Origin of the sequence: Wenjunlia tyrosinilytica, from assembly GCF_014646055.1 — a bacterium.
GTDB classification, from domain to species: domain Bacteria; phylum Actinomycetota; class Actinomycetes; order Streptomycetales; family Streptomycetaceae; genus Wenjunlia; species Wenjunlia tyrosinilytica.
In genome coordinates, this window is sequence record NZ_BMMS01000020.1 from 57,672 (window position 1) to 115,342 (window position 57,671).

Sequence of the window (57,671 nt, forward strand, 5' to 3'; positions counted from 1 at the left end):
CCACCAGCCGGTTGCCCTTGAAGATACGGACGTCGTTGCCGACGGTGTGCACGGCGTCGAAGCCACCGGAGAAGTCTTCGGGCAGGTGCGAGAAGGTGCCGTGCCCGGTGATGGGGCCGTCGTAGGTGATGGCGTTGTCGTCGCGGACGTTGATCACGACGAGACGGTCGCCCTTGAAGATGCGTGTGTCGGGGCCGATCTGGATGACATCGTCGATGTCGTGGGCGACCTCGTCGGGCAGGCGGTTGTAGGTGCCGTGGTCCTTGATGTGGCCGTCGTAGGTGATCCGGTTGCTGTCCTCGACGTCGACCACGATCAGTCGGTTGTCGCGGAAGAGCCGCACGTCGGGGCCGATCTTGTAGGCCCCGTCGATCCGGTCGGCGAAGTCCCTCGGAAGGTTGGCGAAGGTTCCGTGCCCGATCGTGGAGCCGTTGTAGGTGATCTTGTTGCCGTCTGCGGTGTAGATGACAAGCAGTTGGTCCCGCCGGAACATCCGGACGTCGTCACCGATGTGCAATGCGGCGTCTAGCACTTCAGGTCCCCCTCTTCCTGCTGGGCTGAATGTCCTCACCGACCTGTCCGTCCGGTACGGCGGTTAACCCCTGGTTTCGGCCTGTTTTGCGAGACTTCCGGCCTTGATGGGCAATGATCAAGGTTCGCTGTTACAGGGCACTTGTCCTGTGACAACTGGGGCCAGGAGCGTGTGCTCCGGGCGGTTGCTTGTGAGGTGTGCCGAGCGACGACGCCATCTCGAGGCCTGGGCGTGGCCGTACGAGAGGGCAGGAACGGGCTGCCGACGCGCGACCATGAGGCCGGTCAAGCACGGCTTGTCACCTCGATGATCAGGGGGAGCCAAGCCATTGTCCTCACGGGTGTCACACCGCGCATCGCCCGCGACAACGTCCGTGCCCATATCCCCGACGCCGTCGCGCTCGCCCGCTCCGGAAAGGTCGCCCCAGGACGCGTTGTCTCCCGCGTCCTCGACTGGGAGCAACTGCCAGACGCGCCAGCCCAGAAGCGCCTCAAACCCGTCTTCGTGCGCGACATCGCTTCTCCCCCGACGACACCTGGGACGAGGCCACCACGAGTGTGCTGTCAGAAGGCACTGAGCACCGGCACATTCCAGCCGCGCAGGGCCGGTCCCGGCCCGGTGGCCGAAGAACACCACACCAGGCCGGGACCGGCCACAGCAAGCACAACCGCAGGCTTGCGGGGCGCGACGACCGGGCCCGCCCCGCTGCACTGGCTGAGTTCGCCCGGTCAGCGGGGTGACAGCCCGATGTTCGCTGCGGTGCTGGACGGCTTACGCATCCGGCGCGCCGCAGCGCGGGCCGTCCGCGCAGCCGGCCGGACCGGGTGCGCGGCGGCAAGGCGTACTCCAGCCGCCGCAACCGCGCCCACCTGCGACGGCGCGGCATCAAAGCCACCATCGCGCAGCCCGATGACCTGCGGGCCCACCGTATGCGCCGCGGACGCTGCGGCGGGCGGCCCCGGCCTTCGACAAGGCCCAGTACCGTCCCCGCAGCGCGGTCGAGCGATGCGTGAACAAGCCGAAGCAGTTCCGCGCGGTGGCCACCCGGTAAGTCAAGCGCGACTACACCTTCAACGGCACCCTGACCGCCACCGCGATCGTCTGGCTCCTTGACACCGTCCAAGAGCAACCAGGAACGACCTAGTGCCGCCTCGTAATACCCTTTCCGTCAAAGTAGTACTGTCCGGAGCGCCTGATGTAGCCCTTGCTGTCGTAGAACTCGTCTCCAGGCTTCCTGAGTGTGCCCTGGTAGTCGTAGAAGTTTTCGCCAGGCTGTCTGAGGATTCCTTTGCCGTCGTAGAACTCCTGGTCGGGAAGCCGTAAGCAGCCCTTGCTGTCGAAATACCTTTCGAACCGTGAGTACATGTCGGTGGTTCTCTCCCCCCGAGGCGGTGTCTGGCGTGGGGCGGTTGCTGGGCGGTGGAGCCTTGCGGTGCCTGTGGTCCTGCGAGGGCGAGTGGCCCTGCTCCTGGTGCCCAGCGCTTCTGCCCATCCCCATCCTCCCGCCGGCGGCGCTGTATGACAGCCCAACAGCCAATCCACCCGCTCCAGAGATGGACTGCGCCCTCCGGGGAACCCACGCACGGCGCACACACAGGCGAGCGCGGCCCGGCACGCCCGTCCAGGACCGGGGCCCGCACTCCTCCCCCAGCCACCTCGACGATCCGCCCAGCGGGACTCGAGGGGTGCCAGTGCTTCTACTGCGTCCGCACCTCCAGTTCACGCAGTTCGGCAGTGGCCTCCGCCTGCCGAGGGCTGTTCAGTTCGCGGAGTGCGTCGTGGGCGGCGAGCAGGGTCTGACGGGCCTCGTCGTAGCGGGCCAGTCGGCGGAGGACGATGCCGAGCTCAAGGCGGACGGCTTCGGCCCAGGCGGCAGTGTTCGCGGCCTCGAAGATCGCCAGTGCCTGCTGGAGCGGTAGTTCGGCCTCCCGCCAGCGTCCCAGTGCCGCGAGGTCGTTGCCGATATGCTGCCGGGCCACCGCGAGGTACAGGGTGATCAGCTCGGCAGGCACTCCGGCCATGTCCGCAAGGCTGATCGCCTCGCTGCGCTGGTGGATGGTCAGGGCTTCCTGGGCGTTGCCTGTCAGGCGCAGGTGATTGCCCAGGGTGTTCAGGGCCGAGAGTTCGGCGAGGCGGCCCTGCTGGGAGTTCTCGTCGGCGAGGGAGGCGGCGGACTCACGCAGCCGGGTTATGGATTCCTCGGTTCGGCCGACTCGATGCATCGCCGATGCCCCGTAGCCGAGCGCCCAGCCCGTTTGGAGCCGGTCTCCGATCTCACGGGCCACCGTCAAGGCGGCGTCGGCGGTGGCGATCGCGGCATGGGGGTCGTGGACGCAGTTGTTGTAGGACCAGGCCAGGAAGTTGAGCTGAACGGCCTCGTCCTGACGGCTGCCCAGAGCGCGGGCCGCGTCGACTCCGGACTGGAACACCTCTACCCACAGTTCCCAGTGCTGGTTGAGGTCGGAGAACCAGTGCATCGCCTTGGCGGCGTCGATCACCTGCTGGTGGCGTCCCGTGGCCCGCGCTCGGTGCAAGGCTGCGAGCCACTGGGCCCGCTCGGACTCCAGCCACGCGCGGGCCTGGTCACGGGTGGCGGGGGCGCCGGTGGGATCGGGATCGTCGTGCGGCGTGTCCTGGTGGCGGTCGGCATCGAAGCGCAGCGCGGCGGCGGTGGCCCGGCGCAGCATCCACCGCGCCGTCCGGTCCACAGCGGCTTGGGACACCGCGGGGCCGTCCTCAGTGGTCACCTGTTCGGTGGCGAAGAGCTTGAGGAGGTCGTGGAAGCGGTAGCGCTCGGCTGCGCCGTCGGGCTGCAGCAGGCCGGCATCCGTGAGTTCCTCGGCGCACCGGGCCACCTGGTCGAGCGGCAGGTCGGCCAGGAGGGCGGCGCTCTCGGGGCTGAAGTCGCTTCCGGCAGCCAGGGAGGCCCGGCGCAGTACGGTCCTGGCGGCCGGGGCCAGCTGCCGGTAGGACAGGGCGAACGCCGCCCGCACCTGAAGGTCGCCGACCTGGAGTGTGTCGAGGCGACGCCCTTCCTGGGCCAGTTGGGCGGCCAGCTTGCTGATGCGCTCGTGGGGCCTGCCGGCGAGGCGCTGTCCGGCGATCCGTACGGCCAAGGGCAGGTATCCGCACAGTTCCACGAGATTGTGGGCGGCCTTGGCCTCCTGCTGTACGCGCTGGGGGCCGATGATGTGGCTCAGCAGCTTGATTGCCTCTTCCCGTCGAAGCAGCGCGAGGGCGGTCCGGTGTACCGATTCGAGACCGGCCAGGGTGTGCCGGCTGGTGACGATCGTCAGGCAGTGCCCGGCGCCGGGAAGCAGGGGGCGGACCTGGTCCTCGCCCGCCGCGTTGTCCAGTACGAGCAACAGCCGCCGGTCGCGGACCACGGACCGCAGCAGACCCGACCGGTCGTCGGTCGAGGCCGGGATCGCGCGTTCGGCCACGCCCACCGCACGCAGCAAGGATCCGAGAGCGTCGCGCGGGGTGATCGGCTCCGGGTCCATACCGTGCAGGTTGAGGGCTAACTGCCCGTCCGGGAAGTGCGGCGAGAGGCGGTACGCGGCGTGCACGGCGAAGGCGGTCTTGCCCAGGCCCGGCTGTCCCGACACCACGCTGACCGCTGAGCGGGCGGGGTCGGCGCCCTCTGCCAGGGCGAGCAATCCGGCCAGGGCCGGACCGCGAGCGACGAAGTCGCTGATGTCACGCGGCAAAGCCAGAGGGCTGTGGGCCTGCGGCCCGGTACACGCCCGCGGGCGGGGCCGTCCGAGGCAGGCGGCCCGCTCCAACTCGGCGGCGGTGTCGTCATCGAGGCCCAGCCCGGCTGCCAGGGCCTGCACGGTCCGTCGCTGCGGTCCACGGGCGCGACCGCGTTCCAGATCGGCCAGTGCGCGCACGCTCACCCCCGCGGCGTGGGACAGCCGCTCCTGGCTCAGCCCGGCGCGCTTGCGCAGGGCCAGTAACAGCCGCCCGAACTCCTCCGTGACCGGTGCGGCAGGGTCCATGTCGCATTCCTTCTGTTCAGCGTGGTCCGGCCTCAGAGATCTTCCCGGCAGAAGTATGCCAGGCCGTTATTCCGCCGGGAGAACTGCCTGGTGCCTCGTGGGGCCGGACTGGTCGACTTGATCTACCCGCACAAAAAGCCGGATCGCAAGAATTTACGGCATCGTTCGGGAGCGGGGCCCTGCACCCGGAGGGTTGGCCATCCCGGCGAGGCGATTGAGACCACATCGTCCGCGCGCCCTTGCAGGAGAGGAAATCATGGACAGAGCCAACCATCTCGCCTACTGCCGAGCGGGCGTGCAGTTCTACGACCACCCCGGCCGTTCCCGGGCCGGCACGCCGTTCCCCGCGACCGGGCGCCCGGCGCCGCCCGGCTGGCGCCGCATCGAGACCAGCACCTGGGTGTATCTGAGCCCCGAGAACGCCCAACTTCCCGATCAGGGCTGGAAGATTCACGTGTCGGCCAAGGCCGATGACGCGGCCGAGGTCATCGACACGGTGTGGGAGTACTGTCTGTCCCGTTCGCTGACCTTCAAGTTCCTGCCGGATACGCGGGCTCACCAGTCCACGAACAGCAAGTACGCGCCCCGCGGCAGCAGCGGCAAGCTCATGACGCTCTATCCGGTCGACGACGCCGGTCTCAAGGGCGCCCTCGACGAACTGGGGCCCGTCCTCAGCGGCTACCAGGGGCCGTACATCCTCAGCGATCTGAGGTGGCGGCAAGGGCCCCTCTACCTGCGCTACGGAGGCTTCGCCCGCCGTGAATGCCTGTCCGGGAACGGTGACCGGACACCGGCCGTCGCCCGCCCTGACGGGGTTCTCGTCCCCGACGAGCGCACCCCTGTCTTCCGGGTCCCCGACTGGGCGCCGGTACCCGGCTTCGTCGCCGAGCAGATCGCCGCCGGCCGAGTGGCCCAGGACGGCCCGGCCTTTCCGTACACCGTGGAGAAGGCCCTGCACTACTCGAACGGGGGCGGCATCTACCTCGCCACCGAGAACGGCACCGGGCGGCGGGTGGTACTGCGGGAGGCCCGCCCACTGGCCGGCCTGGACGGCGCGGGCGACGACGCGGTGACCCGGCTGCACCGGGAAGCCGCGACGCTGCGCCGGCTCGCTCACCTGGACGGTGTTCCCGCGCTGCTGGGCACGTTCACCGCCTGGGAGCACCACTTCCTGGTCCAGGAGTACATCGAGGGCCAGACGCTCCAGCAGTTCACGGCGACCACCAACCCACTGACCATGCCAGGCCGGGATGCACGGCAGCGCCAGGAGTACGTGGACACGGTCCTGGACATCCTCGACCAGCTCGAACGAATCCTGGAGTCCGTCCACGCCACCGGAACCGTCTTCGGCGACCTGAGCCCCAGCAACGTGATGATCCGCCCCGACGGCCGCATCGCGCTCATCGACTTCGAGATCGCCTTCCGGCCCGGCACCGAGGACCCGGACCCCAGTATCGCCACTCCCGGCTTCGTCGCTGCGCACGCCACCGGCTTCGACCGCGACCGCTACGCACTGGACTGCCTGCGCCTGGCGCTGTTCTTGCCGCTGACCACGATGCTGGACCTCGATCCCGCCCGGGCCGGCCAACTCGTCGACAGGGCAGCCGAACTCTTCCCCCTACCCGCCGGGTTCACCGACCGCGTACGCCGCACACTGACCCCTCCCGGCACCACGCCCCGCACCGACCGGGCAACAGCGGACCTGTTCGCCGCCACCGCGAACGACTCCCGTTCGCCGTCGGCCCGCAAGCTGGAGCAGGCCCTGGTCACCGCGATCCGGGCCAGCGCCACCCCCGAGCGCACCGACCGGCTCTTCCCCGGCGAGCCCACCGCCCTGCACGACGGCGGCTACACCCTCGCCCACGGAGCCGCGGGCGTCCTGTACGCCCTCACCGCCACCGGACACGAGACCGACCCCGAACACCACGAGTGGTTGTGGCAGGCCACCCTGCGTGCCGAACAACCTCGTCCAGGCCTGTACGACGGCCTGAACGGAGCCGCCCACACCCTGCGCCTGCTCGGTCGCGCCGATCAGGCTCTCGACGTCCTGAACCGAGCCATCGACCTCACCACCGACGCGACTCCCTCCGGCATGCACGAGGGTCTGGCCGGCATCGGACTCAACCTGCGGCATCTCGCACAGGCCCTGGACATGCCCGCCTTGCACACGCAGGCCCTGCAGACCGGCGAACGCCTCGCCGCACGGCTGACCGGCGTCACGCGGGCCCCCGCGGGCCGGGCCGGACTCATGCGCGGTTGGAGCGGACCGGCCCTGTTCTTCCTCGGCCTGTACGAGGACACCGGCGAGAGCCGCTACCTGGACCTCGCCCGCCGCGCCGTCCACCTCGATCTGGACCACTGCCGCCGCACGGGCACGACGCTCACCCTGAGTGACGGATCTCGGGCCCTGCCGACCCTCGGAGCCGGCAGCGCGGGCATCGCAGTAGTCCTGGCCACCTACCTGAGGCACCGTCCCGAGGAAGAACTCGCCGACGCCCTGAACGCTCTGCACACCACCCTCGACCTGGACTTCACCGTCCACAGTGGGCTTCTCGCCGGCCGGGCCGGACTCGCCGCCGCCCTCGCCCACAACCACGCCGTCGACCACAACACGAGTCTGTCCGCCGCGCTCACCCGCCACATCAGGGACCTCGCCTGGCACGCGCTGCCCTACGAAGACGGCATCGCCACCATCGGCGCCCAGAACATGCGCCTGTCCATGGACCTGGCCACCGGTACGGCGGGCGTCCTGCACGCCCTGCGCACCGTCGCCGGCGACCTGCCCGTCCTGCCCCTGCTCCCCCGCCCCTTCCGGAACGAACGAGAGGACCGATCGTGAACCCGACTCCGGCACCGCGGACCGTCGACGAGGCGAACCGGCGAAAACCATCCACACCGGCCCGGGGCAAGTGGCCTTGAGCCCTCCGGCGCCGAGCCGTCCCAGACGGCTGCAGATCCCTGTTGGTACAGCAAGCAAAAAGGAGAACCGACCAATGAACGCGATCCTCGACCTCCAGATTCTGACCCCCCAGCCCGACTCGGAGGAGCTCGACGGCGCCATCGGTCAGAGCAGCACCATCTGGTACTGCCACACTGGCGTCAAGTAAGCGCAAGTTCCGGTAACCCGGGAAACGACCTGACCGGCTGACATGCCGCAGGACAGGTGGGGGCGGGCGTTTGCCCGCCCCCACCCGCGTGTGTCGTCCACTTGACCACCGCCGAAGGGTTGACCGCCGCCGAAGGTGAAAGGCAGTCAGCACGTGTCGGGGTCGGTTGGGCGGTGAGCCGCGACGCGGCAATGCCTCCTCCAGCACCCCTGAGGGCTCCGGCAGGCTGGAAGCAGGTGATCTCGTTGGTCTTCTCGCCCACGTCGAGTTGGGCCAGGACCGGGCCGCAGAGGTGGCCGCCGGCGGCGAGCAGATGAATCTTGCGGTCCGTGGCGGGCACCGCTTCGGGGACAGCGGATCGGGCCGTACGCCGAGGTGCTCCAGGACGGACGGCCGGGCGTCGGTGATCCACTCGCCCACCGCCGGCAGGCAGGGCGCTCCGGCCGGAACCGCGTACGCACGGGGGTTTGCGGTGGGGAGGTCACGTTCGCAGGTCGCGATCGTCGACCAGGGCGGTGGGGTGCAGGTCAACCGGAATCCACCAACGGGGTCGGGGCGGCGCTGCGGGTGATCGGCGGTCACGTCCATGCGGTCCACGTGCCGCGTCACGGGCCGGTGGTGCCAGGCGTTTTCGTGCCCGCCCCGTGGCACGTCATCCGCCCGCGGCGTCCTCGGCCTCCCAGCGCAGCAGGTCGCCCGGCTGGCACTTGAGCACCTCGCAGAGCGCGGCGAGCGTCGCGAAGCGCACCGCCTTGGCGCGGCCGTTCTTGAGTACCGCCAGGTTGGCGGGCGTGATCCCTACGCGGTCCGCGAGCTCGCCCACGGACATCTTCCGCCGGGCCAGCATCACGTCGATGTCGACGGCGATCGGCATCAGATCACCTCGTCCAACTCGGCCTGCATCTGCGCCGCTTCGACGTCGCGCGCGACGGCCTGGGCGAGCAGCATCCGCAGCACGAGCACGATGAGCGCGACCCCCAGGATGGCCACGCCGACCCCGCCCATGATGAGGGTGACGCCCGGGTCGGCCCGCTGGCCCGGCGCATTGAGGGCCGTGACCGCGAACCACATGAGGGCAGCCGCCACGATCGCGCCGATCACGACGTCCACGTACCGGAAGGCGGCGTGGGAGAACACGGTTCCGCGTCGCACCATCGTCACCAGCCGCCATACGCAGACCAGGGCGGCCTGGACCGACACCATGCCCAGGATCGTGATCACGCGCAGCGGGGTCAGTGGGAGCGACCCGTCCTCCGGGTCGGTGGCCAACGCCCACACCATCAATGCCTGTACGAACACGGTGCCGGCGAGCACCACCACGAGCACGGCGCGCAGCGCACGCACTGTCAGCTTTCCCATGACCCGTCCTTACATCGAGTTGCGATGGGAATCTATCGACTTTCGATAGAATGAGCAAGAGTTGAGGCGGAGGGTGGGCGGCGGTTATCGCACCGTGGCGGGACGCCGCCGCCTCTCATGGCATGGCGGTTGCACGAACCGTCTTGATCTTGTCGAAGTCGGCCTCGCTTGAGCACAAATCGGACACCACCCGAGTACGCCGAAGCCCTGCACGGCCAGCCGATCGGTCACGGTCTCGCCGGACGCCGACCCGAGCGCGGCCGGGCCCCGGCCCAGCCAGCGCCCGGGCGGCACACCCGCCTCCTCCTGCGCGCCGCGCAGCGGCTTGTCCGCCGGACGGTGACCGTCGCCGCGCGGAAGCAGTAGCGCCACCCCGCACCCGCAGCCACCTTCGCAATAGACGCCTCGCCCCTGCCTCACCGCGGAGGGCCCACGTGCCGGATCCGAGCCAGATCGAGCGGACAACCACGGACAGCCGGAACGGAGCGGTTCCTCGCAGGCCGTCCCACCGGGGCCACTGGCACGCCGAGCACGCACCGCTTCCTGGCACTCCCGTCACGGGCCGTTCGGTGCTCCATCGGTCGGTCTTCACATCACCCCGAGTCCTTCGACCAGCCAGCAGTGGGTGGCCCCCAGGTTGGGTCTGCGGTCAGCAGTGACGGTGGCGACGTGCTGCCAGTAGCGGCGGAAGAGGGGGACTGTGCCGCGGAACTCCGCGCCCATGAAGGCGCGGAAGGTCGGGCTGTCCTGCTCTTCGCGGGCGCGTGCGCAGGCCTGGGCGAAGTGGTCCAGCGCGTTGCCCTGCCGGGGCGGCAGGCCGTCGGCGACAGCGTCGGCGGCGAGTTCTGAGGCATCGAGCAGTTCGGAGTACAGCGAAGCCTTGTCGCGTACGTGCGGAGCAACCCAGTAAGCGAGGAAGTCCGGGTGCGCGGTGAGGGAGTGGAGTTCGGCATAGGCCAGAACCTCCTGTGGCGACGGATCCCGTGGTGGTTCCGGAACAGCCTGCGCGGCGATGGCATCGGTCAGGCGCGCCGGTACCGACGCCGGGATTATCCGCTCCCAGGCCCGGGAGAGGTCCTTATGGGCTTCGGGCAGCCGCTGCACCCGGGACAGCACCTCCAGACGGCGCAGCTGCTCCGGCCGTGAGCAGTTGTCCAGGGCCTGCAAGGTGGCCTGGCGCCAGCGCAGTTCGGCCAACCGGCTCTGCACCAGGTCGAGCTCGCCGACCAGGAGGTCACTGAGCGTGCGCTCGCCGGTGGCCAGTTGGGTGATGGTGGCGATCGGGGTGTCCAGCGCGCGCAGCCGCTGCACCAGGCGGAGCCGTTCCAGGGCCTGCGGCGCGTACCGACGGTGGCCGCCGACGCTGCGCTCGGCCATGGGCAGCAGTCCGATGTCGGAGTAGTACCGGATCGTCTTCACCGGCAGTCCGGTGCGAGCCGCCAAGTCCCCAATGGTCCACGTGATCTGACTCACAACCGCTTGAACCTCCAGCGCGCGGGAGCTCTTAGCGTACGAAGCACCGGCCGAACAGGCCAGGCGGGGACCGGATACCTCGTGCTCCGGCAGCCCGCAGCGCCAGGGGTCTGTCCAGCCACGTAACCGATGGAAGGGCGCCGACGGCGCCCCTGACCTCACTCCTGGAGTCTTCCTGATCAAGATGGCAGACATCTCGAACGCCGGGAACCCACTCAAACTGATGTTCCTCACCTATCCGTTCGCATCCCCTGCGACAAGGAGAACCAGCATGCAGACCGTGCTCCGCAGCGCCACCCTGGCCACCGCAATGGCCGCCCTCGCTCTCACCGGCATTGCCATGGCCCCCTCAGCGAACGCAACAACCGTGCCCTGCTCCGCCGACCCGACGGGCAACTACTGGGGCCTGTGCGACCGCTACACCGACGACGGTGACTCCGGCGGCGTCAGCGGCAGCGTGGAATTGGGCGAGAGCGGGGACTACGACACCAACATCAGCAACTACTTCGATGCCAAGGGCGAACACGTCTACCTCTTCAACGAGGGCATGAATCGCACCCTGCACTTCCGCGTGTACTGGAAGGACTCCGCCGGCAGGATCCATACCGCGGTCGACACGTCCATTGCCCCCAACGGTCCCTCCAAGGACTACGACCTGTCGCTCGCCGAAGGCGTCCAGGTCGGCATCGACATACGCAGCAACGCCACTGGCCGCGTCGCCCTCAACAGCCTGCGCGCGTAAAGCCTCCCAGCCGCACGAAGGCGCCCGCACCCAGCCAAAGGATGCGGCCGCCTTCGTGTTGCCCGGAAGGCAGTGCCGCTCTCCGCTTCCGTCGCCTCTCCCGCTGGTCGATGTCACTTGCGGCACTGCCCGACCGCACCCGCGGCCTGGTCCGCATCGCCACCGCGGAGCACGCACTGATCACCTTGCGGTGCTCTGCCCTGTCGGATGGGCCCTGAACCTCTCTCAGGGTCGACTACAGGGATAGCTGGGCTGTGCGTGCGTCAGCCGGTTTGATGCCGACTCACCCTCGGCTGCCTGCCGCTCCGAATGAGCAATGGCGAACAGTATATGGCCTGGTGTGTGAGCACTTGCCTGCCTCAGTGTGACCACATCGCCGACCGTGAGCGTGACCAGCAAGGAGCCGGGGCGCAGTGGTCGGCTTCATTCATCCCCCATAGTCGGGCGAGTCAAATATTTCACGCTCCGCCCAGCACACACCAGTGAGGTCGACTTGTTCGATTCGAGGATTCGAGGCGGTAAAGCTCGCGGCAACCGGAAGTCGTTCCGGATTGCAATGGCGGCGCTGGCCGTGGTTGTTTCCGGGGTGCTTGCCGCTCCGGCGCATGCCACGGAATCGGGGGGCTCGGTGGCCTCCTCGACCAGAAGCTTCAACTTCAACACCTGCGATCTGCGCACTCTGGCGGTAGAGGTTCAGAAGACCTATGGACATCGGGGCAACATCATGGTGTGGAAGGGAGGTTCCCGGTCCGGTTCCCAGTTCAACGGGGTCGTGGACAGTGGTAAGGAAATTTCGCCGTCGCAGTGTGGTACGGATCCACACAGCGACTACTATTGGGCGGTATTCAAGGACGGCTGGTTCGAACGGCAGGGTGACGGCGGCTACAACAAGTGGGCATGGATCGCCAATGTCACTCGTTCGCATGACTGGCGCCTCGACTTCCACGGATGGTGAGTCCCACAGGCAGTGAAGGTCGGCGTCGGCGGTCTGCTTCTCGGCCAACGTGGCGGGTATGAGGACCCGGCGCCAGAGCAAAGGGACTGTCAGGGTACGAAGCGCCCGCTTCCAGCAGTGTGGCTGCCGGAAGCGGGCGCTGTCCGTATCGGGGCGGACAGGGCCGGGCAAGGCCACCCCTCACTACTTCCTCAGCCCGGTCACCGCGATCCTCGTGCGGTACGGGTCCCACGCGGCTGTTGAGCCGCTTGCCTGACAGGAAAACTTACTGATCAATCCTGTCCCCGATGGAAAAGCGCTCTCCCCCGGAGGTCCCATGGAACCCCTGCGCCATCAGACATCGCGTCGCACCCTGCTCACCCTGATCGGAGCCACCGTCGTGGCCGGTCCGCTCCTCGCGACGCAATCCGCCACCGCGGCCACCACCCGGGCGAGTGGGATCGGGCTCGACGACCCGGTCAAGAAGGAGATCGCCATGCAGCTCGTCTCCAGCGCGGAGAACGCCTCGCTGGACTGGCGGGCCCAGTACCGCTACATCGAGGACATCGGCGACGGCCGCGGCTACACGGCCGGGATCATCGGCTTCTGCTCGGGCACCGGCGACATGCTCGACCTCGTCGAGCTCTACACCCGACGCGAGCCCGGCAACGTACTCGCCCCGTACCTGGACGCCCTGCGCGCGGTCGACAACACCGACTCGCACGAGGGCCTGGACCCGGGCTTCCCCGAGGACTGGCAGACGGCGGCCGACGATTCCGGGTTCGAGCGGGCCCAGGACGACGAGCGCGACCGCGTATATTTCGATCCGGCGGTCGCACAGGGCAAGGCGGACGGCATCGGAGTGCTGGGCCAGTTCTGCTACTACGACGCCCTCGTGATGCACGGCAACGGCAGCGACCCAATAAGCTTCGGCGGCATCCGCAGGCGCGCCCTCTCCGTTGCCGCGCCTCCGGCCCAGGGCGGCGACGAAGTGACGTACCTCAACGCCTTCCTCGACGCGCGGGTCTGGGCGATGAAACAGGAGGAGGAACACTGGGACACCAGCCGCGTCGACACCGCCCAACGGGTGTTCCTGCAGAACGGCAACCTCGATCTGGACACGCCGCTGGACTGGCATGTGTACGGGGACCCCTACCACATCGGCTGACAGCGCCGAGCAGCGACCAAGCAGCAGTCTCGGCCGGGAGGACGAAACCGGCCGAGGCCTGATCGACCTGGCCCCTGTAGCGATGGGAAGCCACTGATCGCAGCAGTGCGCAGAGAGGTCCGGGGCATCCGCCGATCCATGGACGACGGATGCCCCCTCTTTGCGCCCAGGAGATCCACTCGAACCCGACGCCGACCGACGACGTCAGGAGGAGGTGAGCGGTGAGTCCCATTCCATGCCGGTTGTGTAGTCGTAGAGCTTGACCCAACACTCCCCTTGTTGCCCGACCTTGAAGACATACGTGCGGATTTGGGGATAGCGGACGGGGAAGGTCCCGTCATCGCCGAACCAACGGCCGTTTGAGCAGTTCAGGTTGAAGTCCACTGTGTGCCCATTCAGATCCGAGCCCACGACCACCGAGGCGTTGTAGCCGTCTGGAACGGTTTGGACGCACACCTTCGAAGCCCCTCTGGGACCCGCGTGGTCGTTGCAGTGCCAGGCGAAGTCGGCATGGGCGGAGGATGCGAAAGTCAACGAAGCAGCGGCGGTGCCGAGGCCGGCGGTCAGGGCGGCGAACGTCCGCCTCTTGAGGGTTGCCATGGAGTCTCCTGTCTTCCTGAGTCATCGAAGGAGGGGTGACGGGGACGAAGTTATGCGGCATGGCTGCTCAGTCGCCAGGCATGATCCATGGTCTGAACTACTCACTTCCGGGCACCGGGCTCACGCCCTCGGGGAGCCTCCCGTCGCGCAACCTCCCTGGACCGAGCAGCCACGTTGCGACGCGTGGCCGGTCAAAGGCAAGTGGACCGCCCTGCCCGCGAGATCCATTGCGGGCAGGGCGGTCCGGCTGAGCGGCGGCGTCAGCGCTCGATGTTTGGTGTGTACCACTTCTTTCCGGCAGTCCGGTCCGAGAGTAGGACGTGGCAGAGGCCTTGAGGGGGAATCCGGAAGTTATAGGTGTACGTCTTGCGTTGTCCGGCGTGGAAGGCGCCGTCATCGCCGTGGGGAGGGCCCTTTTCGCAGAAGAGGTAGAAGCGTAGCTCGTGTCCGTCGAAATCATCGCCATGAGACAACAGCAAAGCGGCCGTGGTGGAGCACCTGAAAGGTTGCCCTTCGTCCAACACAGCGCTGTCCGCCCGTTCGTCGACCAAGTCGCCGTGCCCTTCGGTCAGCAGGCGGATGGGTTGGAGCCCGCTCGAAGGGACGGCCTGATCTGCCAGGGACAGACAGGCCATCCCCCGAACCGTGTGCCCGACCGGTGTAGCGCGGGGGTGGGAATCAGCGGGAGATACTCGGCGTGTCCCACTGCTCGCCCGTACTCCTGTTGAGGAGGCGGACGAAGCAGCTGCCCTGGCGACCGACCTTGAAGATGTAGCTCTTCTCCTTGCCGAATTCGGCCACGAAGGAACCTTCGTCGCCGTACCAGGTGCCGTTCGCGCACCAGAGGTTGAAGTCCAGCGTGTCATTGGCCAGGTCGTACCACGGAGTGACAGACGCCCGGTATCCGTCGGGATCGTCATTGATGCATACCGTCGAGATCCCGGCGGCGCTGCACTTCACCGGCCCAGCCGCATTGGCGGGAGGAGCCGCCAGCAGCGATGCAGCCGCCACAACCAGAGCTCCCGCAGCAGTTGTCATCGTCCTCATGTGCTTGTTCATCTTCATCCTTCGATGTGTTGCTCTACGGGGTTCGGCAAGAAACCGGGCCGTTTTGATCCGGCGCGCTGGTGGCGGACCCCTCCGTGGCTGCCGCGCCCTGACCCGAATCAAGTGCGTTGCCCAAGGGTGCCAACAGCCGACTTCTCACCATCGACGACTCCGCCCACACATATGCGCCGGGGTCGTGACACGGATGAAGCTATGGGGAACGGTTACTCAGCCAACAGGCACGTTTCATGCCTGAAGCTGCTCACGCGGGGAGGGATGTGCGAGTCCACATCTGCTTGGTCGGAAGGCGCCGCTGAGCAGCCACCCCCGATGGCCCGAACGAGGCTGCCGGCAACCGTTGCCGCGTGCGGCCCGACGTGCCCACGAAGGATCGCTGCCAGGCACCTCCCGGGCACCGTGTCGGCGCCGGCGCGGGCCGATGTGAGGGATCCTCCGCCGACGAGGGGCGCCGGCGTCGAGGTTCTGGGTCATTCGGTTGTGAAGGAGGCGAGCATGTCGACGAGAGGCTGTGGGGCACGGTCGTTGAAGATGGTCTCCAGGCCCTTCGCCGACTGCCGGGCGGTCTTCTCACTGCGCGGGAAGAGGATGCCCTCGTACACCGTCAGCGCTGTCTCGGTGTCCCCGGGATGTGAGGCCAGTGCCCGGCCGAGATCGGCGCCGTCGATCATGGCGAGGTTGGCGCCTTCTCCTGCGAAGGGGGACATCAGGTGCGCCGCGTCACCGAGCAAGGTGACACCGGGGGTGCGCTTCCACAGGTGGCCGACGGGCAGCGCCTGGATCAGGCGAGGGACCACCGGGCCGTCAGCATCGGCGACCAACTTGCGCAAACTGGGCGCCCAGTCCGCAAAGTGCTCCAGCAGCGCGGCTTTGGCAGAGTGGGGATCGGTGAAATCGAGGGTGGACAGCCAGCTTTCCGCAGCGCGCAGCGCGGTGTAGATGTGCAGGCTGCCGTCGCTCTCGCGGTGAGCGAGAAAGCCCTTGTTGTCGCCGAGTGCGAAGAGCATTCCTCCGCCGATCAGCTTGGCGCACTCCGGGTGACGGGCGTCGGCGTCGAGGAGGTCCAGTTCGACGAAGGAGATGCCGGTGTAGACGGGCTTGGCGGCGGAGAGCAGCGGGCGGATGCGGGACCAGGCGCCGTCCGCGCCGATGAGCAGGTCGGTGGTGAGGGCGGTCCCATCGGCGAGAGTGACCTCGTGCCGCCCGGAGTCGAGCGGTCGCGCGCCGGCGACCTTGCTGTTCCAGCGGACGGTGCCCTCGGGCAGCGAGTGGAGCAGGATTGCGCGCAGGTCGCCGCGGTCGATTTCCGGGCGGCCGCGCCCGCCGTGGTCTGCTTCTTCCATCAGGACGTGCGCGTGCCTGTCCAGGACCCGCAGGGCCTCGCCACCGGGGTGTACCTTGGCGCGGAACTCCTCATGCAGTCCGGCGGCGCGCAGGGCTGCCTGACCGGTCTCCTCGTGGATGTCGAGCATGCCGCCCTGGGTCCGAGCGTGCGCACCGGGCTCCAGGTCGAGGACCACGGTCTGGATGCCGTTCACATGCAGGACGCGTGCCAGCGTCAGTCCGCCGAGGCCGGCGCCGACGACGATGATGGGGTGGTGGGTAGCGCTCATGGTCATGCCTGCTTTCCCTTCGGGTTGGTGCTGGGGCCGCGCCCCCTTTGGCGTGGACCGGGCTGGGGCAAGGGCGCCCAGGAGGTTCTCGAGCATCGCCGCGTGCGGCTCGGCCGTGTTGGTCACATGCACAAGCAGTGGCTCGGGTCCGGTATCGAGCCACCGCACCAGGGCACCTCATCGTGACGGACTGCGGCCCTTCGCACTTCAGGCGCAATCGCGGTAGCGACGATGGCCTCATACGTAAGGGACTTGGCGGACCGCTCACGACGACCGCACGATGCGGCAGTTCTCGGAGTCACCAGTACACCGTAGCGAACATGTTCGCTACGAACAAGTTCGCCAGAGTGTGCGCAGGCCGCCACGCGGGAGCGACATTCGCCCCCAACGTCGTACGACGATGAGTTGGTGGTCGTTCGGACCCGTGCTTCCCGCGGAGCGGGCTCCGGCTGCGTGGTCCTGGCTGCTGGACGGCAGGTCCGGCGGTTCCGGTGCCGTGAGCGCGCTCTGCCCTGCGGGCTGACGTTCGTCGGCAGGCCGAGGGGTTGCCTGCCTGCACGGACGGCGAAGCGCCGGTCACTCCGGACGGTACTGGAGCGTCGTGCGACGAAGCCATCCGGCCAGGCCGGTGCCCGCCTGGCGCACGGCCCTCACCGTCCGGGCAAGCCGGCCGACGCTCCTGCGGTTGATACGGCGTCCGCCGGAGCGCCAGGTACACGTTTCACGGAAGAGCTCGTGCTTCGCGCGGCCGAACGTCTGCCGCTTCAGCTACTCGATCCGGCTGACGTGCCCTTCGACGGCGCCGCAGTCCCAGTGCTCGGTCACCACCGGCGCCCCCGCGCGATGCCGGAGACGCCGTCCGGCGTGGTCTTCACGGCCAGCACCTGGTTGACGCCCATCGCATTGTGTTCGAACCCGAGCGCCGACGCGGCCATGTACAGCCGCCACACCCGAGCCCTGCCGGGGCTCGTGAGGCGGACCGCCTCGTGCCAGTTGGCCTCCAGGTTGGCCACCCAGGCACGCAGCGTCAGGGCGTAGTGCTCCCTCAGCACCTCGACGTCTCGCACCTCGAACCCGGCCTCCTCCAGCAGGGACACGGTCGAACCGACCGGTGCGAGTTCGCCGTCGGGGAAGACGTAGCGGTCGATGAACCCGTTCATGCGGTACGACTGCTCGCTCCGCAGTGGGCGGCGCGCTATCTGGTGGTTGAGCAGGCGCCCCTCCGGCCGCAGCAGCCGGTACAACTGCCGGGCATAGGCAAGGTAGCCCTGGGCCCCGACGTGCTCGGCCATGCCGATCGAGGAGATGGCGTCGTACGGACCGTCCGCCACCTCTCGGTAATCCTGCACACGTATCTCGATCCGGTCGGACAGACCCATGTCGGCGACACGGTCGCGCGCCAGTGCGGCCTGCTCCTCGGAGAGGGTGACGCCCACGACGTGCACCTCGTGCTCCAAGGCGGCGTGCACAGCCATCGAACCCCATCCGCAGCCGACGTCGAGCAACCGCTGCCCCGGTCGAAGGGCGAGCTTGCGGCAGACCAGGTTGAGCTTGTCGTACTGCGCTTTCTCCAGCGTCGCCCCAAAAGACGGTGGGGCAGACTCCCAGTAGCCGCACGAATAGACCAGGGAGGGGCCCAGCACGAGGGCGTAGAAGTCGTTGCCCACGTCATAGTGGTGACTGATCGCGGCGCGATCACGGCCCAGGGTGTGCGCCCTGCCCCGACGGTGCGGGACCTCCTCGGCGGGCGGACGCGGAGGCATCGGATGGCGGACGAGGGCCAGCAACTCCCGCACGTCGCGAACGGTTCCGGGGGCGCGCAGGGCTTCGACAACCCGGGCCGCCGCGAAGGACCGTCCCGCGTCCCCGTCCCGCTCCCACAGCAGCCCTGCGAGCCTGTCCAGCGCCTCGTACAGGTCGCCGCCTATCGCGAGGTCCCCGGCGACCCACCCGCGGGCGAGCCCGAGTTCGCCAGGTTGCCACAGCAGGCGGCGTACCGCCCGCCGGTTGCGCACGACGAGTTCGGGCCCTTCCACCGGGCCGGACACGCTGCCGTCCCAGGCGCGGATCCGCAGGGGCAGCGGTGCGCCCAGCACGTGCTGAGCGCACCGGGCCAGAACAGCGGCTGCCTCGACCATCGGACTTTCTCCTTGCTGCCAACCCGGGCGGCGCGGCCGATCGGCGATCCAACGGGATGAACAAGATGTGAGCTGATCGGCATTAGGGGGCCCTCCTGGCCCGCCCGGAGCACGCAGGCGTGAGCGGGCCGCGGCCGACTCGGCCCCCACCCGCCCGAGGGAGCTCGGGCGACGAGTGGCCGCGCCTTGCTCCCCACGGACCGCGAAGTCTTGGAATCCGGGCCCCGGCGCGGGGGAGGGGGCGCCAGGGCCCGGAAGCGGAGTGCCCAGCCGTGATTCGGCTCTCCGGCGCGCTTGCCTGCTACGTACGTGCGCCCCGTGCGGTCCACCCGGCACCGACACGCCGGGGCAGCCGCGGGGCCGGATCACTCGCGGGATGTTGCGCCCCTGTCGTCCGCGGCGTCCGAGACCGGCACAAGGGCCGAGTCCGGCGCGAGGCAGGGCACGAGTGCCGCTCGCCGCTGCCGGAGGCCATCACGGGGTCCGGCCCTGATGGTGGCCTCGTCCGCTGCACCTGTTCACCACCCTCTTGCGCTGTCTCTGCCGTAGCGCGGGTGTGAGCCGAGAAGCTGCCGGCCAGCCCCAACAGGTGCGGCAGCTCCAGGCACGTATCACCATGCCTCACACCTCACACCTCCTCACGCGACGCTCAATGCAAGCAACGCACAACATGCGCCGCGCCCTGCGGCGCGACAACAAGGAGCACACTCCCAATCCTTCTTGGCCAAACTTGCCAACGTCTTGTCAGCCGACACAAGTCATCGGGCGCTGCTGAGCTCCAGCGAGCGCGGGGAGGGCCATGTACCCCTTGAGGTTCTCAAGCCCCATCCCCGAGTGCGGCTTCCGAGCACCGCACCGCGCGATTTTCCTCCTCCAAGCCCCCGTTGCTCGCATGGGCAGACGGTGACAGGGCGCGGGAAGGAGCTGAAATGGCCCCCTCCGCCTGACTGTCGGCGCTGTCGTGCTGTGCCCGGACAAGCCGTCGACAAGGTCCGGGCAAGCCACCTCCACGATTGTCGGGCCGTCTCCCGCGCATTGCGCCGGGGGTGATCAGACCACGCACTTCGACAAGAACTCAGAGAAGGCCCATGATGCATTCGAGAAGCAGGTTGCCCCGCGGGCGGTTCGCGGCCGTCGGAGCCGCTGTCGCCTCGGCGACCGCCCTGTCCCTGGGCGCAGCAGTCGCGGTGGCACAGAACGCGACAGCCAGCTCCGCCGACGGACCCAACTACGTCGCGATGGGCGACTCCTACGCCTCGGGTGCCGGACTGGCCGGAGTCCTTGACAAGGAGTGCGACCGCACCACCGGCAGCTACCCCACTCTCGTCTCCAAGACCGCCGCGGGGAAGAACCGCACGTTCAAGGATGTCACGTGCAGCGGGGCCACGACCGCGAACATAGCGAACCCCCAGGGTTCGAAGCCTCCGCAGGCCAGTGCCCTCACCCCCAACACCAAGCTGGTCACACTGACCCTGGGCGGCAACGATGTCGGCTTCACCTCCGTGCTCACCACCTGCGTCCTGGTCGCCTCCTCCGATCCCAACGGCAGCCCCTGCAAGAAGCACTTCACATCAGGTGGCAAGGACGTGCTGGGAGAGCGCATCAACACCGTGGAAGGCCGCATCCGCGAGATCCTGACCGACATCAGGCGGCGCAGCCCCGACGCCAAGGTGATCGTGGTCGGATATCCCGCTCTCTTCCCCGACAGCGGAGTCGGATGCAAGGAAGTTCCCTTTGCCAAGGGCGACTTCGCCTTCCTTCGGGACACGACCAAGAAGCTCAACCGGGCGCTGGCACGCCGCGCCGCGGCCGGCGGCGTCGGCGTGTCCTTCGCGGACACCTACACGCCCACTGCCGGTCACGACATGTGCCAGCCCCGTGAGCGCCGATGGATCGAATCTCTGACGCCCGCCCCCAACACCACAGCGGCCCACCCCAACGCCACCGGCCAACTCGTCATGGCCTGGGCCACCACCGCGCAGATCACCAAGCCGTAAGACCCCGTCGGCCCGCCGACGCAGCAGCGTCGGCGGGCCGGTTCGTCCAGGGCTCCGCTGGCGGGGCACCAAGGGAAAGCCGAGGGCGACCGCCCCTCGTCAAACGCAATGGTGGTGCCCGGCCCCTGGACCCGAAGAAGTGCGACGGCGGCGCCGCCACAGGACGGCAGCGCGTGGGTTCAGCCGTGTCCCGACCGGGCTCGCCGCGATGGGCGCCCTGGCCGTGACAGTGCCCACGGCCCACGCCGCCGACTGGCTCCCCGAGCCCCGAGCCCCATGGCGGACGGCTTGGTCAGCTGCGGTCAGTCACCGCCGCTGGTGCGGTCGCAGCCGGAGTGGTCGGGGTACCCGGCGAAGCCGTCCGCCTGGGTAGAGGCGCGGTTTGTGCCGATTCGTCACCGAGCAGGGCACCGACCCGCGGAGCGTTCTCGACGCCGCAATCGATTCCGCTGCCGGGCGCGGCGACGATCGGCTGGTCGAGCAGGTCCGCGACGCTCACCTCCCGGCGTGAGGCGAGCGGGTGGAGGTCGGCCACGCAGGCCACCCTGGGTTCGCTGCGCAGTACGCGCAGTTCGGATCCGTTCGGAAGGTCGACCGGCGGCCGCACGATCGCCACGTCGGTCGCATCTGTGTCCGGGCCCGCCTCGGGGAAGCGGAAGTCGAACTCCTCGACCTCCAGCGAGACCTCCGGGTACGCTCGCCGAAGGCGCGCAGGATGGCGGGCATGTGGTCGAGGGCGGAGCCGATGAGGTAGCCCAGCCTCAGCCGCCCCACCAGACCGGACGCGGCACGCTCGGCATCGCGGCGTCGAAGCGTTCCAGGACGGCACGTGCCTCCCCGAGGAACATCCGCCCGTTCGGCGTCAGCCTCACCGAGCGGGTCGTGCGCGTCAGCAGGGCGATACCGAACGCGTCCTCGAGCCGGCGCACGATCTGGCTCAAGGTGGGCTGGGACATGTGAAGCATGGCCGCGGCCCGAGACCGCGCAAGACGGTCGCCATCGCCGTCGCCCTGGGCTTCCTCTGGTGGCTGTTCAACCTGCGTCGGCGCATCGACACCGGCCGGCAGGCCCGCCGGACCGAGCGATGTCCACCCCTCCCCCGCGGCAACGCCCCCGATCGGGCCTCTGAACAACCCTCCGAGCACTCTTCGAGTGAAGACGGCGCATCGCCGACCCGATCGCACCTCCTCGCCTCGACACGGACACAACCATCACGACCGACCGGCGCGTCTGCCTTCTGGCAGACGCGCCGACGTCCTCGCCCCCGACAGCCTGCTGCGCCGTGCGCCGGGTGATACCGGGGCCGAGGGCAGGCAGTGGGCTCCGTCCTGTCGCACCCTTCCGGGCAGGACGGAGTCCGCACAGAACGATCGAGAAGCGCCCGATCACCCAACGGGCGGAGTCTCCATGCGCTGACCTGTGTCCACATTGATCAATACGCCCCAGCATCTTCCCTGGACACCGACGGCGAATGTGTAGCTCCGCCACTTCATGCTCCACATGGTGAACGCGCCTTCGTCACCGAACCAGCGCCCGTTCGCGCAGTCGAGGTTGAAGTCAAGCCTGTCCACCTGATGGCCCGGGTTCCATGCCTTGTAGTACGAGATGTCGTAACCCCGGGGATCCTGCTTGAGGCACAGCTCGCCCCAGCCGCTCTTGGAGACGCAGAGGCCTCTGTCATCCGGCGGTGCGGCCGCCGCGGGATACGCGGTCGGTGCTGCTATCAGCAGCGCCCCTCCCAAGGCGACCCCGATTCGTGAGAATGCCCTCATACTCGACCACTCCTCAAAGTGCGACGCCGACCGAGTGGTTTCTACTCTCGGCCGAGCCGAGTGTGACCGGCTCCGTTGCTCAGTCGACAGCATGGGCGAGCACTCACAACTGCCCACTTGGCAAGGAAGGCTCCCCTGCGTCACGGCCGACTGACGGCCACCCTTCCTTGGACAGGCCCTCGACAAGGCGGCGCCAAGACAACTCGGCAAATGTGGTGCCCCTCTCGCGCGCGGTGCGGGGCAACTCTGCACAGTTCTTCGACCGATGAGGGCTCCGGCCAGGAGGCGGACCTTGAACGCAGCCCACACGACCGCCTCCGTCCCTACGGCCGACGGGCGGGACACACCCGAGCCCTTGGGCACCAACTGCTCGGCGTTCTTTGTGGATGTGTACGAGCAGCACGGAACTCCCTTGCTGCGATACGCCTCCCGCATGCTCGGAGGTGACTGGTACCGCGCCGAAGACATCCTTCAGGAGACCGCGGCTCGCGCCTGGCACCACCGCGAGCACCTGGCAACGGTGCAGGACCCCCGGCCTTGGCTGTTCACGGTGGCGCGCCGTCTTGTGATCGACCACCGCCGTGCCCTGCGGGTCCGCCCGGCAGAAGTGCCGGCCGCCGACCAGCCCGAACTGCCAATGACGGACGACATCGACCGCACGCTTACGTCCCAGGTCGTGCTGGAGGCGCTGCGGGACCTCAGCGATCAGCACCGGGAGGTGATCCAGCTCGTCCACTACTTCGGCTACAGCGTGGCCCAGGCCTCCGACCACTTGGGTATACCGCCGGGAACAGTCAAGTCGCGCTCCTACTACGCGCTCAGGGCGCTGAAGGAGGCGCTGATCAGCCGGGGCACGGACGGCCTCGAAGGGCTCCGTCCGGGCAGTGCCGGGCCCTCGGGCAGTCACGCGTCGCGCCGGGGATGATCGGACCCGGTGGGGGCTGCCGGCGCCACGGCGCAGTACCCGACTCACATGAATGGACGCAACGTATGACTTACCGGGTGTCTTCGGGAAAGAGCGAGGGTCGGCCGACTCGGGCAAGCCTTTGCGGACGAGGCCGCAGGAGCCACATGCTCTTGTACAGCGTGCTCGTGACGCTCGTCGCGGGCGCGGTGATCTCGATTCCCCGGGCACCAACCGACACAGAGGAGGACGACCGTGTCAGAAGGGGTCGGATCTGCCTGTCCGCGCTCGCGCCCGGTCCGGAGCTCACCTGCGGTGACCACGGCTTCGGGGACCTGCGCTACCTCTGCCGGACCCGCGCCGATGGCGGCCAGTGCTCACGGACGAAGGCGGTGACCGTACGCAACCGCGGACAGTCCGTCGTGCATGTGCGCGCCATCAGCGGGCCACGGCAGGGCGTGCGTGAGCAGGGCGACGACCGTGCGATCATTCCTGGCCATGCGGTCACGCTTCGTCGCAGCGGCCCGGGTTACCTGTTCGACATCACCTTGCGCAACGCGGGACCTGCCCCGGCCGTACTCGAAGTGGTCCACGTGGAATAGACCGCCGTAGTGTCCACGTGGGGGCGCGGGCGGAACAGGCCACCGGAACGGCCGTCAGGCTCGCCGTACCGGCAGCCGGATCACGTTGTTCCCCGCGGTCGCGCTGTTCCCCCCACTGTCCGCTCCGGCGGGCTCCTGCGGGGCGGCACCGGTCCGCGACAGCGCCGCTTCCAAGGCTGCCCTCAGCCGTTGCGAACCCGCATGGCCGGCGAGTGCACGGGCCATCCATTCACCGGCCCTGTCCACCTGGCATCTGTCCAGGCACGTGTACCCGGCCTGCAGGGCGGCGGAGGACAGTTCACGGTCGCCGACGAGCGGCCCCGCGGCGACGGCATGCTCGGCGACGGCTTCGGCATCGCTGTCCGGGCGGCCGGACAGCACCCGGTACAGCACCGCGTGCACCTCACGTACGCGGGGAGCCTTCAGGTCTGCCCGGAGGGCTTGACGGACGAGCTCGCACGGGAACCGGTAGGTGCCTGGTCCACGTGGCGTCCAGTCGGCGGACCGCACCACCAGACCTGACTCGGCGGCGGCCTCCAGACAGGCGAGCACGGCCGATCCGGGAAGGGAGGTCGTCGCCGCCAGTACCGCGACGTCCAGATCCTCTCCGGCGACGGCAGCGGTTTCCAGCACGCGGCGCGCCCGGGGGGCAAGCGCGTGCAACCGGTCCCGGACGGCGGCTCTCACGGCGCCCGGAAGACTCAGGTGCGGGCCTGTCCGCCGAGCGGCGGGCAGCCGCAGGAGTTCGGTCAGGAGGAACGGGTTGCCGCCGGTCAAGTGGTGCAGCGCCGCGGCCTCTTCCGCGGGATGGCCGGCGGCGGCATCGGCGTCCGCGTTCGAGCGCAGCAGGTCGCGGACGTCCTCCGCGGTGAGAGGCTGGAGTTCGAGGTGTTCCGCCCCGCGGTGGTCGAGAGCAGCGAGCAGTTCCGCGGCACCGGGTGCACCGAAGCGGTCCACGGCACACACGAGGAGCGACGGCGCGTCCCGGGGCTGCGCGGACCAGGCGGCCAGTTCGTCCATCTCGGCGGCAGTGGCGTGGTGAAGGTCGTCGACCAGACGGAGAACGGGGGCACTGCTTCCCAGAACGATCGCCGGCGAATCACCGGAGCCGCTGCCGGACGGATTCTCGTGCGTGCCACGTGCGGGCAGGGGCCCGGTGACCGTGGTCCGGTCGGGAGCGGAGCCGCCCGCGGCCTGCCGCTTCGTATGTCGGACCCAGTGCACAACGGATCCGCGCTGCTCGGCCTCGCGAGCGAGCGCTTCGAGCAAACGTGTCTTGCCCATGCCCGCGGCCCCCGAGACCACGGCCCACCTGGTGATGCCGTTGTGTGCGGCGGACAGCAGCCCTGTCAGCCGTGACAGTTCCGCCTCTCGGCCCACCGCGCGCGCGCCCGGGGACCGCATCCTGCCCGTCGCGCCGGCGACCGCCGTCACATCCGCGCTCCTCCGTTCAGTGGCCCGCAGAGCACCGGTGTCGTGCCGCAGGATCGCCATGTGCACTTGTCGCAGTGCGGGGCCCGGTTCGGTACCGAGATCCTCCGCGAGCAGGCGCCGGACGGTCTCGAAGCGGCGCAGGGCCTCTGCGGGGCGTCCGGCCAGGTAGAGACCGCGGAGCAGGACGGCCCAGGAGACCTCGCGCAGCGGGTCCCTGGCGACCATCTCCTCAGCGACCGCGATGGACCGGATGACCGCTCCCTCTTCCAGCAGCAGTCCGGCGAGCAATTCCTGGGTGGCCCAGCGAAGCTCCGACAGCCGTCTCGCCTCGCCTCGCGCGAACGACCTTTCCTCCGCGTCCGAGTACGGCCTTCCGCGCCACAGGGCGAGGGCCCCTTCCGCCTCGGTGCGTGCCCGGGTCCAGTTGCCTTCAGCCGCCAGCGCCTTGGCCCGTTGGGCAGTGCCCTCGAACAGTGCGGTGTCGCGCTGCTCGCGTTCGACGTGCAGCGTGTAGCCCGCCGACGTATGAGTGAGGGCGGGCGTATGAGCGAGTACGCCGTCGCAAGCCCCTGGGTCGGCGGCCAGCGCGGAGCGGATTCTGCTGATGTGGGCGTGCACGCAGGACCGTGCGGCGCTCGGTGGCCGTCCGTCCCACAGGTCTTCGCAGAGGCGATCGACCGACACCGGCCGGCAGTGCTCGGCAAGCAGCCGCAGAAGGAGAACCCGACGCTGCGGCGGGCCGAGCGCCACCGAGCCCGCGGGCCCGTGCACCCTCAAGGGACCCAGCACATCGAAAAGCCACCTTCCGGGAGCCGGGGCGTCCAGGGCCGTCTCGTACTCGGGCGGCCGCGAGCCGAAGGCCTGCTCCCGAACGCTTCCCACCCCTGATCGTCCTCCCCGTGGAGGGATCCGTGTCATCCGCACTGCTCCTGTCTCAAAGCGGAACCGACGGCTCATGCTGCTGCGAGTGGCTGCTCACCCGGGAGCCCACCGATCTGATCACTACTGCTCAGTCCGGTCCGGAATCGGCCTTGAGGGAGCCACTCCATGGAGACTGACGTGGCGGCTCCGCTCACACCGCCGAGTTGTTGTGGGCATGGGTGATCAGTACTTCGAGCGGACTATGAGCAGGCGCCCGTGCCACTTTGAGCCTGAACAACGCCGGACGCGAATTGGCGGGAGTCCGGCGCCGGTGCGGCCCGTGGGCGGCGGAGCCCCGTTGGGGGCGGGTGGTCCGCCAAGACCCCCACGCAACCCGCCTTCCATAAGCGTTCTTATGGAAGGCGGTGGGTATGTGGGACGGGCCTGATGGAGGCTGACGTTGTCACGAACGCCGCGGCACCAGGTCGCGACTCCGGCAGCGCACTGTGCTGCCGGCAACACTTCTGAGAAGAGCAGGCATTCGATGTCGAAGATACTGATGGTCGTCTCCAGCGCGGACTCGCTGAAGCTGGCCGACGGCTCGGTCCACCCCACCGGCTACTGGGCAGAGGAGGTCGCCGCCTCGCACAAGGTGCTGCGTAACGGCGGCGCCCAGGTGGACATCGCCACCCCCGGCGGTGTCCGGCCGACCGTCGACGCGATCAGCTTGGACGGGCGCGGCGGCGTGGCCGAGAGGGATGCCGAGGAATTCCGCGCGTACCTCGCCTCGATCGCGGATCAGATCACCTCGCCTCTGGCCCTGTCCGATGTCCGCGCCGGTGACTACGACGCGATCTACATCCCTGGCGGCCACGCTCCGATGGCCGACCTCGCCCAGGACGCCGGGCTCGGCCGACTGCTCAATGAGGCGAACGCCCAGGGCAAGGCGGTGGCTGCCCTCTGCCACGGTGTCGCTGCCCTGCTGAGCAGCACCACCTCGGACGGTGGCTTCACCTTCGCCGGCCGCCACCTCACGTCCTTCACCGATGAGGAAGAGCGCCAGGGTGGCCTGGGCGACAACACGCCGTTCTTCGTCGAATCGCGACTGCGCGAGCGCGGTGCCGTCCTCGACACCGGCGCGGCCTGGAGCAGCAAGGTCGTCGAGGACGGCAACCTGATCACGGGCCAGAACCCGCAGTCCAGCACCGCCACGGCGCAGGCCGTCCTGAAGGCCCTCGCCGGCAACTGAGGCAGGAGGCTCCCACCACTCATCCCACGGTCGGGGCGGCGCGGCCACGCCAGTGCGGCGCCCCGTGTCCATGGCCAGTGGCCACCGCAGCTCCGTTTCCTCGAAGAACTCGGACCCCGACGACAAGGAACACTCGTGACCAGTCCAGTCCTGAATCGAGGCCTCGACCACATCGCTCTTCGCGTCTATGACTTGGAGGCCTCGGTGGAGTTCTACACCGAGGTCCTCGGTTTCCGTCTTGTTCGGGAATGGAGCGTGCCGCAGCGTGGTGTGCACCGAGCCGTCTTCCTCGATGCCGGCGATGACCGGCTCATTGAGCTGTTCGATGCCGAGTCGACGCCGCCCGGTGGTTCGCCACAGGCGTTGGACCCGGCGCGCAGGCCCGGCGATGTGGAGCGCGGCCGCGTGGCGGCGCTGGTCCACTTCGCGATCCGTACCGACGAGTGCGCGGCGCTCTTCGACAAGGCTGTCGCGGCCGGAGCCCGCCCACTGGGAGAACCGACCTCGATCACGACGGTGGGCGAGAACCCGATGAGCTTCCAGGCGGCCTTTGTCCACGGGCCGAACGACGAAGTCATCGAGTTCATCGACCGCCAGGGCATGTAAGGACGATCAGCCGTGACTGACGACTCCGGGACCCGGCGTCCCGTACTCGCGGTGGTTACCTCCACTGGTGAGGCCGTTCGCTTCTTCGACGGCCTGACGTATCAGCCCCTCGGTGACCTCTCGGTGGCAGCCCAGCCGCACGAGATGGCCATCGACCACGCAGCCGGACTCCTGTACGTGTCGCACACCTACCGCTCCGGGGTGTACACCGCGCCGGGAGAGAAAGCGCACGAGATCACCGTCATCGACCCGTTCCTGCGCACCGTTGTCGATGTTGTCTCCCTCGCCCCCGAGGAGGCACCTCACGGCCTCGCCCTCGACACGGACCGCGGGGTCCTGTACGTGACCGTCGAAGCCGGTCCGGCGGGCGGCGGAGCCTTGGTCGCACTCGACACGACCACCCGCAAACCGGTCCAGCGCATCGAGGTCGGGGCACGAGGACCACACTGGGTCGCGGTCACGCCCGACGGCCGCAAGGGCTATGCCACCAGCAAGGCCGATCCGTTCGTCTCTGTCCTCGACCTGGCCCTGGGCGTCCTGATCGGGCGGATCCCCGCACCGTACGGAACCGAGGAGATCGCTGTCTCCCCGGACGGCCGCCACGCATACGCGGCGGGAATGGCCCTCCACTACGACGCCGCGAAGGCGGGCCCTGCCGCTCCCACGTTGCTGGTGATCGACACCTCGAACGACCAGGTCTCCGGGCGCATCCCGCTGGACGGCCCTGCCTGCCCGGTCCACGTCGCCGCCGACGGACGCGTCCTCGCCGGCCTCGCTCTCACAGACGACGAGGGAGACCCTGCACCGGGACAGCTCGCGGTCTATTCGCCCGGTGACACACCCAGCACGTTCAACCACCAATTCAGTGAACCAGTCGGGCAGGTGCCGATCACCATCCGCACCACGCCGGACGGCAGCCGAGCGTTCGTTGCCAATCTGCGCTCGGGCAACGTGAGCGTGATCGACCTGGCATCCGGCGCCACGCTGCGGGTTCTCGACATCGACTCCGGGGACCCGTTCAGGACCCAGGGCGCTCACGGCATCGCCTACCTGCCGGCAGACGCCTGCCGACCGAACAAGGGAGACCGTCCCTCATGACCAGAAGTCCCGAAGAGACGTTCCAGGACCATGTCCGCGCGCTCGGCTCAGGTGACCTGGAGGCGATCGCCGCCAACTTCACCGAAGACGCCGTCTTCATCACCCGGTCCGGAATCCTGCGTGGCCGTGAAGGCGTGAAGCAGGGCATCGGTGCCGTGCTGCGGGAGTTGCCGAACGCCACATGGCATCCAAAGAACCCGCAGTTCGCCGGAGAGGTCCTTTTCCTGGAATGGGCCGCCACGGCCGACGAGGCCCGGGTGGAAGACGGCGTTGACACCTTCGTCTTCCGCGATGGTCTGATCCACGCGCAGACGGTGCGGTACACCCTGCTCAAGAGCAGCGATCGCTGAGCCTCGCCGTACAGCTCTCCTGGTCCGGTACGCACACGGCCCCGGCCAGGTCCGACCCCGCAAGGCCCCTGACATGGACAAGGAGACCATCGCGTCCGCCGCGCGCCTGCCTCGTGCAGGCGAGGGGCAGGGGCAGCCCTGGTTTTTCTCGCCGTTGTGCTCGAGGTGACCGGGGCGTCCAGGACACGTTGGCGCCCCTCGGCCGCACGTACCCATATGCGCGCCTTCCGAGTACGAGCGGCACCGCCGCGCCCCCGGCGTCAGAAATTACCTGATGGCGACGACTTCGAGATAGCGGGAGCGGACAACGACGGTGTCGGCGCCCGACTCGTTCGCGTTGTTGATGACTTCGGTGAAGTCCGCCGTAAGTGCGCGCTGCCCGCCCATGTCGAGCAGGCTGAAGGCCCGGTTCACGGGGCCGAAATTGTTGCGGAAGTACTCCACAAAGGCGTTCGTCGAGGCGAAACGGAACGTCCAGTGCCGCTCCGCGGTGTCTATTGAGGTGACGTGCCGACCCAGAAGGCGGTGGATGTGCGGCTCGGTTCCCCATTCGGTCGGTGAGGGGGTTGCGGGCGCCGACGGCGCGTATTCGCGCACGAGACCGAACACCTGGCCCATAAAGCCGTCCGGAGTCCAGTTGGCGAGTCCGATCCGGCCGCCGGGGCGCAGGACGCGGGCCAACTCGTGGGCCGCTCGTTGCTGATCGGGAACGAACATTACTCCGAAGACGGAGAGGACCGTGTCGAAGGAGGCGTCCGCATAGGGCAGCCGTTCCGCGTCTCCCACCTCGAATGTCACCTCCAGCCGATCAGCCGCGGCGCGCACCTTGGCCTGCTGCACCAGCTCCGGTACGAAGTCGAGACCGGTGACGACTGCCATGCGCCGCGCCGCGGCGAGGGCGGCGTTGCCGCTGCCTGACGCCACGTCGAGGACGCGGCGTCCGGGCACGATGCCTACTGACTCACACAGTGACTCGCTCACCAGGATCCACAGGTTGCCGATCCGGGCGTAGTCACCGCTCGCCCATGTCTGCTGCCTGCCGGTGTCGGCGGAGCGGTTGCTTTCCGCTGTCATGTACTGCCTCCGTAGATCGTCGGGGCCGAAGGATCTCGATCCACCGGGCTCGCCAGCCGGCCGTCAGGCATTCGTTGTCCCCTGATGACCGTGGTTCACGAGCGGCGCCCCGGCGATGTGGTGGGGGTCGAGGTAGGCCGAGCGCACCGGTAAGCCGCCCACGCGGCTCCGGTCGCCGGGTCAGTGCTCATTCGCGTCCGGCGCGTACGCGGGGCGGTTCCACCGCCGCCCCGTACGCGGTCCGGATCCCGGACCGCTTCCACCTCCGGCTCATAGGCCGCCGTGATGGCTACTCCAAGTGGACCACTTCGATCGCGGCCGGGGCGGATCCTGCATTGCGTAAGGTGATGTCCAAGAGGAAACCCGACCTGCCGGGGCGGAGGTTGAGCATGCGACCGGGAGCGACGGCACGGTCGGCACCCCGTTCACGAGCGCCCTGCCGTGGGGCGCTGATGGCCCTCACGTGGACGACGGACCGTCCGTTGTTGCGTACGGTCACCGCCTCCGTCCGCGAGCACAGGCCGGCATCGGCGTGCGTCCGGCAGACGTAGCGGAGGTCTCCGAACCCGTAGGTACCGCACGAGAGCTCCCTGCCCGGCGCGAGTGCGCGGCAGATCCGGCCCTCGCCGACACGGTTGTCCTTCACCGCGTCGGCCGGTGTCCGGGGGATCGCGATCACAATCCCTGCGACGAGCGTCGCGAGCGCGCTGTACAACGGCAGGCGACTCATGAGGCACCGCCCGGCGAGGCGCACCGGGGCGGCTTGGCCCTCACCCGTCACCGACAACAGCCTGTATGTCATGCGTAGTGGCTTCCCTTCGCTGGGATGGCTGCCTGTCGACAAGGGTCGTGTCGCTGCCAACGGCTCGTGGTCCGGGTGGCGGGGAACCCCCGTGCAGCGCCGTACCGGACCGGTGTCTGCACCATGCGGCACAGAGGCCGTGGCACAGTCGGCCGGCGGCGCCTGCGCCGACGGACCATCATGATCTCTATTGACGCTCAGGCCCCCCTCGCGATCGGCCGAGGCCGTGATCGTCCGGTCCGTGCCGGCGTTACCTCGCCCTATCCGATGGATGTCCACTGCATGCTGGTGGCCGCCGACGAGGTGGAGTCGACCTGGACCGGCCAGTAGAGGTCCCCGGCCGCATCACCCGGGCCTGGATCTGCCGCAGTCCCGGGTGATGGCTTCCTCGCGTGTGCGCACGTGCGGGACGGTCCCGCGTGGAGGATGACGGCGCTGAGATTAGACGGCGTGGTTGCTCGGTCGACAGGCATGAACGGTGCTCGAAGGTGCTCGCCCGGGCACCGGGCTCCGTCCGTGAGGTGTGCCTGCCACCCGCTTGGGGCAGGTCGGCCCGCGGCGCGGGCAATGGCTCTGCGTTCGCCCCGCCCGTGTCACCTCGGGTGCCGGGCACGGCCTGCTCGGTCCAGATGCACTTGCCGTCGGAGGTGTAGCGGTTTCCCCGGCGCCGGCTGAACGCGGCGACCAGCTGTCGGTGATCAGCTCACCGGCGATGAGGACTGCCGAGTCGGCCGCCGCATGCATCACCTGTCGAGTTGGTGACGCGGTGGTGCAAGACTCCGGGCGGAGTCCTGCCGGACCTGCCGCCCGTCGCCGCGTTCACCGCTCCCCCGGCACCCCCGATGGACAGCTTGCCCGTCACCTGTCAATATGGTCACGTGAGTGAGTTCGTCTTTGTGAGTGGGCGCCTCTGCCTGGACCTGGCCGGAACGATGCTGTGGCGGCGGACCCTCCGCACCGAGCTACTTGGCTCAGCCGACGCCCTCCAGCGGTGGGTCGCCGAGGCCGGACTCGTGGACGAGCCGGCGGGCATGGACAGCCACGGCCTGGAACGCGCGTGCCGACTGCGCGAGGCCGCCTACACACTCATCCGCGCCCGGGTGCAGTCCGAGGACGTGAGCGCCCACGCCGTGAACGAGCTCGCCCAGGTCAACGACGCGGCGCGGCTGCCGCTGCCGAAACTGCAGATCGACGCGGCAGGGACCCTGACACGCACCGGCGGCATCGACGAGGTGCTCGGCGCCGTCGCCCGTGACGCCGTCGAACTCCTCGGCTCACCCGAACTCTCCCGCACGAAAGAGTGCGCGAACCCGGACTGCACCCGCATGTTCGTCGACCTGTCCCGCTCCGTCGCCCGCAGATGGTGCGGGATGGCCGAATGCGGCAACAAGCACAAGGCCGCCAGCTACCGGCAGCGCAAGAAAGAGACATCGAAGACCTGACCACTGCCGGTCGCAGAAACCCCCTGCACCCCCGCACGCCACCCGCGGACGCCTCGAACCGCACCGGCGGTCCCCAGCCGATCCCAGCCCTCGGGGTCAGGAAGTCGTGCGGGCCGCATCGAGTCCGGAACTGATAGTGGTTCAGCAGCCGCGCTCAGCACTTCCGCAACGGGGCCAGTGCCGCGACCACGCCGTCGAGGATCTCTTCGAGGACGTCGGCGGAGGTGGCGAAGTTGAGTCGGAGGTACGCGCCCGCCCGGGGGCCGAACGCTTCCCCGCCGTCGAGGAGGACCCCGCCGTGGCGCAGGACGTGCTGCGCAGGGCCGTCCACCGCCTGCGGCTGCCCGGTGTCGATCCAGGTGAGGTAGGTGGCTTCCGGGAGCCGATGGCGCAGTGCCGGTACGTGGTGGTGGAGAACGTCATGGACGCGTCTGCGGTTGCGGTCGAGGACGGTGATCAGGTCCTTCTGCCAGGCGTCCGCCTCGAGCCACGCCGCCCGGGTACCAACGACGCTGAGGTTGGAGACGGTGCCGTACAGGTCCGGTGGTTGCGCGTCACGGATCGCCAGGAGACGGTCGGGGCCGTAGTGGGTGACAGTGCAGCGCAGTCCGGCAAGGTTGAACGCCTTGGTGGCGGAGGTGATCGTGACCGTCCGTGCGGCCGCGTCCGGTGAGAGGGAGGCGAAGGGGATGTGCTCGTTCGGGGAGTAGGTCAGCTCGGAGTGGATCTCGTCGCTGATCACCAGCAGGTCGTGTCGGCGTGCGATTGCCGCGATCTCGTTGAGCTCGTCGCGGGTCAGCACTCGGCCCGTCGGGTTGTGCGGGTTGACCAGGAGGAGGACCTTGCATCCGCGCCGTGCGACATCGTCGGACAGCGCGGCCATGTCCATACGCCAACCGTCATCGGTATCGACCATCGGGACGTGCACCGCGGGGCGTTGCATGGTCTTGAGCGTGGCGAGGAACGGCGGGTAGTTGGGGGTCTGCACGGCGACGGCTTCGCCCGGGGAGGTGGCCAGGTGGAGGATGAGTTGCAGGCACTGGATGAGGTCGGTCTGCTCGCGGACGCGGGAGGCGGATGCGTGCCAGCCGTAGCGTGAGGCCATCCGCTGAGCGAAGATCGGGCGCAGTGGACTGCCGTCGGGCCAGTCGGGGTAGCCAAGATCGCCGGCGGCGATGACGTGGTGGAGCGCGTCGGCGACAACGGTGGGGATGGGGTAGTCCATGTCGGCCACCCATGAGGGCAGGACGGTGGGGTCCACCCGGTGCCACTTCACCCCGGAGCGGTTGCGCAGCCATCCGCGCTCGAGGTCGTCGAATCCCGGTACACAGCGCTCGGCGGGGGCCGGGGTGTCCGGCCGGCGGGCCGCCAGGCTCATCACATTCCGCCGTTGAGGAGCACGTCCCTGGCGGTCTCCACCTGCCCGTGGTGCTGAGCCAGTTCCTCCAGGACATGCAGTTGCACGCCGAGGCAGCTCAGGTCGCGGTCCGGGCCTTCGAACGAGGCGGGCGCGGTGTTGCGCGGGACCGTCAGCCCCTCGACGTCGAGCAGGTCGTCGCGCAGCTGGTCGAAGAGGGGGCCGAGGCTTCCCTTGAGGTCTGTGACCGTTCCGCGGGCGGTGAATTCCGAGTCGCGGTCCCGGTCCACGGGCCTGCCGGCGAGTATGTGGCCGATCCAGTACTGCGCGACGGCCATGCAGTGGTAGGTGATGGCGTACGGGCTGTTCGCTCCGGTCTGCGGCGGTGCGGTGTTGGCGAGCTCGTCGCCGAGTTCCTCCAGGGCGCTGACCATGCCGTCGAGCGCTCGGCGCAGGAAATAGAGGTACTCGTTCTGGTCCATTGTGTGGTTCCTCAGGGGATGCCGATCAGAACCTGATCAGGTTCTGATGCGTGGGACCGCAGGAGTCGAGGCCCAATGGCAGCAGCCCCTCCCATGTCCTCACGGCCGGATCGTGGGTGATACGGCGCAGACTAGCCGCGTCAGGCGTCACCAGTCAAACAGGTGACTCCTTTGCAAGCCAAGGATTCAAGACCAGCTCCATCAAGGGATCACCAGCGGCGATCTGGACACTTCGACGCAAGATGACCGGATCCCTTCCGGGACACATGAGGGAGACCATCACCCCCTTGACTAGTGATCCAGCAGTGAGGCAGTCTGAGCACCACGGGGCAACAAGAAGCTGCACACACCGTCCGAACCCACGAGCCGACCGGTACCCCCTGGCCGGAGCTCGCCTCGCGGCTGCCGCGAAGTGGCGACCGGGAGATTGGATCGCGGCCTCCCCGCCCCGTGACACCTCGCCGCAGCCGCCACCCTCGTCGGCTGCGGCGGGGTCCGCCACCGGCGGAGTCAGGTGTACGGGACAGGCCCATTCGGCTATTCCCTCCCATGTACGCAATCTCCTGCAATTGAGGCGTGGGGCTGGTTCCCTGCCAGATCGCGGCCGTCCAGAAGCGCACATTCGTTCGCCTGCTTGGCAGTGGGGAAGTCTGCATGTCGCCAGCCATGGGCCATCATGGCGGGTCTGGGGTTAGGCACCGGTGAGGGGAGTGCACCACTCATCACTCGCTCCGCGAGCGATAGGGGCAGGCGTCGGGGATCCGGCTTCGGAGACTTCGTTCCCGCCGCAACCGATCATCGAAGCGACGTACCGACACCACCCAGACCCTCGTCACACCAGGGCCCCGCGCCACTGGTTGCCTGAGCGTCTCACCGTCCACGGCGGGAGAGGTGTGATCCATCGACCCGCACGAGCATGAGTACTCCACCGGTGCTTCTCGGTGTCGGCCGACGCCGGGGCGCTCCACGCGCCCCGGCGCCCTCCCCTTCTCCGGCATGGCCCTACTTGATGATCTTCTCCGCTGCGTGCCGGAGGCGCGCGGGTACGTGTTCGGCTCTGGAGGCGTGCGGCCGGGTGCTGCTGTCCACCGGGCCGGGCACGGCATGGACGGTGTTCTCCAAGGGCAGGGGCAGGCCCTTGCAGACGCTCCTTGCGGGCGGCGTCACGCCATCGAGCAGATAGGCGTTCACGATGTCGTCAACGCATCCGTTGCCCCGGATGCCGTATTGGCCGTGGGCGCCCGCGTCATCGATCGCTACCAGCCGCGCGTCGTGGAACTGGCGGACGTTGCGCGACGTGTTCTCGTAGGCGGTAGCAGGGTCGAACTCGCTTTGGACCGTGACGATCGGCGCGAGCCGATGTTCATCCGGGTTGGGTAGACGCTGTGCGGACAACGTCCAGTAGCTGCACACCTCTTGGGAGGTCTCGTAACCGGTGAGCGGGTAGGCGGGGCCGTTGCGTCGCGCGAAGTTGACCCACCAGTTCGGACTGTGCCACTGGCCGCCGTCACCGCACCGCACCGCGTAGTAGACGCCGGACACCTGCACGGTGTCCCCGGTCGCGTTCCGCACCGCGTCGAAGACGGCCGACAGCCCCTCCGGGGCGGCGTCCCCCAGCTTCTCCGGGTGCAGCAGGGCGTCGGTGCCGACCCTGGCTTCTGCCTGGAACTCGGTGCCTGCCACGCCGCTCCCGCTCAGCTCGTCCGAGAACCTCTGGCCACAGGAGAGGAGTGCGTCCCTGCTCCAGTCGTGATTGTCCACAAGGCAGCTCTTGAGAACGCCAAGGCTGGCCCCGATGGTGATGAAACCCGCATCGGTATACAGGGAGGTGCGCACGAAGCCGTCGAGAACCTGACCGGCGGACAGGTTGTCGGTGGCCTTGATGAACGTTTCGCGGACCTGCTCGTACACCGCATTCACCTGCGCGGGAGTCCTCCCGAGGTACTTGGAGAAGAACGCGCTGCGGGTCGCCCAGGGCGCGAACTGCCGTTCCCACCGCCGCTGGAACGCCATCGGCATGCGCTCCCAGGAGTCGGCCAGGTCATCCATCCACGCCGTGTTGGAGTCCAGGACGATCCTACCCGTCCGTCGGGGGAACAGCGCCGCGTACTTCGCCCCTAGCCAGGAGCCGTACGAGTAGCCGAGGTAGTTCAGCTTCCGCTCACCGAGCACGGCTCGGATCATGTCCATATCGTGAGTCGTCTGCCACGTATTGACGTAACGGGTGAGCGGGTTGGCCGCACATCCATCCGCGACAGCCTTCGCAGTCCTCTGTCGCGCGGTGACCGCCTGCGCGGAAAGGTCCCGGCTGTCGTGGACCGCACTGTCGAGTTGGTCCACAGGCACGTCACAGATCAGCTGTGTACTCTCGCCGACACCGCGCGGGTCCATACCGATGATGTCGTACTCGGCGGCGACCTTCGGCTGCGAACTGCCGATCAGCCACGACAGACGGATCCCGGAGCCTCCCGGTCCTCCGGGATTGGTGAACAGCACGCCTTTGCGGTGCGCCGCGTCGGCCGCCTTGACCCGGCTGATGGCCACGGACAGCTCCGGACCCGAGCCTGGAGCCCTCCAGTCACGAGGCACCGACACTGTCGCGCACTCCGGCACAGGGCCGCCCGTCGTGGAGTCGTACCACTTGCACGGCCCCCATGTGACTGACTGGTGTGTGAAGGGTGAGTCGTCGGTGGACGCCGCATCGGCCTGCGCGATGTGAGTGGGCAGCACACCGGCTGCGAGGCCGGTCAGTGCGGTGGCTATCGCGGTGCCGAGGACTGCCAGTCGGCGCCGATTGGCTCTTCGCGGAGGCGCAGGTGATTCCATCGGTGTTCTCCTTCGGAGGAGGAGGGCACGCCGGATCACCCGGCGGCGGAGCGTGGACGGACGCCCCGCGCCGGTTCGTGTCAGCGGGTGCCCGGAGGGCTTGACCAGGGCGGGCGAGGTCGCCAGAACGTGCGGCTCTGTTCGCACAATGGCCTTCAGCAGCCAAAGCCGCGGGCGATAGCCTTGCCGCCTGCGGAATGATGATGGCATGTTGTGGCGGGGGCGGGAACAACGGAAGGCATGCGTGAATGCGCATGTGCGTGTTTACGTCTCACCAGGAGCGCACCATGTTGGAACCATTCGGCCTCAGCCCTGCCGAAGAGTCCCTCTACCTCGCACTCATCGACGCCCCCAGCCTCACGACCACCGAGATGGCTCTCCTGGCCGGCACCAGCGCGCAGGGTGTGCTGCCGATCCTCGCCCGGATCGAGGACGCCGGACTGATCGCCCGGTTGCCGGACACCCCTGCCAGGTATTGCGCCATCGAACCCGGTATCGGATTCGCCACTCTCCTCGCCGCCCAGGAACAGCGGGTGCGCCGGGTGGAGGAACAGGCACAGCACGCGCGCGCCACAGCCAATCAGCTCGCCGAGCGATTCCGGCTGTCCGGCGTTCGCCATCCGCTCGATCTCATCGAGATCGTCGTCGGGAGGCAGGCGGTGCTGCAACGGCTCTTCCAGCTGGAACGCATGGTGCACACCGAGCTCCGCGGAATCGACATGCCGCCGTACGTGATGAGCGACAACGAGGCGGAGTTCGAGATGCTGGACAAGGGGATCACCAGCCGGTGGCTCTACGACAGCAGCGTCCTCGACATCCCCGGCAAACTGGAGCAGATATCCGACTTCATCGATGCGAGCGAGCAGGGCCGGATCATCAGCAACGCACCGATGAAGCTGCTGATCGCCGACGACCAATTGGCCATCATCGCGCTCACCAGCGAGGCCAGCAGCTCCGTCAGCGCGCTCGTGGTCCGTCCTTCGGAACTGCTCGACGGACTGTCGCGCGTGTTCGAGAGCCTATGGCGCACCGCCATACCACTGGAACCGTCCGATCCTGTACCAGGCGCCGACCGGCCCTCTCACGAGGAGACGCAACTGCTGGCCCTTCTGGCTGCCGGCATGACGGACAAGACCGCCGCTCGCCGCATGGGCCTTGGCCTGCGGACAGTGCAGAAGCGAGTGCGGCACCTCATGGAACGGCTCGTCGCGGACACCCGATTTCAGGCCGGTGTCCACGCCAAGGCCCGTGGCTGGCTCTGATGAAGACCGTCGTCAGGCTCACAGGCCCAAGGACGCCCCGGGACCTGTCCGCGGTGAGCGTGAGCGCGACGCTGACCGGGCGATCGGTGGCCCTCTCGGAGGGCAATTCCTCGACTTCTGATTGAATCGTATCTACCACTAACTCGCGCATGCCTCGTGAGCGCGTTCCTGCGGCTTCGGGTCCATCGGCATTCACGGCGCTCCTGGACCCCCGTCGGGCTGGGCGGTTTCCAACTCGTCCTGTAGCAGGGCGGAACGCGTCATCGCGGGTGTCGGCCGGTACCACGTCGATGTCTGACCGCTGCCGTGCGGGTGAGGACCCATCAGCGCCAGCGCCTGGATTTCATGGGCGAAGGGATAGCGGGGATTGTTGACGCGAAGTCCGTACATGGCCTGGATCTGTTCCGTGTAGGCGCGTTCGTAAGGTGCCGCGAGGGGCCGGCGCTTGAGGAAGTTGAAGATGTTCCCGGCCCGGGTCACAAGGGCGGGGATGGCGTCGGCGGTCATGTAGTTGACGATATTGCAAGACTCGCTCTCGCTTCGGTGCTTGGGCCAGGACGTGCAGTCGTAGGCGAGGATGAGTGCTTCGATGGTGGCGGACAGAAGGCGTCTGTCGATGGTGGCGGATTCGCGTTCCAACATGCACGCGCGGAACACCACGGCCAGGCCGAAGCCGCCGTCGATGTTCCGTAGCCGGATGTAGTCGTCGTAGCCGGACGAGAGGGTGTTGACCCACGTGAGGTAATATGGCGTGGGAATTTCCTTCTGTTTCTCCAGGGCGATGTACAGCGTAGCGAACAGCTGATCGGTGAAGTACTTCCGCGGCTCGTCCGCCAGGGGCGCGAGGATGGATTCGAGCGCTTCAGCGATGCTGATCCCGAGGATGCGCGCGCTTCTGTCGGTGATCTGCTGCTGTTCGATGACCGATCCGCGCGACTCACAGGCGATGAACGCCAGGTTGATCAGAGCCGTGTACTCGTACACGGCTCTGTCGATGCACTGGGGCTGGAAGGCGTGGGTCCACTTGATGCCTTGGTCGACCAGGGCATCATTGAGCGGGGAAAGCGAGATGGGTCCGGGCGTGATGGGCAGTTCGGTGAAGAATTCCAGCGTGTCTTCAGTCCACAGGCCGGGGCCTGGGGCGTTCCATCCGGCCGTGCTCGGAGCCGGCCGTGGGATATCTGTCGCGGCGTGGGTTGCGGGGAACGCGGTGGTGGCGTAGTCCGCGTTGAGTGAATGCTCGATGTTCCACATGGGGGCCTTTCTCGGAGGGCTATGCGGGGTGCGGCGCGATCGGCAGGGTGCGCAGTCCCCGAATGAGGATTCCGTCGACCCACAGCAACTCGCTCCTGTCGATGCCCGGTGCCAGGGACGGGGCGCGATGGCGGCTCAGGAGTGCGCTGAGGCCGACTCTTCCAGTGAGGGTGGCGAGGTGGGAGCCCATGCACGTATGGACTCCTCGGCTGAAGGAGAGGACTTTGGCATGGTCCCTGTGGAGATCGAAGGAATCGGGATGAGGGAAGACACGTTCGTCGCGGTTCGCTGAAGCGAGGCAGACCAGCACGGCGTCACCGGCGGGCACGACGGTGTCCTCGATGCGGATGTCCGTGGTGGCGATTCGGGTCGGGGAGACCGGGATGGGGGTGTCGTAGCGAAGGGTCTCCCGGACCAGTGCGTCCACGAGGTGCGGAGCGTGCTGCAGGGCCGGCGCGTGGCCGGGATGGTCGATCAGGGCCAGGACACCGTTGCCGATCAGGTGAATGGGCGCCTCGTACCCGGTGGCGAGGAGGATGAAGACGGCGGCGGTGACCTCTGCGGCGGTAAGGTCGCCCGGGTTGGTGGCGAGGGTGGAGATGATCCCGCCGTCCGGGTGCCGGATCTTCTCGCCGATGAACCGCCTGATGTATGCGTGCAGGGCTTCGAGGGCGCTGTGGACGGCTTCTGGTCCGGCGGGGGCGGGGTTGGTCGCCGTGTCGATCTCCGCGAAGACACGATCCCGGTCGTCAATGGGGATGCCGAGGACGTCGCTGATGACATTCCGCGAGAACGGCTTGGCGAAGTCCCCGATCACATCGACGACTTCGTCTTCGGCCAGTGCGTCCAGGAAGCGACGGGCGGTGCGGGCGATGTCCGCGGCCAGGGTGGCCACGTTCCGGGGGGCGAACGGCCTGCTGACCGGGCGGCGTAGCCGGGCATGGTACGGCGGGTCGATGTTCATCATGTGCTGCGTGACCATGCTCCTGAGGGCATCCGGCACGGTGGCCCAGCCGAGCGCGGTTCCGTTGTCCTGATGGATCGACCGGACGAGGCGTTCGTCGGTGAGTGCGGCGGATGCTGCGGCATGACGCACGACGAGCCACGCCCGACTGCCCCGGGGAGTCATGATCTTGTGGGCTGCCCCGGCTTCCCGTAGGCGCGCGTAGATCGGATAGGGATCGCGTTTGGCGACGTCGGCGAACGGATCAAGATCGGCCGTTGTGATCCCGTCAGGGGCCACAGCATTCAACCCTGCTCTGGCAGTCGGGCTCGGACGGTACCGCGATCAGCCATCCGAGCCGGGAGGGACCAACCGCACGGCTCGACAGCCCTGTTCCGCGTCGGCCGACGTCTTCGCGCAGGTGCACCCAAGCCGACAGGACGGACGACCCCATGAATTGCCTCCTCGGTGATCACTCGGATTGCCGCGAGAGTTCGTGAGGGCCATGCGCCCCCGGCGGTAAGGCAGGGACATCGGCGTCGGGGCACCCGCGTGTGTCTTTTCCCTCCCCGTATCCCGTGCCCACCTGACGGCACCGACACGGCACATCCCCTCCAGCAGGTGCACAGGAAGCACACCGCACACCGCGTACTCAGTAGGTGCGGTAGTAAAGCAGCTGACCAGCCTCTCCAGGGGCTGACTTCTCCCCCGGAATGAATAGGGACACCATCACCGCCCGTGCTCCGCCAGGTGTCTTCAAGACGGTGATCGATGGATTGGCGAAAGCGGAACTCCCCTTGGCCGTCCGGATCGACAGCCTGTCTGCGTTACCTGTTTGGTAGTCGTACAGGAAGGTTCGCCAGCTACCGAAGTCACCATTGACATACTGGCCTTCAAAGAGGCCGTAAGAGAATCCCGAGAAGACAACGTCGTCACGATCGCCAATGTTTCAGCGCACCCCCCAGTGGAGCAGGGCGTTGTCGACCTCCTGCTGCTTCGCGGCTTTCCAGGAGGTGAAGTCGGTGAGCGTGGCGCGCATCTGCCGGTCCACTTTGCAATCGGAGTAGTAGTGGCCGCCGAGCTCGATCACCGAGTGATCGATGTCGGGCGCCAGCCGGACGGAGTAGATGTTCGGAGTCCCCTCGGCGCATGACGACAACGTGCGCGGAGCCTGCAACGTCCGGGCAGCCGTCCCCGCCTTCAACGAGCTGCGGTTGGGGAAATAGTGCACCGCGATATGATTCGACGGATCCTGCTCCCAGGCGACGAGGTATCCGCCATTGGACACTTGCTTGATGGTGGGCTGCGAGCTCCCCGCTCCAAAATCTGTGGTGAATGTCCAGTTCATGAGATCGCTGGAAGTCGCCAGGGCGGCATGGAACCGTCCGTCCGAGAGGAGCGTGTGGTAAACCGCGAGGTAGTCACCGGACGTGTCTTGGATGATCTTGGCGGCATCCCTACCACGCCCCGTGCTGTCAGCGGCGGCGTAGCGCCTCGCGGTCGCCCCGTCGACGTCTTCCACGATGTCGCGCAGTGCTGCTCGCGGACCGTCCGAGGCAGCGGGAGCAGCCGGGAAGGCGCTCGGCCCCGCGTAGGCCGCGATCAAGGCAGCACGGCGGCCTGGCCGGATCCGATACGGCCGAGCACCTGACAATGCCCTCCCCTCCTGGACGCCCCTCAGTCTCTTGCGCCTCCGTTGTGGCCGACGTTTCGGGTGTTGGTGGTCACTGACAGGTTCGAACCACATCGCGCCCACACACAGGAGTTCAAGATGGCGAAGCGCCTACGTTGTCCGGATCCCCGCGGCGTGCTGACCGCACTCATGGTCGTGTCTCCCCACCAAAGGCTCGGAGGCAGAAGAGCGGCCATACCCTCACCACTTGGTGCTCCGGTGGGTCCAGCTGACGGGAGGCCGCTCCAAGCCCGCCCGCGACGGCCTCCTCAAGCGTCTGCCCACTTCTGGCTACGGAGTGTGTTGTGCCCACCTGCCAGGACCGTCTCGGCGAACCGAAGCAGGCAAGGTGTGGGGCATTCGTCGACCTATGGCTGACGGATGCCCCTTCTCACGGCCAGGAAAGAACGATCCCCTTCGAGCTCGCCGACCCGCATCAGTGGGAAACGTACGGTGTGCTCCCCTTCAGGTTTGCCATGGGGACTCCGATGTGCTTCGTGAAGGAGAGTCCGACGGGGATGAAGCTACCTGGCACGGCTGCTCAGTAGCCAGACATGATCCCTGCCCGCAACTGCTCACCCTTGGCACCGGGCTGGACACCTGAGTGACGTAGCATCAAAGCGGTGGTGTGGACCACCAGCAGGGGCGCTGCCCGCGCGACCACGGCGCTGCGCCGGTCCCCTCGAGGTCGTGGGCGAGGATGACGGCCTGGATGCGGTCGCGGGCTCCCAGCTTCGCAAGGTCGCGGCCGAGATCTGGCACTCGCGCTCGGTGAGGGCGCGCACTCTCTCGATGATCGCGTCGCCGGACCGCGACCGCACGGATCCCCGCCTGGCGGCTCATCCGGGCGCGCGTCCTTCATCGTTCCTGACTCCGACGTCCGGGACTGGGCGTCGGTCAGGCGTCCGGGCTCCCTGCACGTCGGGGGGTGGCTAGGGTGCCGTTGATGAGCACGTGGAAGAACCAGGTCAGGCGTTCTCTGGGCGCGCCGGAGACCAGATCGGTCCCGAGAGCCGAGGTGCGAGGATGCTTTACCGGATCGACGCCGGCGATCGCCGCGGTCAGGTAGCTGAGTTCGTCGGCGGCGTCGTCGTCGGCGCTGCGACGGGCGGAGTGCTCGGCCGCAGTCGCGGTGGCCACCAGCAGGAGGACGTCCACGGCCCAGGCCGCCTGCTCGTCCGGGACTCCACCCTCGTGCAGCAGCGCCAGGATTGCTTCCACGAGGGCCAGGTAGTTCGGGCCGGAGGGGCGGGCAACCAGCGCGGATTGCGCCAGGCTGGGCTGCTCGAACAGCACCCAGGTGTAGGAGTCGAGGACGGCGACCAGCCGCCGGCGCCAGTCGCCCGCGGCGGTGGCCTGGGTCAGATCGACGGCACCGAGCAGCTTTTCGAGGATCGCCGCGTGCAGCTCGGCGGTGTTCGCCACGTACACGTACAGCGAGGCCGGCCCGGTGTCCAGCTCCTGGGCCAGACGTCGCATCGTGACGCGCTGCAGGCCCTCGGTCTGCATGAGCCGGACCGCGGTATGGACGATGCCCTCATAGGTCAGGGCGGGCTTGGCGGGACGCTCGCGGCGGCTGCGGGGCGCGGGAGTTCGAGGCGACATGACCCCATCTTATTGAACATGTTCGTCGGACGGCGTTGGCGAAGTGGAGTCGCCTGCCATGTCCGCGTCCGCCCCCTCCCCCACGAACCCGGTCGGCCGAGCCCGTGAGGCACCCAAGATCATACGGCGGGTCCTTCTCCGTTTCCGCCTACACTCCGGCCCTCCGTCCGCTCGACCCCGGCGTGGGGCAAGCTCGGCGACCTGTTCGACCGCAAGCGCGTGTCCTCGCCTCGGTCCTCGTATTCCTGACCTGATCGGTTCCGTACTCTCCGGCGCGTCCTCGTCCATGAACGCACCGAGCGCTTGACGGGCGCTGCAAGGGCCCGGGCGCCGGAGGTACGGCCGCGGGCACCTTCACGCTGACAGCGGTCCTTCTTCTCCGCACGAGCGGGGCCGCTCAGGGCATGGTCACCGCAGTCATGACTGTCAGGCATCGGTCGCGAGGCGCTACTTGTACGCCCATGGCGAGGCCCATGTTTCCTTCGTGGTGTCGTCGTAGAGCAGGACCTGGCACGCCCCTTGGCTGCCCACCCGGAAGACATAGGTCCATCTCATGCTGAAAAATACATTGAACTTCCCCTGATCACCGAACCAATGTCCGTTCGCGCACATCAGGTTGAGATCCACCATGTGCCCATGCAGATCCATGCCCGCTTCCACCTTGGCGTCGTAGCCTTCCGGATCGGTGCGGATGCACACATGCGACGTTCCCTGAGGACCCGCCGGTCCGCAATTCCAGGAGTCGGCGTGGGCAGAGGATGCGAAAGTCAACGAAGCTGCAGCGAGACCGAGGCTTGCGGTTAGGGCGGCGAGCGTCCGCCTGACGTTTGTCACCATCCGGGGGCTCCGACTTCACTCGTGGGGACTGTCTGACGGCGATGAAGCTACGTCGCGCGGCTGCTCGGCCACCAGACCTCAGCCATGCCCTAAAGTGCTCACTCGGGCACTGAGACCGTTCCGGGTTCGATGGAGGCTCCCGACTGTCCCCAATAGAGCGGAGTCCAGAAGTGCCACCCTGGGTTCGCTGCGCAGTACGCGCAGTTCGGATCCGGTGGGAAGGTCGACCGGCGGCCGCACGATCGCCACGTCGGTCGCACCTGTGTCCAGGCCCGCCTCGGGGAAGCGGAAGTCGAACTCCTCGACCTCCAGCGAGACCTCCGGATACGCCTCGCCGAAGGCGCGCAGGATGGCGGGCATGTGGTCGAGGGCAGAGCCGCTGAGCAGGGCGATCCCGAGCGCGTCCTCGCGCTGGCGCACGATCTGGCTCAAGGTGGGCTGGGACATGTGCAGCAGGGCCACGGCCCGGTTGAAGCCGCGGCCCGGTTGAAATGGAGCTCCGCGGTGAGGGGCAGCCCGTGTCGATCAGCTGGTCATCGAGAGCATCCCGTGCCCCGGCGGGCTTCACTCAGACACCAATCCAAGGTCTGTCACCTGTCAAACAGGTGATGAATTCGATGATAGAGAGGACGCCCGGCAATCGCGGCAGAGTGGCTGCGACCGGCAATGTGGCATTCTCCGCGCCGGACTGCAGCGCGAGAGACTTCTCGAGTCGATCCAGAAAACATCACCCCCTTGACTAGTGATCCCGACGTGCTGCAACCTTGGGCTCCACGAGGCGAGGAAAAGTCGGGCACGGCCTGCGGTCGGCGAGCCGACCGGCATTCCCTCGCCGGAGCTCGCCTCGCGACATCCACTGGGTGGCGACACGGTAGGTGAAACACACTGGCCTCCACACCCCGTCACCTCGCCGCATCCGCCACTGCCGTCGGCTGCGGCGAGGCCCCCGCCGACTCCGATGGGCGGTCACCGAGTGCCTCCGCACCCGAGCAGCGGAGACCCGACTCGCCCGACGAACGGCACCCTCGTTCGACGGCTGTCCTACCGCCACCGGGACACATCAGCTGCCCAGCCATCGCAAGCACCACCGGAGGTTCCCAATGACAGAGCGAGCGCGCTGACGAGTCGGCCGTTCAAACGTTGCCATGTGATGGGGGCTTGGGAGTTGGGGGTTCGTGTATGGATATCGCCGGTGAGAGTCTGGCTGTGCGTCTGGGTTCGGCGCGGGATCGGTCGTTCGTGGGCCGGTGTGAGGAGCTGAAGAGATTCGGGGCGGCACTTCGGGGTGAGCCGGGGGCCGCGGTGGTCTTCTACCTGCACGGGCCGGGAGGGATGGGCAAGACCGCTTTGCTGCGCCGGTTCGCCGACCAGGCCGGGCGGGCCGGCCGCACGGTGGTGCATGTCGACGGACAGCACATCGATCCCTGCCCGCTCGCTTTCGAGGCCATGGCGGAGGCGGCTGCCTCGTCCCGGGACGCCGTGCTGCTGATCGATTCCTTCGAGCACTGCCGGGAGCTTGAAGGCTGGCTGCGGGAGCGTTTCCTGCCCCGCCTGCACGCGCGCACCGTCACCGTGCTGGCCGCACGGGTACCGCCCAGTACGCACTGGGCATGCGACCCGTCCTGGAGCGGCACCCTGGAAGTGTCCAAGCTGCAACCCCTGGACGGCGGAACGGCAGCGGCCCTGCTGGCCGAGCGGGGCGTGCCTCCCGAAATGCGTGACGCGGTACTCGCCTTCGCCGGCGGCCACCCCCTGGCACTGAGCCTCGCCGCCTCGGTCGGCACCCGCACCCGCACGGCCGACTCCACCTGGACACCCACCCCGCAGGTCATCGCCGCACTGCTCGACACCCTGGTCGGTGGCCTTCCCTCCCGGCACCACCGCCTGGCCCTGCACACCGCCGCACACACCCTGTCCACCACCGAGACCCTGCTCAGCGCCGTCGTCGGCGAGGAACACGCCGCCCCCACCTTCGACTGGCTGCGCCAACTGCCCTTCTGCCACACCAGCCGGCACGGACTGGTCCTGGACCGGCTCGTCGCCCAGGCCCTGGACCGCGACCTGCGCTGGCGCGACCCCCAAGGCTACGAGCGGATGCACCATCAGGCCGGCCTCCAGCTGCTGCACCAGGCCCGCACCGCACCCGAGCCCGACGTGATCCACTCCGTACGCGCACTCAGCTACCTCAAACGGCACGGCCCCATGCAGCGCTACTACCGCCACATCACCCACGATCCAGAAGCAACCGAGGAAGCACTGCGCCCAGGCGACCACGACGCCGTGATAAGCATGACCGAACAGGCCGAAGGCCCCCGCTCGGCCCGCATCGCCCAGTACTGGCTTCACCGCCAGCCGCAGGCCTTCCGGCTCTACCGGAGCACCCACTCCCACCGACCCGTGGCCTTCATGACCTGGCTCCAACTCACCGCACCCGGTGACGAACTCGACACCGACCCGATGACCGCTGCCGCCTGGAAGCATGTCCAAGACCGACCACCCCTGCGGGTCGGCCAGCACCTGGGCATGGTCCGATTCATGATCCACCCACAGGCACACGGCAAGCTCACCCCCCTCACACAGCTGATGCAACTGCGCATCTGCGCCCACTGGATACGCTCCACCGGCCTGGCCTGGTCCTTCGTGGTCACCCCCCACGCCCGGCTGTGGGCACCCCTGCTGCACCACCACGGCCACGACCCACTGCAGCGCACCCCCTGGGACCGCACGCGCACACTCACCCTCTTCGCCCACGACTGGCGCACCACGCCCGCACAGACCTGGCTCGACCGCACCCAGCCCGGCCCCCTGCACGAACCAGCCCCCACCCACCACACCACCGACACCCCCCTGAACCGCTCACAGTTCGACCACGCCGTCCGCGAAGCCCTGCGCCAGCTCCACGACCCCATCGCACTGGAGAACAACCCACTACTGACCAGCGGCATGCTCACCCACCACAGCACCGACCCGGCAATCGCCCTGCGGAATCTGATCAGCGAAACCATCGATACCCTGCTCGACAACCCCCGCCACACCAAAATGCATGCCGCCGTCACCACTACCTACCTCAAACGCATCCGCACCCAGGAAGCCGCAGCCAAACGCCTCGGCCTGCCCTACAGCACCTACCGACGACACCTCGCCCAAGGAGTCCAACGCGTCTGCGAACTCATGTGGCGAATGCACACCACGACCACCCACTTCGATGCCGACCCGGCCACGGTGGATTCACCCTGGCTCACTGACCACGAGTGAACAGCCATGACCGCGGCAGGCATGCCCCTGTCTCCGTTGGGTCGCCCAGGGTCACCGACGCAACTCACCCGCCGCCTCGAGGAAGCTCGTGCGCGAGCGGACGCGGCGGGGGAAGACGCGCCCGCTCACTTTGATTCCCGCACGGCCGCGGCTGCCTCCCGCACCAGGTGACCACGAGTGAACAGCCGGTGTCACGGTGAGCGCGATGAGCAAGCGGGATCCCACGTCACCATGCGGACGCGTCAAGCTCCCCGGACGCCTGCGCTGGAGCGCGCTCAGCAGCGCCGAAGTGCAATTTCAGCCATAAGTGCGCTCGGCGGTGAATTTCAGGGCGTCGAGCCAGCCGTGCATGGATTCCGACAAGGCGGCGCCCATGCCGTCCGGGTCCGCTTCGACAGGCTCACCTGTCCAGGACTCCTGGGAGGTGACTCGCGTACCGTCCTCGGTCTCCTGGAAGGTCCAGATGTGGACACCCTGGATGCCGTGGGCCAAACCGCCCCAGACGGTGCGGCGCAGCGGATGGACTTGCGCGATCGTGGAACTGATGCTCAGGCTGGGCGTATCCCAGTCGAAGGCGTTGCCCTCGGTGAACGGTCCACGCAGTACCGCCTTGGTGATGCCGGCGTTCCAGCTCGGCCAGGCGTTGACGTCGGTGTGCAGCCGCCAAAGGGTCTCGGGGGTGGCGTTGATGGTCCTGTGCAGCTCGACGGTGACGTAGGCGGTGTGGACGATGTGCTTCATCTGTTTCCTTGTCGAGTGTGTCGCGGGGGGCCGCGGTCGGTGCAACCTGTGGCCGCGCCCGAGGAGAGCACGTTGGCTGCCCGTCTCCACGCCCCAGCAGCCCTGGACGCCGGAGGCGACGCCGCATCGAACAGCGCGGGCTCCGTGCGGAGTGGGTCTTTGCCGTCGCTTCACCCGCTGCGGCAACCCTGTCCCGGAGTAGTGGGCCAAATCCAGGCCGGTCCGGTGTTCACCCGCGCCCACTGGTGCTCGCACAGCCGCCGGGGTCGCTTGCGTGAACCGGGCGGAGCACGTGGGCACGGTCACGCCGCTCAGTCGGCTGCCCGCAGAGCGCCCGTGGGTGACAGGCGCGCGGCGCGCAGGGCAGGGTACAGCCCGGCGACGGTGCCGACGGCGACGGCCGTGGCCGGTCCGGTGGCCGCCCAGGTGACGGGGAGGGTGGCGGGCCAGCCGTGGGCTGCGGCGTATCCGTAGACCACGGTGGCGCCCAGGACGAGCCCGGCGAGGCCGCCCAGGAGCCCGAGCAGGACGGCCTCGATGAGGAACTGGACGGCGATCTGGCCCTGCCGCGCGCCCAGCGCCCGGCGCAGGCCGACTTCGCCGCGGCGCTCCATGACGCCGACGACCATGGTGTTGGCGATGCCCACGCCTCCCACCAGGAGCGCCACCGCGGCGAGCGAGAGCACCAAGCCGCTGAGGGTGTCCTTGGTCTCGGTGCGGGCTTTGAGGAGGTCGGAGGGGCGGGAAACGGAAACCAGGTGGGGGGCTGCGGGGTTTGCGGTGGCTCCGGCGATGGCCTGGACCTCGGCGACCTTGTCGGGGCGGGCGCGGACGTAGATGGTGGAGGGGGTGCGGTCGCCGCCGAGGTGGGCGGTGGCCTGCGCGCCGCCGACGAGGGCGCTTTCGTCGATCTCGGGGGCCAGCTCGCTGTGCTGGAGGATCCCCAGGACGGCGTACCACTGCCCGCTGGTTCGCTCGCCGTCGCGTGTGATCCAGACTTTCTGCCCGGGGGCGGTGACCGCCAGGCGATTTGCCGCGCCGGCACCGAGGACCACCGTCGGGAGTCTTTCGGTACCCCGGTCGAGCCAGCGGCCGGAGCGCATCCCCACGCGCAGGGTGTCGAGGAGGTGGAGCCGGGCGGAGCGCACGGACAGGCCGTTGGTCTGGTTCTCGGAAACGTACTTGGTGCGGTAGATGGCGGCCTTGGTGTCGCCGGTGGCGCTGGTCTGCTGGACGGACGCGATGGCGCCGAGCATGGTCACGGACTCCTTCGGCAGCGGCACCGGCCGCTGGTCCGGGTCGGTACCGGGTGAGACGGTGACCAGGTTGCTGCCGAGCCGGTCGAGCCGGTCGAGGAGGTGGGCCTGGTTGGAGGCGGAGATTCCGGTCACCGCGACGACCGCGGCGATGCCCAGCGCGATACCGAGGGCGGACAGCGCTGAGCGCAGCCTCCGTGTGCGGGGGCCGATCAGGCCCAGGCGCAGCAGGTCGGCCGGGCGCAGCCTGGCGGGGCGCGGCAGTGACATGCGAGGGTCCGTCATGTGGGCCCGCCCTCTGAGCGGCCGCGAGTGTCGAGACCGAGTCCCGAGGCCGCGCCGATGTGCGTGACCGCGCTGTCTTCCCCGACTGCGATGCGGCCGCCGACATGTTCGTCGAACGCGATCCGGCCGTCCTGGATCCCGATCCGGCGTGGGAAGGAGGCGGCGAGATCGCGGTCGTGGGTGATGACGAGGACGGTGGTGCCGTCGGTGTTGAGGCTCCGCAGAACCTCCATGACGCCGTGTCCGGAGGTGGTGTCGAGGGCCCCTGTGGGCTCGTCGGCCAGGAGCAGCCCGGGGCGGCCGACGACGGCGCGGGCGATGGCCACGCGCTGCTTCTCACCGCCGGAGAGCTGGTCGGGATGGTGGTCGAGGCGGTGTCCGAGGCCGAGGTCGCTCAGGGCTTGGACCGCGCGTTCGCGGCGTCTGCGGGCGCTCTCCCCGGTGTAGAGCAGGCCGGTGGCGACGTTCTCGACGGTGGTCAGCCCGGGCAGCAGGAAGAACTGCTGGAAGACGAAGCCGATACGGCGGGCTCGCAGCGCGGCCACCTGGCGGTCGGACAGGTCGGCGAGGTCGTGGCCCTCCAGGGCGATATGGCCGAAGGTGGGCCGGTCCAGTGTCCCGATCAGGGCGAGGAGCGTGGACTTGCCGGAGCCGGAGGGGCCAACGACGGCAAGGAGCTCGCCGGGGGCGACGGCCAGGTCGACGCCGTGGAGGATGCGCAGCGGCGGGGTACCGTACTCCTTCACGACGTCGCGCAGGAGCAGGGCCGGGGCCGGTGGCCGCTTCGGGGGCGCGCTCATGACGGGATCACCACCTTGTCGCCTTCGCTGAGTCGACCGGCGACCGGCGTGATCTGGGCGCGGGCGTCGACGATCAGTCCGACCCGGACCCGGACCCGGACCGGTTGCGCCGCCCCCGGGCGTACAACCTCCACGCCGTAGCCGCCTTCGGGGCGGGCGAGCAGGGCGGTGACGGGGACCACGAGCGTGTCCTCGGCCTTGTCCTCGGGGACGGTGAGGGTGACCGCGGGCCGGGCGTGGTCGAGTGCCGACTTGGCCTTCTTCTGGTCGGTGAGTGCGATGGTGGCGGTGGCCTTGTCCTGACCGCCGGCCGTTCCTGAGCCTGCGCCGGCTGCCCCGCCACCACCGCCCGCCGTGGCGTCATCGTCGGCGCCTTGGCCGCCGTCCGCGCCGGAGCCGCGGGTGATCTGCTTGACCTCGCCCTTGGTGGCGCTGCCCGTGCCGAGCCGGACGGTGACCTTGCTGCCCGGCGCGAGCTGAGCGATCTGCTCGTCGTCGAGCCCGACAGTCGCGAAGACTCCCGGCCTGGTGACCTTCAGTACGGTGGTGCCCGAGCCCGCTACGGCGGTGCCTCCGAGTTTGGCGGAGACCTCCTCCACTCGTACGGCCCGGTCCCGCAGCACGACGACGCGGCCGAGTTCGACCCTGCCCGTCCGCTTCAGGCCGTGGGCCTTCTGCCAGCGCTTGACGGCGGCCGCTGTCCCGTCCGTGAACTCCTCGTCGACGGTCATGCTGGTGGCGTCCGCGTAGCCGAGGTCGGTCAGGTTGCGTTCCAGCTCCTGGACGTCGGGGCCCGTCACGCCCGTGGCGAGTTCGCGCCAGAAGGGCCGGGACCCGGCGAACAGAACGACTGGCTCGCCGTTGAGCTCGTAGAGCACGCCTCCCGCCTCGATCCGGTCGCCGGGCCGCGGCAGCCCGGTGAACGTGCCCTGTCCCTGCCCGACGACATCGGTGGCCGGGCCGTGACCGAGCTTGCCGGTCAGCTCCAGACCGGAGGTCAGCGTGGTCCGCTGTACGGTGGCGGTCGACGGTGCCCCGCCGCCGTCATGGCCGCTGCCCTGCCCGCGGGTGTCGGAGCGCCAGGGCTGCTGGGCGGCAGCCACGGCGCCCCCTGCCAGGGCGATCACGACGGCGGCGGCGACCCCGGTGCGCCGGGCGGGCTTCATTCGCCGGCCTTCTGCGGCTTCTCGGCAGCGAACGGGACGTCGGGGTAGTCCTTGCCGCAGATCCCGAACGCCTTGTTCCACGCCTTGGGGTCCACACCCGTGGGCGTCACAAGGGTGTCGGGCTGCTTGGGCTCGGGGTCGGCCATGTCCGGTACCCCGTTCTTACGCAGGCACGTGGCCAGCCCGCGCGCCTGCTTGATGCTCTCCGAGTCCGGCTTGGCGCGGCCGAGCTGCTGCATGCCCGGGACCTTGGAGTTGCACTTCTTGACGGCCTCGGCCATCGCCTTGTCCGAGTCGCCGGGACGGCCCGCCGGCATCACGATCTGGCCGTCCTGGGTCATCTTCACCTGGGTCTGGCCCGCGTCGTGCATGCACTGCAGCCACCTGCGGCGGGTGCCGTCGTCCTCCTTGCCCACGACCGGCTTCTTGTCCTCGGCCTCCTTGGAGCAGGCGGTCGTCAGGGTCAAGGCGGCTACGGTGGCGAGCAGAGCCCCGGCGACTCGTACGCCTTGTGCGGTGGTCCTGGTACGCATGGCGGTCCAACCTCTCGTGGTGTTCGGGTTCCGTGAAAGATGGTGGACTGAGCCTGGTGAGCGGGCCGTGACATATCGCTAACCGCGGACTAACCGGGGGCCCCGCATGCTGACAGCAGCCGGCTGGGAGGCCGTGCCATGGCGAACAGGAAAGAAGGGCGGCCGATGCGGATACTCGTCGTCGAGGATGATGAAGAACTGGCCCGGACCATCGCCGACGGCCTGCGCTACGAGGGAATGAGCACGGATCTCGCCCACGACGGCGGCAAGGCCCTGGAGATGGCCTCGGCGGCCGAATACGACGTGCTGGTTCTGGACCGCGACCTGCCGGTGATCGACGGCGACGCCGTGTGCCGCACCCTGACCGCCATGGGGCACCCGGCCCGGATTCTCATGCTCACCGCCGCCGGCACCCTCAACGACATCGTCCATGGCCTCGGCCAAGGCGCCGACGACTACCTCGCCAAACCCTTCTCATACCTCGAACTGGTCGCCCGGCTACGTGCCCTCGGCCGTCGCGGACCCGCCGGTGCGCCGACTGTGCTGGAACGGCGCGGCGTACGCGTGGACACGGTCCGCCGCATGGCCGAGCGGGACGGCAGGCTGCTGCGGCTGACCCCGAAAGAACTGGACGTGCTCGAGGTGCTCCTGGAGGCGGACGGCGGTGCGCTGCGTCCTGCCGAGCTGCTGAAGCTCGTATGGGACGCCGACATCGATCCCCGGAGCACCATCGCCAAAGTCACCGTGCACCAGCTGCGCCGCAAGCTCGGCGATCCACCACTGATCGAGACCGTGCCCGGCTTCGGATACCGACTGTGAACCCGCCCTCGCTGCGTTTCCCGCGGCTGCCCTGCCTCCCCGCCCCTCGCCACGGCCTGACGATCCGCACCCGCTTGGCGCTGCTCAACTCGGCGGTGTTCATGGCCGGGGGCGGCGCGATTCTGGCGCTCGCGTGGCTCAGTGCCCGGGAGATCATCGACAAGCACAGGTCCATGCTCACCGCGGCCTCCGTACCCGCGACTCCTCCCGCAGGAGCCGGAGCCGCCCCACCCAACCCGCACCCGGCCACCCCGCGGTCGGCGGTGGCGGCGCGGGAGTTCTCCGCGTTCCAGGACGAGGTGCTGGCGGACCTGCTGCGATGGTCATTCGTCATCCTCGTCGCCTTCCTCGCCCTGTCCCTGCTGGCGACCTGGTGGACCGCCCGGCAGTCACTGGGCCGTATCGGCCGTGTCACCGCCGCCGCGCGGCACATCGGCGAGGGAAACCTTGACGCCCGGCTCGCCCTGGTGGGTCCGCAGGACGAGGTGAAGGAACTCGGTGACACCTTCGACACCATGCTCGACCGTCTGGAACGCAGCTTCACCGACCAGCGGCGCTTTGCCGCCCACGCCTCCCACGAGTTGCGCACCCCGATCGCCCTCCAGCGCGCGGCCCTGGAGATCCCCCTGATCCAGGGCCGCGTGCCCACCGACCTCGAACCCGACATCCGCCGCGCTCTGGCGGCAACCGAGCGCAGCGAGGCCCTCATCTCCGCTCTGCTGGCCCTGGCTCGTGGTGAGAGCGGCATCCTCACCCCCCGCCCCACCGATCTCGCCGACCTGGCCCGGTCGGCCATCACGGACATCCGGGCCGAGACGGATCAGAACGACGTGAGGCTCGAAGCCGACCTCCAGTGGGCGCAGGTCGCAGGTGACATCACACTGCTCGCCCAACTCGTGGCGAACCTGGTGGCCAACGCCGTACGCCACAATGTGCCGGGCGGATCCGTACACGTACGGACCGGCACCACCGGGTCCGGGGCCTTCGTCGAGGTGTCCAACACCGGCCCGACCATCGACCCGGCGGACCTCCCCGACCTCTTCAAGCCCTTCCGCCGCGGCACCCGTCGCGGCAAGGGCTCCGGCCTCGGCCTGTCCGTCGTCCGCTCTGTCACCGACACCCACCACGGCATCCTCAGCGCCCGCCCCAACGCGGTGGGAGGGGGCCTGACCCTGCGCGTGGACATCCCGGCATCGGGCGCGTGACACGCACATCCACGGCCGGCCGGTGGGCTTGCCATTGCGGCGGTGGCAACGCCATCGGTGGACACTGCCTGCGTAGTGCCGCGGCCGTCGCTGACCGGCCCTCCCGAGTCCCCGTCCCCCCCATTCTCGCGCCGCCCGGCACCGCGCCTTCGAGCTGGTGGACACCGTTGTCCCGCCCGGTTGCGGCGGCGATGAAACCGACCAGTGTCCGCCTCGTGTCCGTGGTGGCCCATCACCTGGTCGATCGCGTGGCGTACTGATCGGGGGCGCGGTTCCTCCCGCGCGATGCCGTCATGTCGGCAGTGGACCGGATCCGCATACATGAGCAGTGCTGGACAGATGAGTGGACTTCTGGATGGGCAGTCACCGCCAGCAGCATGAGCCGTCGACGCCAGTGGAGACAGGAGCAGAAGCGAGCACCGCGACGCCGAGTTGTTCCCGTGCCGAGGTGCAGCGTGCAAAGAGACTGGCCGCGCGACGAGAAGGGGAGTCCGGGTGGCACCGGTGGGGAGTAGGTCCTCGCCCTACGGCGCGGCAGATCGCACCCGAGTGAACGGGCGTTCGTGTGGGGCGAGACGAATCGGCCTCGGAGCGTCGCCGGGGCCGACGGCGCTCCATCAACGCCGCCTCCTTCTCCGGGGAACACCTCACCAGTTCGTCACCCGCCGCCTCAGGCGGCCAGGCCTCACGTGCCGCAGCGGTTGCGACGGCTGCCTGTCCACATCCAGGGAAAGGATCGTTATTGCATGACGAGCGAGACATTGGGACGACGTCTGACGGCCGCACGGCAGCGAGCATTCGTCGGCCGAGAGTCAGAACTGGACATATTCCGGGAATCGTTGCGGGCTGCTGATGGCTCCCGACCGGTTCTCTTTGTCCACGGCCCCGGAGGGGTTGGCAAGACCGCCCTACTCGGTCAATTCGCCAGGATCGCGCGCGCTGCGGGTCGACGGGTCGTGCACATCGAAGGCCGCCTGCTCCAACCCTGCACATCCGCCTACGCGGCCGCTGCGACAGCAGCGTCCGACGAGCCGGGTTCCGTACTCCTCGTCGACTCCCTCGAACAGTGCCCGGCCATGGAGACCTGGTTCATGGGAGAGTTTCTCCACCGGGCCCCACTCGGGATGACCGTGGTTCTGGCGGGCCGTGATGCCCCCGACGTCCACTGGACTGCGGACTCCGGCTGGGCGGAGGTGCTGAGTGTGCTCCCCCTGTCCGAGCTGTCCGAATCGGAATCCAGCCGCCTCCTGACACTCAAAGGCGTCCCGGAGGAGCAGCATGCAGCGGTGCTGTCCGTAACCGGGGGGAGCCCACTGGCTCTGTCACTGGCCGCTGCCCCCGGCATCGCCCGGAATTCCGGCCCGCGGTGGGAGGCCGAGCAGGCAGTCATCGACAGGGCGCTTCCTCATTTGCTTGGGGAGAACCCATCCTCGGCCGCTCGTCAGGCGTTGGACGTCTGCGCCCTTGCGCCAGTCACCTCCGAGGCCTTACTTCGCGCCGTCCTGGGCGGTGATGCGCACCGCCTCTTCACCTGGCTGCGCGCGCGGCCCTTCATCACCTCGGTCGCCAGGGGCCTGTATCCGTTCGACGCCGTGCGTGCCGCGTTGAGACGGGACCTGGCCTGGCGGGATCCCGACACATTCACCGACCTGGTCGCCAAGCTCCGGCTCGTCCTGCTCTCCCGGGTGCGCACCGCCTCCGAAGCACAACTGCCCGAAGCGGTGAACGATCTGTTGTTCCTCTCCCAACCCTTCCGCACTCGCCCGCCCCGACCCGCACAACAGGTCCATGAAGCGCACTACGCTCCACGTGATCGCGAAGAAATCCTGGAGCTGGCTGCCCGGGCCGAGGGCAAGGCAACGGCCGCCCTCGTCGCCCGATGGCTCGACCGCAACCCCACAGCCTTCTGCGTGCACCGCTCGGTCGGGCAGCGGGCAATCCTCGGCTTCTCCACATGGTTGCGACTGGCAAGCCCTGACGACACGGACTGGGACCCAATCGTCCATGCCGCTTGGGAACACGCGCGGACGCACGCACCTCTGCGCACAGGTGAACACATCGCGGTGGCACGCTTCGCCGTGGCCTCCCCGTCGTGCGACGGGGCACCGTCACTGCTCGACATGATGCAAAGGCGTGCTTTGGGCGAGAGTCTGCGCGCCGAGAGGTTGGGATGGGCTTTCGCGGTCTTCAACCATGACCCGCTGCCCGGCACCGCGGCACCGCACTTCGGCATGCCGCCCATCGAGCAGTGGGTCGAAGTCGGTGCCCGCCGCTACGGCCTGTGTGCCCAGGACTGGCGGACCGATCCGGCTGCCGGCTGGCTGGAGCGCCCACCCGCCGTCGCCCCGCTGAGACGCGCCGAGCCGAGCCGCGCCCCGCTGACGGTTCTGAGTCATGCCGAGTTCGACGAGGCAGTGCGCGAGGCCCTGCGCAATCTCCACAAACCCGAG

The 57,671-nt window shown here is 68.5% G+C and carries 48 protein-coding genes and 2 pseudogenes (2 of these 50 cut by a window edge); 20 read left to right on the top strand and 30 right to left on the bottom strand.

The genetic code is table 11. The features are described from left to right. Nucleotides 1–532, bottom strand: the 5' portion of a protein-coding gene (locus IEY86_RS22380) for a hypothetical protein (RefSeq protein WP_189133596.1). Its footprint begins 95 nt before the window's first position; only the first 532 of its 627 coding nucleotides appear in the window; it begins with the start codon at nt 530–532; its stop codon lies beyond the left edge, outside the window. Between the two features lie 333 nt (nt 533–865). Here IEY86_RS22380 and IEY86_RS36630 point away from each other — a divergent pair. Further along, nucleotides 866–1,042 (top strand): annotated as a pseudogene (locus IEY86_RS36630) (zinc-dependent alcohol dehydrogenase); the annotation flags it as partial. A gap of 1,187 nt (nt 1,043–2,229) precedes the next feature. Here the strand turns inward: IEY86_RS36630 and IEY86_RS22385 are convergent. Next, nucleotides 2,230–4,533, bottom strand: a complete 2,304-nt coding sequence (locus IEY86_RS22385) for an ATP-binding protein (RefSeq protein WP_189133597.1) — start codon at nt 4,531–4,533, stop codon at nt 2,230–2,232. Nucleotides 4,534–4,789: 256 nt separating this feature from the next. Between IEY86_RS22385 and lanKC the strand changes: the two genes are divergently transcribed. Beyond that, nucleotides 4,790–7,372, top strand: coding sequence for a class III lanthionine synthetase LanKC (gene lanKC, locus IEY86_RS22390; protein ID WP_189133598.1), 2,583 nt, complete (start codon nt 4,790–4,792; stop codon nt 7,370–7,372). A gap of 920 nt (nt 7,373–8,292) precedes the next feature. On the opposite strand, the gene IEY86_RS22395 is transcribed toward lanKC, so the two are convergent. From IEY86_RS22395 to IEY86_RS22405, 3 genes are all read right to left on the bottom strand, one after another. Next, nucleotides 8,293–8,514, bottom strand: a complete 222-nt coding sequence (locus IEY86_RS22395; protein ID WP_010981499.1) for a helix-turn-helix domain-containing protein — start codon at nt 8,512–8,514, stop codon at nt 8,293–8,295. Beyond that, nucleotides 8,514–8,999: a DUF2975 domain-containing protein gene (locus IEY86_RS22400; protein ID WP_189133599.1), complete on the bottom strand. Its 486-nt coding sequence runs from the start codon at nt 8,997–8,999 to the stop codon at nt 8,514–8,516. The genes IEY86_RS22395 and IEY86_RS22400 overlap by 1 nt, the downstream gene beginning before the upstream one ends. A gap of 588 nt (nt 9,000–9,587) precedes the next feature. Beyond that, the gene (locus IEY86_RS22405; protein ID WP_189133600.1) at nt 9,588–10,442 is read right to left on the bottom strand and encodes a helix-turn-helix domain-containing protein; all 855 of its coding nucleotides are present in this window, start codon (nt 10,440–10,442) and stop codon (nt 9,588–9,590) included. A gap of 301 nt (nt 10,443–10,743) precedes the next feature. On the opposite strand from IEY86_RS22405, the gene IEY86_RS22410 reads away from it, so the two are divergent. The 3 genes from IEY86_RS22410 to IEY86_RS22420 all read left to right on the top strand — a co-directional run bounded on the left by IEY86_RS22410 (nt 10,744) and on the right by IEY86_RS22420 (nt 13,316). Further along, nucleotides 10,744–11,214 carry a hypothetical protein gene (locus tag IEY86_RS22410; RefSeq protein WP_189133601.1) on the top strand — a complete coding sequence of 157 codons (471 nt, stop codon included), beginning with the start codon at nt 10,744–10,746 and terminating at the stop codon, nt 11,212–11,214. Nucleotides 11,215–11,602: 388 nt separating this feature from the next. After that, on the top strand, nt 11,603–12,169 hold the full coding sequence (locus tag IEY86_RS22415; RefSeq protein ID WP_189133602.1) for a hypothetical protein: 567 nt from the start codon (nt 11,603–11,605) through the stop codon (nt 12,167–12,169). Nucleotides 12,170–12,485: 316 nt separating this feature from the next. Continuing rightward, nucleotides 12,486–13,316, top strand: a complete 831-nt coding sequence (locus tag IEY86_RS22420) for a chitosanase (RefSeq protein WP_189133603.1) — start codon at nt 12,486–12,488, stop codon at nt 13,314–13,316. Nucleotides 13,317–13,520: 204 nt separating this feature from the next. Here IEY86_RS22420 and IEY86_RS22425 read toward each other — a convergent pair whose 3' ends face one another. The 5 genes from IEY86_RS22425 to IEY86_RS22445 form a co-directional block, all read right to left on the bottom strand. Further along, the gene (locus IEY86_RS22425; protein WP_189133604.1) at nt 13,521–13,916 is read right to left on the bottom strand and encodes a hypothetical protein; all 396 of its coding nucleotides are present in this window, start codon (nt 13,914–13,916) and stop codon (nt 13,521–13,523) included. Nucleotides 13,917–14,176: 260 nt separating this feature from the next. Next, on the bottom strand, nt 14,177–14,551 hold the full coding sequence (locus tag IEY86_RS22430; RefSeq protein WP_189133605.1) for a hypothetical protein: 375 nt from the start codon (nt 14,549–14,551) through the stop codon (nt 14,177–14,179). 43 nt (nt 14,552–14,594) lie between these two features. Beyond that, the gene (locus IEY86_RS22435; protein ID WP_189133606.1) at nt 14,595–14,975 is read right to left on the bottom strand and encodes a hypothetical protein; all 381 of its coding nucleotides are present in this window, start codon (nt 14,973–14,975) and stop codon (nt 14,595–14,597) included. Between the two features lie 476 nt (nt 14,976–15,451). Beyond that, on the bottom strand, nt 15,452–16,600 hold the full coding sequence (locus IEY86_RS22440) for an FAD-dependent oxidoreductase (RefSeq protein WP_373287074.1): 1,149 nt from the start codon (nt 16,598–16,600) through the stop codon (nt 15,452–15,454). 815 nt (nt 16,601–17,415) lie between these two features. Then, a complete protein-coding gene (locus IEY86_RS22445; protein ID WP_189133607.1) occupies nt 17,416–18,732 on the bottom strand; it encodes an SAM-dependent methyltransferase in 1,317 nt (438 codons plus the stop codon). A 1,088-nt stretch (nt 18,733–19,820) separates the two neighbouring features. On the opposite strand from IEY86_RS22445, the gene IEY86_RS22450 reads away from it, so the two are divergent. Continuing rightward, on the top strand, nt 19,821–20,729 hold the full coding sequence (locus tag IEY86_RS22450) for an SGNH/GDSL hydrolase family protein (RefSeq protein ID WP_229698666.1): 909 nt from the start codon (nt 19,821–19,823) through the stop codon (nt 20,727–20,729). A 292-nt stretch (nt 20,730–21,021) separates the two neighbouring features. On the opposite strand, the gene IEY86_RS22455 is transcribed toward IEY86_RS22450, so the two are convergent. The 3 genes from IEY86_RS22455 to IEY86_RS22465 all read right to left on the bottom strand — a co-directional run bounded on the left by IEY86_RS22455 (nt 21,022) and on the right by IEY86_RS22465 (nt 22,501). Further along, nucleotides 21,022–21,558: a LysR substrate-binding domain-containing protein gene (locus IEY86_RS22455; RefSeq protein WP_189133608.1), complete on the bottom strand. Its 537-nt coding sequence runs from the start codon at nt 21,556–21,558 to the stop codon at nt 21,022–21,024. After that, a complete protein-coding gene (locus IEY86_RS38140) occupies nt 21,491–21,913 on the bottom strand; it encodes a LysR family transcriptional regulator (RefSeq protein ID WP_373287075.1) in 423 nt (140 codons plus the stop codon). Before IEY86_RS38140 ends, IEY86_RS22455 begins: the two co-directional genes overlap by 68 nt. Before the next feature lie 201 nt (nt 21,914–22,114). Continuing rightward, nucleotides 22,115–22,501 carry a hypothetical protein gene (locus tag IEY86_RS22465; protein ID WP_189133610.1) on the bottom strand — a complete coding sequence of 129 codons (387 nt, stop codon included), beginning with the start codon at nt 22,499–22,501 and terminating at the stop codon, nt 22,115–22,117. A 292-nt stretch (nt 22,502–22,793) separates the two neighbouring features. On the opposite strand from IEY86_RS22465, the gene IEY86_RS22470 reads away from it, so the two are divergent. Continuing rightward, a complete protein-coding gene (locus tag IEY86_RS22470; protein ID WP_229698667.1) occupies nt 22,794–23,426 on the top strand; it encodes a sigma-70 family RNA polymerase sigma factor in 633 nt (210 codons plus the stop codon). Nucleotides 23,427–23,572: 146 nt separating this feature from the next. After that, nucleotides 23,573–24,007 (top strand): hypothetical protein, encoded by a 435-nt coding sequence (locus IEY86_RS22475; protein ID WP_189133612.1) that lies wholly within the window; start codon nt 23,573–23,575, stop codon nt 24,005–24,007. A gap of 54 nt (nt 24,008–24,061) precedes the next feature. Here the strand turns inward: IEY86_RS22475 and IEY86_RS22480 are convergent, their stop codons facing one another. Next, complete coding sequence (locus IEY86_RS22480) at nt 24,062–26,323, bottom strand: ATP-binding protein (protein WP_189133613.1); 2,262 nt, start codon at nt 26,321–26,323, stop codon at nt 24,062–24,064. A 523-nt stretch (nt 26,324–26,846) separates the two neighbouring features. On the opposite strand from IEY86_RS22480, the gene IEY86_RS22485 reads away from it, so the two are divergent. The 4 genes from IEY86_RS22485 to IEY86_RS22500 all read left to right on the top strand — a co-directional run bounded on the left by IEY86_RS22485 (nt 26,847) and on the right by IEY86_RS22500 (nt 29,605). Next, nucleotides 26,847–27,551 (top strand): type 1 glutamine amidotransferase domain-containing protein, encoded by a 705-nt coding sequence (locus tag IEY86_RS22485; protein WP_189133614.1) that lies wholly within the window; start codon nt 26,847–26,849, stop codon nt 27,549–27,551. Between the two features lie 135 nt (nt 27,552–27,686). Then, nucleotides 27,687–28,157: a VOC family protein gene (locus IEY86_RS22490; RefSeq protein ID WP_189133615.1), complete on the top strand. Its 471-nt coding sequence runs from the start codon at nt 27,687–27,689 to the stop codon at nt 28,155–28,157. Between the two features lie 12 nt (nt 28,158–28,169). Next, the gene (locus tag IEY86_RS22495; protein WP_189133616.1) at nt 28,170–29,255 is read left to right on the top strand and encodes a YncE family protein; all 1,086 of its coding nucleotides are present in this window, start codon (nt 28,170–28,172) and stop codon (nt 29,253–29,255) included. Next, the gene (locus IEY86_RS22500) at nt 29,252–29,605 is read left to right on the top strand and encodes a nuclear transport factor 2 family protein (protein ID WP_189133617.1); all 354 of its coding nucleotides are present in this window, start codon (nt 29,252–29,254) and stop codon (nt 29,603–29,605) included. The genes IEY86_RS22495 and IEY86_RS22500 overlap by 4 nt, the downstream gene beginning before the upstream one ends. Nucleotides 29,606–29,872: 267 nt before the next feature. Here the strand turns inward: IEY86_RS22500 and IEY86_RS22505 are convergent, their stop codons facing one another. Both IEY86_RS22505 and IEY86_RS22510 read right to left on the bottom strand, forming a co-directional pair. After that, nucleotides 29,873–30,679 carry a class I SAM-dependent methyltransferase gene (locus IEY86_RS22505; protein ID WP_189133618.1) on the bottom strand — a complete coding sequence of 269 codons (807 nt, stop codon included), beginning with the start codon at nt 30,677–30,679 and terminating at the stop codon, nt 29,873–29,875. Between the two features lie 289 nt (nt 30,680–30,968). Beyond that, entirely contained in the window at nt 30,969–31,481 is a 513-nt protein-coding gene (locus tag IEY86_RS22510; protein ID WP_189133619.1) for a hypothetical protein, read from the bottom strand. Nucleotides 31,482–31,661: 180 nt separating this feature from the next. Here IEY86_RS22510 and IEY86_RS22515 point away from each other — a divergent pair, with 180 nt between their 5' ends. Together IEY86_RS22515 and IEY86_RS22520 are read left to right on the top strand one after the other, a co-directional pair. Further along, nucleotides 31,662–31,811, top strand: a complete 150-nt coding sequence (locus IEY86_RS22515) for a hypothetical protein (protein WP_189133620.1) — start codon at nt 31,662–31,664, stop codon at nt 31,809–31,811. A gap of 548 nt (nt 31,812–32,359) precedes the next feature. Further along, the gene (locus IEY86_RS22520) at nt 32,360–32,923 is read left to right on the top strand and encodes a CGNR zinc finger domain-containing protein (RefSeq protein ID WP_189133621.1); all 564 of its coding nucleotides are present in this window, start codon (nt 32,360–32,362) and stop codon (nt 32,921–32,923) included. A gap of 154 nt (nt 32,924–33,077) precedes the next feature. Here the strand turns inward: IEY86_RS22520 and IEY86_RS22525 are convergent, their stop codons facing one another. From IEY86_RS22525 to IEY86_RS22535, 3 genes are all read right to left on the bottom strand, one after another. Next, nucleotides 33,078–34,301 carry a MalY/PatB family protein gene (locus IEY86_RS22525; protein ID WP_189133622.1) on the bottom strand — a complete coding sequence of 408 codons (1,224 nt, stop codon included), beginning with the start codon at nt 34,299–34,301 and terminating at the stop codon, nt 33,078–33,080. Further along, on the bottom strand, nt 34,301–34,762 hold the full coding sequence (locus IEY86_RS22530; protein ID WP_189133623.1) for a DinB family protein: 462 nt from the start codon (nt 34,760–34,762) through the stop codon (nt 34,301–34,303). The genes IEY86_RS22525 and IEY86_RS22530 overlap by 1 nt, the downstream gene beginning before the upstream one ends. A 1,002-nt stretch (nt 34,763–35,764) precedes the next feature. Continuing rightward, nucleotides 35,765–37,306, bottom strand: a complete 1,542-nt coding sequence (locus IEY86_RS22535; RefSeq protein ID WP_189133624.1) for an alpha/beta hydrolase — start codon at nt 37,304–37,306, stop codon at nt 35,765–35,767. A 569-nt stretch (nt 37,307–37,875) separates the two neighbouring features. Here IEY86_RS22535 and IEY86_RS22540 point away from each other — a divergent pair. Then, on the top strand, nt 37,876–38,850 hold the full coding sequence (locus IEY86_RS22540) for a helix-turn-helix transcriptional regulator (protein WP_189133625.1): 975 nt from the start codon (nt 37,876–37,878) through the stop codon (nt 38,848–38,850). 192 nt (nt 38,851–39,042) lie between these two features. Here IEY86_RS22540 and IEY86_RS22545 read toward each other — a convergent pair whose 3' ends face one another. The 6 genes from IEY86_RS22545 to IEY86_RS22570 form a co-directional block, all read right to left on the bottom strand. Then, entirely contained in the window at nt 39,043–40,104 is a 1,062-nt protein-coding gene (locus IEY86_RS22545) for a hypothetical protein (RefSeq protein ID WP_189133626.1), read from the bottom strand. Nucleotides 40,105–40,123: 19 nt separating this feature from the next. Continuing rightward, nucleotides 40,124–41,347, bottom strand: coding sequence for a cytochrome P450 (locus IEY86_RS22550; RefSeq protein WP_189133627.1), 1,224 nt, complete (start codon nt 41,345–41,347; stop codon nt 40,124–40,126). 649 nt (nt 41,348–41,996) lie between these two features. Next, nucleotides 41,997–42,653, bottom strand: coding sequence for a hypothetical protein (locus IEY86_RS22555; protein WP_189133628.1), 657 nt, complete (start codon nt 42,651–42,653; stop codon nt 41,997–41,999). 963 nt (nt 42,654–43,616) lie between these two features. After that, nucleotides 43,617–44,324, bottom strand: a complete 708-nt coding sequence (locus tag IEY86_RS22560) for a TetR/AcrR family transcriptional regulator (RefSeq protein WP_189133629.1) — start codon at nt 44,322–44,324, stop codon at nt 43,617–43,619. A 447-nt stretch (nt 44,325–44,771) separates the two neighbouring features. Continuing rightward, complete coding sequence (locus IEY86_RS22565; protein ID WP_189133630.1) at nt 44,772–45,023, bottom strand: hypothetical protein; 252 nt, start codon at nt 45,021–45,023, stop codon at nt 44,772–44,774. A 216-nt stretch (nt 45,024–45,239) separates the two neighbouring features. Further along, nucleotides 45,240–45,623, bottom strand: coding sequence for a LysR substrate-binding domain-containing protein (locus tag IEY86_RS22570; RefSeq protein WP_229698669.1), 384 nt, complete (start codon nt 45,621–45,623; stop codon nt 45,240–45,242). Between the two features lie 744 nt (nt 45,624–46,367). Between IEY86_RS22570 and IEY86_RS22575 the strand changes: the two genes are divergently transcribed. Further along, nucleotides 46,368–48,416, top strand: a complete 2,049-nt coding sequence (locus IEY86_RS22575) for an ATP-binding protein (RefSeq protein WP_189133631.1) — start codon at nt 46,368–46,370, stop codon at nt 48,414–48,416. 297 nt (nt 48,417–48,713) lie between these two features. Here IEY86_RS22575 and IEY86_RS22580 read toward each other — a convergent pair whose 3' ends face one another. The 5 genes from IEY86_RS22580 to IEY86_RS22600 form a co-directional block, all read right to left on the bottom strand. Beyond that, nucleotides 48,714–49,157, bottom strand: a complete 444-nt coding sequence (locus tag IEY86_RS22580) for an SRPBCC family protein (protein ID WP_189133632.1) — start codon at nt 49,155–49,157, stop codon at nt 48,714–48,716. 311 nt (nt 49,158–49,468) lie between these two features. Next, the gene (locus IEY86_RS22585; RefSeq protein WP_189133633.1) at nt 49,469–50,683 is read right to left on the bottom strand and encodes an ABC transporter permease; all 1,215 of its coding nucleotides are present in this window, start codon (nt 50,681–50,683) and stop codon (nt 49,469–49,471) included. Nucleotides 50,684–50,694: 11 nt separating this feature from the next. Continuing rightward, nucleotides 50,695–51,498 (bottom strand): ABC transporter ATP-binding protein, encoded by an 804-nt coding sequence (locus IEY86_RS22590; RefSeq protein ID WP_189133634.1) that lies wholly within the window; start codon nt 51,496–51,498, stop codon nt 50,695–50,697. Further along, nucleotides 51,495–52,664 carry a peptidoglycan-binding domain-containing protein gene (locus IEY86_RS22595; RefSeq protein WP_189133635.1) on the bottom strand — a complete coding sequence of 390 codons (1,170 nt, stop codon included), beginning with the start codon at nt 52,662–52,664 and terminating at the stop codon, nt 51,495–51,497. The genes IEY86_RS22590 and IEY86_RS22595 overlap by 4 nt, the downstream gene beginning before the upstream one ends. Beyond that, nucleotides 52,661–53,197 carry a hypothetical protein gene (locus IEY86_RS22600; protein ID WP_189133636.1) on the bottom strand — a complete coding sequence of 179 codons (537 nt, stop codon included), beginning with the start codon at nt 53,195–53,197 and terminating at the stop codon, nt 52,661–52,663. The genes IEY86_RS22595 and IEY86_RS22600 overlap by 4 nt, the downstream gene beginning before the upstream one ends. 165 nt (nt 53,198–53,362) lie before the next feature. Here IEY86_RS22600 and IEY86_RS22605 point away from each other — a divergent pair, with 165 nt between their 5' ends. From IEY86_RS22605 to IEY86_RS22615, 4 genes and pseudogenes are all read left to right on the top strand, one after another. Then, complete coding sequence (locus tag IEY86_RS22605; RefSeq protein ID WP_189133687.1) at nt 53,363–54,016, top strand: response regulator transcription factor; 654 nt, start codon at nt 53,363–53,365, stop codon at nt 54,014–54,016. A 74-nt stretch (nt 54,017–54,090) separates the two neighbouring features. After that, nucleotides 54,091–55,221 (top strand): sensor histidine kinase, encoded by a 1,131-nt coding sequence (locus IEY86_RS22610; RefSeq protein WP_189133637.1) that lies wholly within the window; start codon nt 54,091–54,093, stop codon nt 55,219–55,221. Between the two features lie 746 nt (nt 55,222–55,967). Then, nucleotides 55,968–56,225 (top strand): annotated as a pseudogene (locus IEY86_RS38145) (ATP-binding protein); the annotation flags it as partial. 87 nt (nt 56,226–56,312) lie between these two features. Then, nucleotides 56,313–57,671, top strand: partial view of a hypothetical protein gene (locus tag IEY86_RS22615; protein WP_229698670.1) — the 5' portion only. Its footprint extends 315 nt past the window's final position; only the first 1,359 of its 1,674 coding nucleotides appear in the window; its start codon is at nt 56,313–56,315; the stop codon falls past the right edge of the window.

What these genes read in the sequence shown, in the direction of transcription:
- IEY86_RS22510 (WP_189133619.1), bottom strand. Translation starts at nt 31,481, where the DNA reads ATGACATACAGGCTGTTGTCGGTGACGGGTGAGGGCCAAGCCGCCCCG.
- IEY86_RS22530 (WP_189133623.1), bottom strand. Translation starts at nt 34,762, where the DNA reads ATGGACCAGAACGAGTACCTCTATTTCCTGCGCCGAGCGCTCGACGGC.
- IEY86_RS22590 (WP_189133634.1), bottom strand. Translation starts at nt 51,498, where the DNA reads ATGAGCGCGCCCCCGAAGCGGCCACCGGCCCCGGCCCTGCTCCTGCGC.
- IEY86_RS22540 (WP_189133625.1), top strand. Translation starts at nt 37,876, where the DNA reads ATGTTGGAACCATTCGGCCTCAGCCCTGCCGAAGAGTCCCTCTACCTC.
- lanKC (WP_189133598.1), top strand. Translation starts at nt 4,790, where the DNA reads ATGGACAGAGCCAACCATCTCGCCTACTGCCGAGCGGGCGTGCAGTTC.
- IEY86_RS22475 (WP_189133612.1), top strand. Translation starts at nt 23,573, where the DNA reads ATGCTCTTGTACAGCGTGCTCGTGACGCTCGTCGCGGGCGCGGTGATC.
- IEY86_RS22450 (WP_229698666.1), top strand. Translation starts at nt 19,821, where the DNA reads ATGATGCATTCGAGAAGCAGGTTGCCCCGCGGGCGGTTCGCGGCCGTC.
- IEY86_RS22425 (WP_189133604.1), bottom strand. Translation starts at nt 13,916, where the DNA reads ATGGCAACCCTCAAGAGGCGGACGTTCGCCGCCCTGACCGCCGGCCTC.
- IEY86_RS22525 (WP_189133622.1), bottom strand. Translation starts at nt 34,301, where the DNA reads ATGAGCCTGGCGGCCCGCCGGCCGGACACCCCGGCCCCCGCCGAGCGC.
- IEY86_RS22435 (WP_189133606.1), bottom strand. Translation starts at nt 14,975, where the DNA reads ATGAACAAGCACATGAGGACGATGACAACTGCTGCGGGAGCTCTGGTT.
- IEY86_RS22445 (WP_189133607.1), bottom strand. Translation starts at nt 18,732, where the DNA reads ATGGTCGAGGCAGCCGCTGTTCTGGCCCGGTGCGCTCAGCACGTGCTG.
- IEY86_RS22410 (WP_189133601.1), top strand. Translation starts at nt 10,744, where the DNA reads ATGCAGACCGTGCTCCGCAGCGCCACCCTGGCCACCGCAATGGCCGCC.
- IEY86_RS22400 (WP_189133599.1), bottom strand. Translation starts at nt 8,999, where the DNA reads ATGGGAAAGCTGACAGTGCGTGCGCTGCGCGCCGTGCTCGTGGTGGTG.
- IEY86_RS22420 (WP_189133603.1), top strand. Translation starts at nt 12,486, where the DNA reads ATGGAACCCCTGCGCCATCAGACATCGCGTCGCACCCTGCTCACCCTG.
- IEY86_RS22465 (WP_189133610.1), bottom strand. Translation starts at nt 22,501, where the DNA reads ATGAGGGCATTCTCACGAATCGGGGTCGCCTTGGGAGGGGCGCTGCTG.
- IEY86_RS22485 (WP_189133614.1), top strand. Translation starts at nt 26,847, where the DNA reads ATGTCGAAGATACTGATGGTCGTCTCCAGCGCGGACTCGCTGAAGCTG.
- IEY86_RS22505 (WP_189133618.1), bottom strand. Translation starts at nt 30,679, where the DNA reads ATGACAGCGGAAAGCAACCGCTCCGCCGACACCGGCAGGCAGCAGACA.
- IEY86_RS22595 (WP_189133635.1), bottom strand. Translation starts at nt 52,664, where the DNA reads ATGAAGCCCGCCCGGCGCACCGGGGTCGCCGCCGCCGTCGTGATCGCC.
- IEY86_RS22600 (WP_189133636.1), bottom strand. Translation starts at nt 53,197, where the DNA reads ATGCGTACCAGGACCACCGCACAAGGCGTACGAGTCGCCGGGGCTCTG.
- IEY86_RS22440 (WP_373287074.1), bottom strand. Translation starts at nt 16,600, where the DNA reads ATGACCATGAGCGCTACCCACCACCCCATCATCGTCGTCGGCGCCGGC.
- IEY86_RS22605 (WP_189133687.1), top strand. Translation starts at nt 53,363, where the DNA reads ATGCGGATACTCGTCGTCGAGGATGATGAAGAACTGGCCCGGACCATC.
- IEY86_RS22430 (WP_189133605.1), bottom strand. Translation starts at nt 14,551, where the DNA reads ATGGCCTGTCTGTCCCTGGCAGATCAGGCCGTCCCTTCGAGCGGGCTC.
- IEY86_RS22515 (WP_189133620.1), top strand. Translation starts at nt 31,662, where the DNA reads ATGATCTCTATTGACGCTCAGGCCCCCCTCGCGATCGGCCGAGGCCGT.
- IEY86_RS22585 (WP_189133633.1), bottom strand. Translation starts at nt 50,683, where the DNA reads ATGTCACTGCCGCGCCCCGCCAGGCTGCGCCCGGCCGACCTGCTGCGC.
- IEY86_RS22385 (WP_189133597.1), bottom strand. Translation starts at nt 4,533, where the DNA reads ATGGACCCTGCCGCACCGGTCACGGAGGAGTTCGGGCGGCTGTTACTG.
- IEY86_RS22500 (WP_189133617.1), top strand. Translation starts at nt 29,252, where the DNA reads ATGACCAGAAGTCCCGAAGAGACGTTCCAGGACCATGTCCGCGCGCTC.
- IEY86_RS22580 (WP_189133632.1), bottom strand. Translation starts at nt 49,157, where the DNA reads ATGAAGCACATCGTCCACACCGCCTACGTCACCGTCGAGCTGCACAGG.
- IEY86_RS22545 (WP_189133626.1), bottom strand. Translation starts at nt 40,104, where the DNA reads ATGTGGAACATCGAGCATTCACTCAACGCGGACTACGCCACCACCGCG.
- IEY86_RS22560 (WP_189133629.1), bottom strand. Translation starts at nt 44,324, where the DNA reads ATGTCGCCTCGAACTCCCGCGCCCCGCAGCCGCCGCGAGCGTCCCGCC.
- IEY86_RS22395 (WP_010981499.1), bottom strand. Translation starts at nt 8,514, where the DNA reads ATGCCGATCGCCGTCGACATCGACGTGATGCTGGCCCGGCGGAAGATG.